The organism is Stenotrophomonas sp. AGC87, from assembly GCF_057333975.1.
Genome location: NZ_JBHFHW010000040.1, coordinates 47,262 through 95,231 on the forward strand (window position 1 = coordinate 47,262; position 47,970 = coordinate 95,231).

Annotated in this window: 34 protein-coding genes; 14 read left to right on the forward strand and 20 right to left on the reverse strand. The window is 67.8% G+C overall.

Annotation, left to right across the window (positions count from 1 at the left end; genetic code table 11):
• Nucleotides 1-60: 60 nt before the first annotated feature.
• From ACE026_RS16315 to hflK, 3 genes are all read right to left on the reverse strand, one after another.
• A complete protein-coding gene (locus ACE026_RS16315; RefSeq protein ID WP_121038863.1) occupies nucleotides 61-246 on the reverse strand; it encodes a DUF2065 domain-containing protein in 186 nt (61 codons plus the stop codon).
• Nucleotides 247-315: 69 nt separating this feature from the next.
• On the reverse strand, nucleotides 316-1,179 hold the full coding sequence (gene hflC, locus ACE026_RS16320; RefSeq protein ID WP_019186091.1) for a protease modulator HflC: 864 nt from the start codon (nucleotides 1,177-1,179) through the stop codon (nucleotides 316-318).
• Nucleotides 1,176-2,297, reverse strand: coding sequence for an FtsH protease activity modulator HflK (gene hflK / locus ACE026_RS16325; RefSeq protein ID WP_259259501.1), 1,122 nt, complete (start codon nucleotides 2,295-2,297; stop codon nucleotides 1,176-1,178). Before hflK ends, hflC begins: the two co-directional genes overlap by 4 nt.
• 183 nt (nucleotides 2,298-2,480) lie before the next feature.
• On the opposite strand from hflK, the gene ACE026_RS16330 reads away from it, so the two are divergent.
• Nucleotides 2,481-3,476: a YhdH/YhfP family quinone oxidoreductase gene (locus ACE026_RS16330; RefSeq protein ID WP_486039908.1), complete on the forward strand. Its 996-nt coding sequence runs from the start codon at nucleotides 2,481-2,483 to the stop codon at nucleotides 3,474-3,476.
• Nucleotides 3,477-3,565: 89 nt separating this feature from the next.
• Nucleotides 3,566-3,949: a twitching motility response regulator PilH gene (gene pilH, locus ACE026_RS16335; RefSeq protein ID WP_486039910.1), complete on the forward strand. Its 384-nt coding sequence runs from the start codon at nucleotides 3,566-3,568 to the stop codon at nucleotides 3,947-3,949.
• A 91-nt stretch (nucleotides 3,950-4,040) separates the two neighbouring features.
• Here pilH and ACE026_RS16340 read toward each other — a convergent pair whose 3' ends face one another.
• Nucleotides 4,041-4,940, reverse strand: a complete 900-nt coding sequence (locus ACE026_RS16340) for a DnaJ C-terminal domain-containing protein (protein ID WP_486039911.1) — start codon at nucleotides 4,938-4,940, stop codon at nucleotides 4,041-4,043.
• A 250-nt stretch (nucleotides 4,941-5,190) separates the two neighbouring features.
• Here ACE026_RS16340 and ACE026_RS16345 point away from each other — a divergent pair, with 250 nt between their 5' ends.
• Together ACE026_RS16345 and ACE026_RS16350 are read left to right on the forward strand one after the other, a co-directional pair.
• Complete coding sequence (locus ACE026_RS16345; protein WP_482999382.1) at nucleotides 5,191-5,673, forward strand: redoxin family protein; 483 nt, start codon at nucleotides 5,191-5,193, stop codon at nucleotides 5,671-5,673.
• 29 nt (nucleotides 5,674-5,702) lie between these two features.
• Nucleotides 5,703-6,287 carry a ferritin-like domain-containing protein gene (locus tag ACE026_RS16350; RefSeq protein ID WP_486039913.1) on the forward strand — a complete coding sequence of 195 codons (585 nt, stop codon included), beginning with the start codon at nucleotides 5,703-5,705 and terminating at the stop codon, nucleotides 6,285-6,287.
• A 114-nt stretch (nucleotides 6,288-6,401) separates the two neighbouring features.
• Here the strand turns inward: ACE026_RS16350 and pbpC are convergent, their stop codons facing one another.
• The 10 genes from pbpC to prpB form a co-directional block, all read right to left on the reverse strand.
• Nucleotides 6,402-8,777 (reverse strand): penicillin-binding protein 1C, encoded by a 2,376-nt coding sequence (pbpC, locus tag ACE026_RS16355; RefSeq protein ID WP_486039914.1) that lies wholly within the window; start codon nucleotides 8,775-8,777, stop codon nucleotides 6,402-6,404.
• Between the two features lie 53 nt (nucleotides 8,778-8,830).
• Nucleotides 8,831-13,750 carry an alpha-2-macroglobulin family protein gene (locus ACE026_RS16360; protein ID WP_486039915.1) on the reverse strand — a complete coding sequence of 1,640 codons (4,920 nt, stop codon included), beginning with the start codon at nucleotides 13,748-13,750 and terminating at the stop codon, nucleotides 8,831-8,833.
• 143 nt (nucleotides 13,751-13,893) lie between these two features.
• Complete coding sequence (locus ACE026_RS16365; RefSeq protein WP_486039916.1) at nucleotides 13,894-15,351, reverse strand: bifunctional 2-methylcitrate dehydratase/aconitate hydratase; 1,458 nt, start codon at nucleotides 15,349-15,351, stop codon at nucleotides 13,894-13,896.
• Nucleotides 15,352-15,371: 20 nt separating this feature from the next.
• Entirely contained in the window at nucleotides 15,372-16,556 is a 1,185-nt protein-coding gene (gene prpF / locus ACE026_RS16370; protein ID WP_486039917.1) for a 2-methylaconitate cis-trans isomerase PrpF, read from the reverse strand.
• An 80-nt stretch (nucleotides 16,557-16,636) separates the two neighbouring features.
• Complete coding sequence (locus tag ACE026_RS16375; RefSeq protein WP_486039918.1) at nucleotides 16,637-16,963, reverse strand: type II toxin-antitoxin system RelE/ParE family toxin; 327 nt, start codon at nucleotides 16,961-16,963, stop codon at nucleotides 16,637-16,639.
• Entirely contained in the window at nucleotides 16,950-17,207 is a 258-nt protein-coding gene (locus ACE026_RS16380; RefSeq protein ID WP_123730480.1) for a type II toxin-antitoxin system ParD family antitoxin, read from the reverse strand. Before ACE026_RS16380 ends, ACE026_RS16375 begins: the two co-directional genes overlap by 14 nt.
• Nucleotides 17,208-17,248: 41 nt before the next feature.
• The gene (locus ACE026_RS16385; RefSeq protein ID WP_486039920.1) at nucleotides 17,249-17,965 is read right to left on the reverse strand and encodes a hypothetical protein; all 717 of its coding nucleotides are present in this window, start codon (nucleotides 17,963-17,965) and stop codon (nucleotides 17,249-17,251) included.
• Between the two features lie 97 nt (nucleotides 17,966-18,062).
• Entirely contained in the window at nucleotides 18,063-20,678 is a 2,616-nt protein-coding gene (acnD, locus tag ACE026_RS16390; RefSeq protein ID WP_486039922.1) for a Fe/S-dependent 2-methylisocitrate dehydratase AcnD, read from the reverse strand.
• A gap of 139 nt (nucleotides 20,679-20,817) precedes the next feature.
• A complete protein-coding gene (gene prpC, locus ACE026_RS16395; protein WP_486039924.1) occupies nucleotides 20,818-21,975 on the reverse strand; it encodes a bifunctional 2-methylcitrate synthase/citrate synthase in 1,158 nt (385 codons plus the stop codon).
• Between the two features lie 27 nt (nucleotides 21,976-22,002).
• Nucleotides 22,003-22,893: a methylisocitrate lyase gene (prpB, locus tag ACE026_RS16400; protein ID WP_123730476.1), complete on the reverse strand. Its 891-nt coding sequence runs from the start codon at nucleotides 22,891-22,893 to the stop codon at nucleotides 22,003-22,005.
• 163 nt (nucleotides 22,894-23,056) lie between these two features.
• Between prpB and prpR the strand changes: the two genes are divergently transcribed.
• Nucleotides 23,057-24,673 carry a propionate catabolism operon regulatory protein PrpR gene (gene prpR / locus ACE026_RS16405; RefSeq protein ID WP_486040001.1) on the forward strand — a complete coding sequence of 539 codons (1,617 nt, stop codon included), beginning with the start codon at nucleotides 23,057-23,059 and terminating at the stop codon, nucleotides 24,671-24,673.
• Between the two features lies 1 nt (nucleotide 24,674).
• Here prpR and pdxH read toward each other — a convergent pair whose 3' ends face one another.
• Nucleotides 24,675-25,274: a pyridoxamine 5'-phosphate oxidase gene (pdxH, locus tag ACE026_RS16410; RefSeq protein ID WP_486039926.1), complete on the reverse strand. Its 600-nt coding sequence runs from the start codon at nucleotides 25,272-25,274 to the stop codon at nucleotides 24,675-24,677.
• Between the two features lie 41 nt (nucleotides 25,275-25,315).
• Here pdxH and ACE026_RS16415 point away from each other — a divergent pair, with 41 nt between their 5' ends.
• Complete coding sequence (locus ACE026_RS16415) at nucleotides 25,316-26,143, forward strand: kinase (protein WP_486039927.1); 828 nt, start codon at nucleotides 25,316-25,318, stop codon at nucleotides 26,141-26,143.
• A gap of 26 nt (nucleotides 26,144-26,169) precedes the next feature.
• Here the strand turns inward: ACE026_RS16415 and ACE026_RS16420 are convergent, their stop codons facing one another.
• Nucleotides 26,170-26,373, reverse strand: a complete 204-nt coding sequence (locus ACE026_RS16420; RefSeq protein WP_123730473.1) for a dodecin family protein — start codon at nucleotides 26,371-26,373, stop codon at nucleotides 26,170-26,172.
• Nucleotides 26,374-26,468: 95 nt separating this feature from the next.
• Between ACE026_RS16420 and ACE026_RS16425 the strand changes: the two genes are divergently transcribed.
• The 5 genes from ACE026_RS16425 to mdtD all read left to right on the forward strand — a co-directional run bounded on the left by ACE026_RS16425 (nucleotide 26,469) and on the right by mdtD (nucleotide 31,502).
• On the forward strand, nucleotides 26,469-27,011 hold the full coding sequence (locus ACE026_RS16425; protein ID WP_455947241.1) for a shikimate kinase: 543 nt from the start codon (nucleotides 26,469-26,471) through the stop codon (nucleotides 27,009-27,011).
• Nucleotides 27,008-28,117 (forward strand): 3-dehydroquinate synthase, encoded by a 1,110-nt coding sequence (gene aroB, locus ACE026_RS16430; RefSeq protein ID WP_486039929.1) that lies wholly within the window; start codon nucleotides 27,008-27,010, stop codon nucleotides 28,115-28,117. Before ACE026_RS16425 ends, aroB begins: the two co-directional genes overlap by 4 nt.
• A 70-nt stretch (nucleotides 28,118-28,187) precedes the next feature.
• Nucleotides 28,188-28,439: a WGR domain-containing protein gene (locus ACE026_RS16435; protein ID WP_486039930.1), complete on the forward strand. Its 252-nt coding sequence runs from the start codon at nucleotides 28,188-28,190 to the stop codon at nucleotides 28,437-28,439.
• Nucleotides 28,440-28,516: 77 nt separating this feature from the next.
• Nucleotides 28,517-29,590, forward strand: coding sequence for a uroporphyrinogen decarboxylase (gene hemE, locus ACE026_RS16440; RefSeq protein ID WP_486039931.1), 1,074 nt, complete (start codon nucleotides 28,517-28,519; stop codon nucleotides 29,588-29,590).
• Nucleotides 29,591-30,098: 508 nt separating this feature from the next.
• A complete protein-coding gene (gene mdtD, locus ACE026_RS16445; RefSeq protein WP_152151972.1) occupies nucleotides 30,099-31,502 on the forward strand; it encodes a multidrug transporter subunit MdtD in 1,404 nt (467 codons plus the stop codon).
• 38 nt (nucleotides 31,503-31,540) lie between these two features.
• Here mdtD and ACE026_RS16450 read toward each other — a convergent pair whose 3' ends face one another.
• The 4 genes from ACE026_RS16450 to ACE026_RS16465 form a co-directional block, all read right to left on the reverse strand.
• Nucleotides 31,541-35,071 (reverse strand): sensor histidine kinase, encoded by a 3,531-nt coding sequence (locus tag ACE026_RS16450; protein WP_486039932.1) that lies wholly within the window; start codon nucleotides 35,069-35,071, stop codon nucleotides 31,541-31,543.
• 32 nt (nucleotides 35,072-35,103) lie between these two features.
• On the reverse strand, nucleotides 35,104-38,586 hold the full coding sequence (locus ACE026_RS16455) for a response regulator (RefSeq protein WP_486039933.1): 3,483 nt from the start codon (nucleotides 38,584-38,586) through the stop codon (nucleotides 35,104-35,106).
• Between the two features lie 29 nt (nucleotides 38,587-38,615).
• Entirely contained in the window at nucleotides 38,616-42,104 is a 3,489-nt protein-coding gene (locus ACE026_RS16460) for a hybrid sensor histidine kinase/response regulator (protein ID WP_486039935.1), read from the reverse strand.
• Nucleotides 42,105-42,311: 207 nt separating this feature from the next.
• Nucleotides 42,312-45,860 (reverse strand): hybrid sensor histidine kinase/response regulator, encoded by a 3,549-nt coding sequence (locus ACE026_RS16465; RefSeq protein WP_486039937.1) that lies wholly within the window; start codon nucleotides 45,858-45,860, stop codon nucleotides 42,312-42,314.
• Between the two features lie 195 nt (nucleotides 45,861-46,055).
• Between ACE026_RS16465 and ACE026_RS16470 the strand changes: the two genes are divergently transcribed.
• The 3 genes from ACE026_RS16470 to ACE026_RS16480 are packed head-to-tail and all read left to right on the forward strand — an operon-like array spanning nucleotide 46,056 to nucleotide 47,907.
• Nucleotides 46,056-46,769 (forward strand): YceI family protein, encoded by a 714-nt coding sequence (locus ACE026_RS16470; RefSeq protein WP_486040002.1) that lies wholly within the window; start codon nucleotides 46,056-46,058, stop codon nucleotides 46,767-46,769.
• Nucleotides 46,766-47,338 (forward strand): cytochrome b, encoded by a 573-nt coding sequence (locus ACE026_RS16475; protein WP_346468312.1) that lies wholly within the window; start codon nucleotides 46,766-46,768, stop codon nucleotides 47,336-47,338. Before ACE026_RS16470 ends, ACE026_RS16475 begins: the two co-directional genes overlap by 4 nt.
• A 2-nt stretch (nucleotides 47,339-47,340) precedes the next feature.
• A complete protein-coding gene (locus tag ACE026_RS16480; RefSeq protein ID WP_121038945.1) occupies nucleotides 47,341-47,907 on the forward strand; it encodes a YceI family protein in 567 nt (188 codons plus the stop codon).
• Nucleotides 47,908-47,970: the final 63 nt, after the last annotated feature.

Consider the following 47,970-nt stretch of genomic DNA (forward strand, 5'->3'; position numbering starts at 1 on the left):
CCCCCCCCCCCCCCCCCCCCCCCCCCCGCCACTACCAACCAGCGCATGGCGGTAACCCGCTCAGTGCTTCAGCCACCACAGGGTGGTCAGGCCGGCCAGCAGGATCACCCCGCCCCAGGTCCGCAGGGCGCTGCTGCGCAGCATCAGCAGCTGCTCGGCCATCCGCTTCCAGGCCAACGGGGCGGCGAACAGGAACAGGCCTTCGAGCACGGCGACCAGGCACAGGGCCGAGAACAGATCTTTCATGACATCTCCACAAACAAAACGGGGACCCGGTCTGCACCGGGTCCCCGTGGATGACTACCGCCTGCGGCCTCAGCGATCGCTCTTGAGGTACTGCAGGAACGGGTCGTTCTTGTCGAGCACGATCACGCCGTTACCGTCGGTCATGGAGCCACGGTAGGCCTCCAGGCTGCGGTAGAAGGCGTAGAACGACGGGTCGGCCGAGCCGGCCTTGCCGTAGATGCGGGCGGCATCGGCATCGCCGGCACCGCGCAGCTGCTGGGCGTCGCGCTCGGCTTCGGCCACGATCACGGTGCTCTCGCGGTCGGCCTGGGCACGGATGGTCAGCGACTGCTCTTCACCCTCGGCGCGCAGCTTGGCCGCTTCCTGCTTACGCTGGGCACGCATGCGCTCGTACACATCGTTGATCACCTGGCTGTCGGTCGGCAGGTCGATCTGCTTGATGCGCAGGTCGATGATCTGCATGCCGAGCGCCTTGACCGACTCGTTGATGCCGGTCAGCTGGTTGGCGATCAGTTCGCTGCGATCTCCGGACACCAGCTGCTGCAACGAACGCGAGTTGATCTGGTTGCGCAGGGAGTCGGTGATGATCGGGGCCAGACGGGCATTGGCCACGCGGGCATCGCCGCCGGTCGCACGGAAGTACGCGCGCACGTCGGAGATGTAACCGATGGCGAAGAAGTCGACGCTGACGTCCTTCTGCTCGGCGGTGAAGTAACGCGCCGGGGCGGTATCGAGCACCTGGAAACGGCGATCGAACACGCGCACCGTTTCCACCAGCGGCACCTTGAAGTGCAGGCCCGGCTTGATGTCCGCACGGACCACCTTGCCCAGGTTCAGCACCATCGCGGTCTGGTCCTCACGGACCACGTAGACCGAACCCAGCAGGCCGAGCAGGACCGCTACTGCCAGACCAATCCACAGTGAACTTCTCATCGGCTGCCCTCCTCACGACCGGTCGGGCGCGTCGTCGGACGCTCCGCATTGCGAACGCCATCCACGGCCGTGCTGGCAGGCAGCGACGGCAGCATGACTTCCGGGGTCACCGCCGGAGCGGCATTGGTGCTGGTGCGGTTGTCGCCCGGCATCGGCACGTAGATCAGCTGGCGGCCATCGCCACCGATGATCTTGCGGTTCTCCGAGAGCACCTTCTGCACCGTTTCCAGCCACAGGCGCTTGCGCGTGACTTCCGGGGCGTCCTTGTACTGGACCTGCAGCAGGCTGAAGCGCTCGGCATCACCCTCGGCCTTGGCGACCACGGCCTGCTTGTAGCCTTCGGCGGTGGTACGGGCCCGTGAGGCCTGGCCGCGCGCTTCCGGGACCACCTTGGCGGCGTAAGCCTGGGCTTCGTTGATCAGACGCTCCTTGACCTGCTGGGCACCGTTGACCTCATCGAAGGCCGGCTTGACCTCCTCGGGCGGGCGGGCATCGGGCAGGGTCAGGCCGGTCACCGACAGACCCGTGCGGTAGCTGCCGAGCGAGGCCTGCAGGCGCTCTTCGGCGGCCACGGCCAGCGGGCCACGGTTGTTCAGCACGTTGTTGAGGTCGGCACGACCGACCTGCTCACGCACCGCGCTCTGCGCGGTCTGTTCCAGCACCTGGTCGGCATCGACCGAGCCGAACAGATACAGGCGCGGATCGTCGATGCGGTACTGGACGTTGAGCGAGACGTTGACGATGTTCTCGTCGCGGGTCAGGACCGGCACCTGGCTGCTGAACGTCTTGATCTCGGTGGCATTGACCTTGGTCACCGATTCCAGCGGCCAGGGCAGCTTGAAGTTCGGGCCAGGCTGCAGGATGCGATGGAATTGACCGAAGCGCAGCACGACGCCGCGTTGCTGTTCGCCGATCAGCTGGAAGCTGGAGAACAGCAGCAGCAACACCGCAGCCACTGCAACCCACCGCAGGATGCCGCCATCGAACAGGTCTTTCAGCGGACCGGGCAAACCGCCCCAACCGCCGCCATTGCCGCCACCGCGAGGACCGAACGGCCCACGTCGATTCTCGTCGGGGCCTTGTCCGCCCTTGTTGCCGCCGGGTGTATTCCAGGCCATGCACGCTCCATCAAGGTAAGGTTGCCTGCGGGCCACTCCCGCACCGTCAACCGTTAAAACGTTAAATCGCTGTCGATTCTACTAGATGGGGCAGATCGACAGGATTGGAAGGGGTCACGCATCTCGGGGAACGATTCATAACCGCAGCGGGTAAGGTGGTGTTTTCCCCCGTCAGGCATCTTCATGGCAATTCCCGACCGGTTCAACGCTTTCCGCATCCACCAGGACGATACCGGCTACCACGCCGGGCTGGAACCGATCGGCCTGGACCAGCTCAACCCGGGCGAGGTGGTGATCCGCGCGCACTGGTCCTCGGTCAACTATAAAGATGCGTTGGCCGGCACCGGCAAGGGCAAGATCCTGCGGCGCTTCCCGCTGGTCGGCGGTATCGACGTGGCTGGCACCGTGGTCGCCTCGACCGATCCGGCCTACCGCGAGGGCGATGCGGTGCTGGCCACCGGGTGCGGACTGAGCGAGACCCGCGATGGCGGCTACAGCCCCTATGTGCGCCTGGCCGCCAGCGCGGTGATCCCGCAGCCGACGGGACTGACCCCGCGTGAGGCGATGATCCTGGGCACGGCCGGCTTCACCGCTGCGCTGGCCCTGGTGCGGATGCTGGACAACCGGCAGACCCCCGCCCACGGGCCGCTGGCCGTGACCGGGGCCACCGGCGGGGTCGGCTCGCTGGCGGTGGATATCTTCACCCGGGCCGGTTTCGAGGTGCATGCGATCAGCGGCAAGGCCGACCAGGCTGGCTATCTGCACAGTCTTGGGGCCCGCGAGGTCCTGCCGCGCGAGGTGCTGGCAACCACACGGCCGATGGAATCGGCCCGCTTCGGCGGTGGCCTGGACAACGCCGGCGGCGCGATGCTGACCAGCCTGCTGGCGCAGACCGTGCCCTACGGTTCGGTGGTCAGTGCCGGTCTCGCCGCCAGCCCCACGCTGGAGATGACGGTGATGCCTTTCATCATCCGCGGGGTGTCGCTGCTGGGCGTTTCATCCTCCAGCGCACCGCGTGATCTGCGCGAAGCGGTCTGGGAAAAGCTGGGCGGCGCGTGGAAGCCGGCGCATCTGGAGACGATCTGCACCGGCGAGGTCGGGCTGGATGGCCTGCCCGCGGCGTTCGACACCCTGCTTGCCGGCGGCAACCACGGCCGCACGGTGGTACGAATCGACTGAGCGTGGCAGCCGGGCGACAGACGGCACGCCCGGCGCTTCACGACGGTGCGAGGCCCGCACTACACTGCGGGCATCACACGGGGAACACCATGGCACGCATTCTGATCGTCGACGATTCACCGTCGCAGCTGTTGGGGATACAGCGGATCGTCGAAAAACTCGGGCACGAGATCCTGACCGCCACCGATGGCGCCGCCGGGGTGGAAACGGCCAAGGCCGAGCTGCCCGATCTGGTGCTGATGGACGTGGTCATGCCCAACCTCAATGGCTTCCAGGCGACCCGCACGCTGGCACGCGACGCCTCGACCAAGCACATCCCGGTGATCCTGGTGACCACCAAGGACCAGGACACCGACCGCATGTGGGGCATGCGCCAGGGCGCCAAGGCCTACATCACCAAGCCGTTTTCAGAAGACGAACTGTCCGAAGTGCTGGAGCGCGTTTTCAGCCACCAGGAACCGCCGGTCGCGTAAGCCCACGGCCGGTTGAGCCCACCACCGGGCGGCTCCTGCCGCGACGGCTACCGGGTCGGTACGCCGCTGCATCGGCGCACCACCACCTGCATCACACCTTCTCGCCGAATGCCTTGGCCAGCGCCTTGTACGCTTTCTTCTGCGCCTCATCGGTGGGCGCCGGCGCAATGATCTCCAGCTCCACGATCTGATCGCCATCCGGGTTGCCCGGCAGCCCGCGGCCACGCAGGCGCAGCTTGCGGCCGGCATCGGACTCGGCCGGCACCTTCAGCTCCACCGCTCCGCCCAGGGTCGGCACGCTGATGCTGGTGCCCAGCGCGGCCTGCCACGGGGTCACCTGCAGGGTGTACAGAATGTTGCGGCCATCCACCTCGAACTGCGGGTGCTCGGCGTATTCCACTTCCAGCAGCAGGTTGCCGCCACCGGTGCCCTGCCCGGTCAGCCGGATCACCTGGCCCGGGCGGATGCCCTTGGGCACGCGCACATCCAGCTGCTTGCCGCCCACGTTGATGCGCAGGCTGTCGCCCTGATAGGCCGCTTCCAGCGGCACCGACAGCTTGGCGCGGGTGTCGCGGGTCGGCTGCGGGCCCTGGCTGGCGCCGCCGAAGCCACTGGCGCGGCCACCACCGCCACTACCGCGCTGGCGCGCGAACAGGCTCTCGAAGAAATCGCTGAAGCCGCCGCCACCGGCGCCGCCCCCGAACACCTCTTCGAAGTCATAGCCCTGGCCACCGCCGTAGTTCGGCGGGGTATGGAACTCCTCGCCGGGCCGGTAGCCCTGCGCCTTGAGCTGGTCATAGGCCGCGCGCTTCTGCGGATCGCGCAGCGCCTCGTAAGCCTCGTTGACCGCCTTGAATTTGTCCTCGGCCCCGGCTTCCTTGCTCACATCCGGGTGGTACTTGCGCGCCAGCCGGCGGTAAGCGGTCTTGATCTCAGCATCGCCCGCGGTGGGTTCCACCCCGAGCGTGGCGTAGTAATCCTTGAATTCCATCCAAACACCTCGACTAAGTTCGGCCGCCCGCGTGGGCGGGCGCCGTCCGCGCAATTCTAGCCGCTGCGGACCGGCCCACCGTGACGCCGGGCGCGAATGATCCTGCGCAATGCGGCGGACATCCCGAATGGCTACGCTGCCCCCGTGGCCCGCCTTTCCCGCTACAGATGGGTCTGCACGGCGGCTTTTCAATGTTTTCACATGGCCATCCCATGCCCCTCACTACCCTGCCTGTGTCCAAGGAGTCCGCATGACCATCCACGTTGGCGACCGCATTCCCGAAGTCACCCTCAAGCGCATCCGCGAGGGCATGGAGACCATCGATACCCATGCCCTGTTCGATTCGCGCAAAGCGGTGCTGTTCGGCGTGCCCGGCGCGTTCACCCCGACCTGCTCGGCCCGGCACCTGCCCGGCTTCATCGAGCACTTCCCCGAATTCCGCCACCGCGGGATCGAGGTGTTCTGCATGGCGGTCAACGATCCGTTCGTGATGAAGGCCTGGGGCGAAAGCCAGCAGGTGCCCGATGGCCTGCAGCTGCTGTCTGACGGCAATGGTGAGTTCACCCGTGCGCTGGGCCTGGAAATGGATGCCAGCAGCTCGGGCATGGGCATCCGCTCGCGCCGCTTCGCGCTGTACGTCGAAGACGGTGTCGTGCGCGAGACCTTCATCGAGGAACCCGGAAAATTCGACGTGTCTTCGGCGCAGTACGTGCTGGAGCATCTCCCCCGCTAGACCCACGCAACAGAGGAACCCGGCCAGCCATGTCAAAGCCAGCCAAGAACACCCAGAACGCCACCCCGGGCAACACCCGCCCGCCGGGCATCAGCGACACCGCCACCCTGCGTGCGAAGGCCCGCAAGGACATCGAAGATGGCGCGATCACCGACAGCTACAGCGCCGACCGCAAAGCGGTGATCAAACTGCTCAACGATGCGCTCGCCACCGAGTACGTCTGCGTGCTGCGCTACTACCGCCATTACTTCATGGCCAAGGGCATGCTCGCCGATTCGATCAAGGCCGAGTTCCTGGAACACGCACAGCAGGAACAGGCGCACGCCGGCAAGCTGGCCGAGCGCATCGTACAGCTGGGCGGGGAGCCGGACCTTAATCCGGACACGCTTAGCGCGCGCTCGCATGCCGAGTACAAGGAAGGCAGCGACCTGCGCGACATGGTCCGCGAGAACCTGATCGCCGAGCGCATCGCGATCGACAGCTACCGCGAGATGATCAATTTCGTGGGCGACAAGGACACCACGACCAAGCGCATCCTCGAAGAGATACTGGCGCAGGAAGAGGAACACGCCGACGAATTCGCCGACCTGCTGGACGGCTGGATCGGGGAGTAATGCCGGCCGCTGGCCGGCGCCAGGCGCCCAGGTAGTGCCAGCCGCTGGCCGGCGCGAGGCGCACAGGTAGTGCCGGCCGCTGGCCGGCACCATCGCACTCCGCGCAGCAAACTGTCAGCGCAGGATCCGGAACCGCACCTGCGTCCACGCACCATCGGCGGCCAGCGCGGTCAGCGTGTGCTCACCGACTTCATCAAAGTCGCGCTGGAACAGTCGCGCGCCTTCAGTGCGGGCAATCCAGCGGTCATCCAGCAGCCAATCCACTGTCGTTTCATTGCCCAGTGCACGCAGTTGCAGGCGAACGCCGCGCTTGGCATTCGGGGCGCGTGCGAGGGTGGCGCGGTCGTTGAGCCCTTCGATATGCAGGGTCCCGGCACTCTCGCGCCCATCGTCGCTGCAGTCCGGTGACAGCGCAGGCAACTGCGAGGCCTGGCGCTGGGCCTGTGGCAACCACGGCGACAACAGCGCCGGCCAGCGCGCGATCTCACGCGGCTCCGCCGCATGCGGTCGGCTGCAGTCCGGCGACAGCCGCAGCCCCGTACCTGCATCCACCTGGAACCGCTGCAGACCCGGCTGCCACAGCCGCGCCTCGCGTTCAGCGAAGGTCGGCGGCACGACCCCGTCCAGCACGAAGGCCGGCATCCGGCGTTGGCACAGGGGCCCTGCGGTCTGCTCAGCCAAGCCGCCGGTTGGCCAGCAGATATCGGCCTGCGCCACGCTTGCCGGCATCGGCGCTGCACTGGCATCGCCGGCTTGGCGCGGCAGGCTGTCGATCACTTCGAACATCAGCGGCAGGGCGGTCACCGCACCGTACTGCCCGGGCAGCGGCGTGCCATCCGGGCGCCCCACCCACACACCTACCGTGTAATGGCGCGTCGTGCCGATCGCCCAGGCATCGCGGTAGCCGTAGCTGGTGCCGGTCTTCCAGGCCACACGCGGGCGGCCGGTGACATCGAACGTGCCGGCGCCGTAGCCCGGGCGCGGATTGGATTCGAGCATCTCGCGTGTGATCCAGGCCGCGCCCGGTGACATCAGGCGCCGCTCGATCACCGCATCCTCGGCGGTGTAACGCACGCGCCCGGCGATGCCGTTGCGGTTGAACGCGGCGAAGGTACCGACCAGGTCCTCCAGCCGCGCGCCGGTGCCGCCAAGGATCAGCGAGAGATTGGGCGCACTGCCATGCGGAAAGCGCAGATTGATGCCCGCATGCGACAGGCGTGCGGCGAAACGCGCCGAACCAACCCGGTCCAGCAGGTCCACCGCCGGCACGTTGAGCGACAACCGCAGGGCCGTGGCGGCACTGACCGGCCCGTTGAAGGCCGCATCGAAATTGCCGGGCCGGTAACCACCGAAGCTCTGCGGCGCATCCACCATCAGGCTTTCCGAATGGATCAGGCCATCATCCAGCGCCATGCCGTACAGGAACGGCTTGAGCGTGGAGCCCGGTGAGCGCCAGGCCTGCACCATGTCCACATGGCCGAGCCGCTGCTTGTCGCCGAACGCCACCGAACCGACATAGGCACGTGCCTCCAGTGTTCGGTTGTCCACCACCAGCAACGCCGCCGAGGTGCGCTCGGGCAGCTGCGAAAAGTAGGACGACACACGCTCTTCCAGCGTGCGCTGCAGGCCGATATCCAGCGTGCTCTCGATCCGCGCCGCCCGCGGCTGTGCCGAGCGCAGCCGCTGGGCGAGCAGCGCCGCATGCAGCGGGGGCTGCAGCGCGCGCGTGACCACCGGCTCGATGCGCGCATCGTCGACCTCCTCGCGTGACCACACGCCGAGCGACACCATCCGCTCCAGCACCTTGTCGCGCGCACGCTGCGCCGCTTCCGGATGGCGGTCCGGACGCAACCGGCTGGGCGACTGTGGCAACACCGCCAGCAACGCGGCTTCCGCATGCGACAGCTGCGAGGCCGGCTTGCCCAAGTAGGCCCAGCTCGCCGCCTCCACGCCTTCGATGGTGCCACCGTAGGGCGCGCGCTCCAGGTACAGCGCAAGGATCTGCGCCTTGCTGAGATGCAGCTCCAGCTGCACCGCGCGCAGCAGCTGCTTGGCTTTGCCCCACGGCGTGCGCGTATGCGGATCGAGGATCCGCGCAACCTGCATGGTCAGCGTTGAACCACCGGAGACGATCCGCTGCTCGAACAGCCATTGCTTGCCGGCCCGCAACAGTCCCCACGGGTTGATGCCCGGATGCCGCCAGAACCAGCGGTCTTCGTAGTTCAGCAGTGCCTGCAGATACAGCGGCGACACGCTGTCGGCCGAGGCCGGATAGCGCCACACCCCGTCGGCATCGGCGAAGGCGCGCAGTGGCGTGCCATCGCGCGCGACCACCAGGGTGCTGGTGTCGCGCTGCCTGGGCAGCGGTGGCGGGAACGCGAGATCCAGCACCAGCAGCAGTGTGAGCAGCGCAGCCGTGCCCCATCGCAGATACGGCAGCACGCCGCGCAGCACCGACGCCCACCACCGCTTGGAGAAAAGAGACGTCATGTCGATTCAGCAGCGAGGCAGGCGGGCCGTCACCGGGACGGCCCGCCCTGCGATCAGGGCTGCACCACGGTCAGCGACGCCGGGAGGCTGCGCCCCACCCCGCGCAGGTCGGGACGGTACATGTCCTCCACCAGCGGCGGCGGCACGCGATACGTGCCCGGCGTGACCGCACGCACCAGATAGAACACCTTGGCAGTACTGCCACGCGAGAGTTTCAGCGCCGCTACGTAGCGGTCGTCGCGGAACTCCTCGTGCTTGATGTTGGCCGCATCGCCACGATCGTTGACGCTCAACCCGTCGACCACCACATCGGCCCACTGTTTGGCATCGCCGAGGTTGAAGTTCTCGATCTCCAGCCCGGCCGGCAGCAGATCGGTCAGCAGGGCGTCGGGCATGTCCACGTTCGGGGTGACGCTGACCCGCACGATCAGGGCTTCGCCTTCCTTCAGCGGACGCGGCGTCCACGGCTTGCCATCCGTGGTGTACCAGCTGCGCTCCACGCCGAGCGTGCGGCTGTCCGGTTCCGGCGGGTTGCGCGGAATGCCGGCCACTTCCAGGCTGGCGAACATCGGCGGCTCCCCTTGAGGGGTGAAGCGCACCCCCTTGGCCAGCGCGGCGTAGTCGAAGCTGCGGCCGAACATGCGGCGTGCCGAGATGCTCTCGCTTTCGCCCCCCACCACCAGCTCGCCGGAAACCAGCTTCGTCTGGTTGGCCGACAACGCCTTGCCCATGCGGGCCAGCGCCACCTGCTCCTGGGTGCTCAGCCACATCCAGCCACTGTTACGGCGGGCATCGAGCGCGCGACCGAGATCGACCGCACGTGCATCGTAGGCCGGCTTGGACAGCTTGCGCTCGTGCAGCAGCGCGATCATCAGCGCGTCATCGCGCACCGCACTGCCGTAATCGCCGAAGTACGCCGGACGGTCACTGCCTGTCTTGGCGAAGCCGGCGGCAATGGCCGCATCGCCGCGCTTGTGATCGCCCTGCAGGGACAGCGCGATGCCCAGGTGCACCAGCGACAGGCCGGTCAGCGACTTGCTGCGCTCGTTGTCGTACAGCGCACGCAGGGTACCCAGTGGCGCGCGGTTGACACGCGCCAGCACGTAGCCCGAATAGGCCTGGTTGGCGAATTTCAGGTTCTCGCGGCGGTCCTCGCCATAGAACTGGTTGCCGCCGGACAGCAGGTCTTCGCTCAGGCGGTTCAGCGCCTTCTGCAGCACGTTGTCCGGCACGGCGAAGCCGGCGTCCTTGGCGTCGAGCAGGAACTCGGCGATGTACGGCGTCAGCCACGGATTGATGTAGCCGTCGTCGCCCCACATGGAGAAGTTGCCGTTGGCCACCTGCATCGAGGCCAGGCGGCCGAAGGCACCTTCCATGCGCTCGCGGCGGGTCTTGGCATCCAGCCCGTCCGCGCCGAGCATGGCCGAGGTCGCCTCATCCAGCATCAGCGCGGCGTAGCCCTTGCTGGTGGTCTGCTCGGCGCAGCCATACGGATAGTTGAGCGCGCCGTTCAAGGCACTGGCGAACGGAATCGGCGGCAGCGCGCTGACCAGCATGCGTGCGGTCACCGAGTCGTTCATCAGGCCATCGGCCAGGCCGGCTTCCATCGTGACGGCCGCCAGCGGATCCAGCGTGCGGGTCTGTGCGCGCAGCACCTGCGGCCACGCCGCGCGCACCGGCAGGTCATAGCGGCGATCGACCTTGAAGCCGTTGCCATCCACGCGCACGCGCACCTTGGCCACGGTGTAGCCCTCGCGCGCGGTCAGCGGGAAGCTGAGCGTGCTCTTCGCATCGGCATTGAGCTTGAGCGTGCGGCTGGATTCGCCCAGGGTCAGCGGCCCGATGCCATCGACCTGCACCTTGAACTCGCCCGGCGTGCCGGTGAAGTTCTGCACGTCCAAGGTGACCGTGCTGGTATCCCCGGGCGCCATCACGCGCGGCATGCTGGCTTCGGCCAGGATCGGCGCGCGCACTACGGTTTCCACATCACGCTTGCCATACTGGTCATCGGCGTAGACCAGCGCCGATACGCGCAAGGTACCGTTGAAATCCGGCACCTTCAGCGCGATCCGCGCGATGCCCTTGGCATCGAGCTTCACCGGGCCGGAGAACAGGTCCACCGTCTGCACGCGCGCGGTCGGGCGCTTGGCCTGCGGCATCGCCGCCAGGGCCATGTCGCCACCGAACTTCAGCTTGCCGCTGCTGCCGTCGAAGCTCTCGATCACGCGGCTGTAGATGTCATACGCATCCACACCCAGGCGGCGCTGCGCGAAGAAGTGCGAGGCAGCATCGGGCACCGGGAAGCGGGTGATGTTGAGGATGCCCACATCCACGGCCGAGACGGTCACATGCGCGACCTTGCCGGCCAGCTGCGGGGCACTCACGGTGACCGGCAGCGTCTGCTCCGGGCGCATCTGCTTGGGGGCCACCAGGCCGACCGCGATCTGCCGCGCCTTGCGGTCCATCGGCACATGTACCACGCCGACCGCACGGGCCGGGGTGATCTTGCTCGGGGCACTGCCGCCACGGAACACCAGTGCCGTGATGTAGACGTCGTGACGTTCCCATTCGGCGGTGACCGGAATGTCGTAGGTGCTGCCCGGCTTGGCGTCGATATCCTGGACGTAGAGCATCTTGTCGCTCTCGACCATCAGCACGCCCTTGCCGGCATGCGGCGGGGTCACGGTGACGCGCACGGTATCGCCGGCCTTGTAGCCGGTCTTGTCCAGCGCCAGCTTGACCTTGTCCGGGCGTGCATCCAGGCCGCGGTTGTCGTCGTTCCAGCTCCAGCCGGCATTGAAGGGGTAGCGGCTGGTCAGCCCGGTGGCCGGGTCGAACACGTCCAACCGGTACTCGCCCCACTCCACCGGGAAATCAACGCCGACCGCCGCACTGCCGGCATCGACGGTGCGGGTGTCCTTGTTCTCGAAGCGGCGGGTGAAGTCGTAATCCCAGCGGTTGTCGTTGAAGGTCCAGTGGTAGTCGCGCAGCTCGCGCACCAGCGTGACCTTCAGGCCCTTGGCCGGCTGCGGCTTGCCCGCCGCATCCACGCGCATCAGTTCGAAACGCGCATTGCTGTTGGCATCGGCGCCGTCCTTGGGATCGAACAGCGGGCGTACACCCACCAACGCCGCGGCCGGCCACATCACCCGCTTCAGGGTGCGGGTCACGGTGCGGCCACCGGTTTCATACACACTGCCGGAGAGCACCACGGCGATCGGCGCGGTCGGCTTGACCTCGGCCGGCAGCTCCACGTCCTGGCGCAGCTTGCCGTCGGCCGGGAATTCGGTATCGATGACGTCGCGCGCCTCACGCGGCAGCGCGGTGGTCGGGTCGCCGAAGAAGTAGCCCGGCAGCGACTCGACCGGCGACTGCTCAGCCGCCACGGCCAACCGCGCGGTGAAGCGGTTGCCGTCGGCCGGCGCACCGTACAGATACGCCGCATCGGCCTGCAGCTTGAGCGGCTCGCCCGGCTTGAGCGTCTTCTGCGCGCTGTCCAGGTCCAGCTTCATGCGCTCGGGCAGGAACTCCTCGATGCGCAGGGTCATGCCCTGGATCGCTTCCTTGCTGGCCGGGTTGGTGCGGAACTCCACCTGCCAGCGCCCGGTCGGGGCCTCGGCCGGAATCAGCTGCTCGAAGCTGAAGTAGCCCTGCTCGCCCGGGGTCAGGCGGGTCTCGCGGAAGGTCTTGCCGTCGGGCTGCTTCAAGCGCAGGAAGACGGGCTGCGGCTTCACCGGCTTGCCATCGTTGTCGCGCAGCAGCGCGGAAATGCGCACGGTCTCGCCGGGGCGGTACAGATCGCGGCCCGACCAGGTGAACACGTCGAACCAGGCGTTATCGCGCCCGGCCACGGCGAACTCGCTCAGGTCCAGCGCGGGCTGGTTGAACGGCAGCATCGAGGTATCGCCGCTACTGCTGGCGATCAGCACATGGCTGGCATCGAGGGTGTAGTTGAGCAGCGCATTGCCATTGCCGTCGGTCGCGCCCTTGAGCACCACCTCACCCTTGCCATCGAGGATGCGCAGCTCGATCTTCTTCAGCGACGCCCCGCTCTGCAGCGAAGCGGTATGTACGAACAGCTTGTCCTTGTAGGCACGCGTGTGCAGGCCGATGTCGCTGACGGTGAAGAAGGCGGTGTCGTACTCGCCTTCAAACGAGCCGCTGCGCTTCATCACCGCGAAATACAGGCCGGGCTGCTGCAGCTCCTTGATGTCCTGCGTGGGCAGGTAGGTGAGCACGCGCTCGTTCTGCTTGCCGCCGATCACGAAGCGGTTGACGTACACCGGCTCGGCCAACTGCGACATCGGCGTCTTGTCGCCGTACTCGCTCTCCAGCTCCCAGCTGCCGCGGCGGCCGCCGCGCTGGTACTGGCTGAAGAAGTTCGGCAGTTCCTTCTCGCGCACGCGCAGGAACTCCACGTCCACTTCCGGCACGTTGACCGAGACCACCGGCAGGCCGCGGCTGTCCTTGGCCGGCAGCACGCTGCCCTGGGAGGCGAACCCGGCCACCGGCTTGAGCTCGCCGGTGAAGACCTTCTGGCGCAGCTCCTTGCCGATCCGGCTGCCATCGGCAGCGAGCAGGTCGGGCGAGACGATCAGGGAGTATTCCTTGGCCGCCTCCACGAACGGATAGCGCAGGGTCTTGCCGTCATCGGACAGCGACCAGCTGCTGTCCTCGGTGCCGACTTTCTCGGCAAAGCGGACCAGCGCGTCGAAATCCTGGGTGCCGACCAGCGGGCGCGAGAACTCCAGCGCCAGCGACAGGCCATCGCTCTTCTGATCCGGGTAGGCCCGGACCAGGGTGAACTCGGTGACCGCCTCGGCCTTGGCCGTGATCGGCGCGCCGGACGGTGCGGGCAGCTGGCCGCTGTCGTTGCGCTTGCAACCCCCGACGCCGATGGCCAGGCCGGCGACCAGCGCCAGGCCCGCGATTCCCTTCCAGCTCCACTGCCCGAACCGACTGCGGCTAGCCATGACGTCACTCCTTGAACAAGGCGGCCAGTATACGGGCCGTCCCGGCCCGTCCGGGGGCGGGGAGCCCTGGCAGTGCGAGCGTCATGGTAGGCGGGCAGGTGCGCCGCTGGCGGCGGCGGACGGTAGCCGATCAACGGTCGGCTCTACCCGGCGACGTAGAGGTCCACGTACTCGTGCACCGGCATCGCTTCCAGCGCGACCGGGTCCAGCGATGCCTCCAGGATCCGGCGCTGCTGCACGGTCGGGAACACCCCGGCCAGGTGACGGCGGAACTTGTCCTCCAGCAGCGGGATGCCCTCGGCCCGGCGCCGGGCGTGGCCCAGCGGGTACTCGACCACGGCCTCCATCGTGCTGCCATCGGCGAAGGTCACATGCAGCGCGTTGGCGATGCTGCGCTTGTCCGGGTCCAGGTAGTCGGCCGTGAACTGCGGCGCTTCCACGCAGGTGATCTTCGCCCGCAGCGGATCGATGCGCGGATCGGCCGCCACGTCATCCTCGTAGTCCTCGGCAACCAGCCGGCCGAAGATCAGGCCGATCGCCACCATGTACTGCACGCAGTGGTCACGGTCGGCCGGGTTATGCAGCGGACCGGGTTTGTCGATGATGCGCAGGCAGGCCTGCTGGGTGCGCAGGGTGATCTGCGCGATGTCTTCGCTGCGTTTGCCGCTGGCGCGCATCTGCGCATGCACCTGCATCGCCGCTTCGACCGCGGTCTGGCCATGGAACTCGGCCGGATAGCTGATCTTGAACAGCACGTTCTCCATCACGTAGCTGCCGTACGGCCGCTGGAAGCGGAACGGCTGCCCGCCGAAGGAGACATCGTAGAAGCCCCAGGTCGGCGCGGTCAGCGCGCTGGGATAGCCCATCTCCCCTGCCGCGGCCATCAGCGACAGGCGCACCGCACGGCTGGTGGCATCACCGGCCGCCCAGCTCTTGCGCGAGCCGGTATTGGGCGCGTGCCGGTAAGTACGCAGCGACTGGCCATCCACCCAGGCCAGCGAAAGCGCATTGAGCATGCGCCCGCGATCCAGGCCAAGCATGTGCGACACGACCGCGGTGGAGGCGACCTTGACCAGCACCACATGATCCAGCCCGACCCGGTTGAAGGCGTTCTCCAGCGCCAGGCAGCCCTGGATTTCATGCGCCTTGACCATCGCCTCCAGCACATCGCGCATGGTCAGCGGCGCCCGCCGCAGCGCCTCGGCATTGCGGCTGAGCCAATCGGCGGTGGCGAGGATGCCACCGAGGTTATCGGAAGGATGTCCCCACTCCGCCGCCAGCCAGGTGTCGTTGAAATCCAGCCAGCGGATCATCGCGCCGATGTTGAACGCGCCCTGCACCGGATCAAGCTCGAAGCGCGTCCCTGGCACCCGCGCGCCGTTGATCACCTGCATGCCGGGTACCAGCGGCCCGAGCAGCTTGCTGCAGGCCGGGAACGAAAGCGCCGCCAACCCGCAGCCCAGCGTATCGATCAAGCAGTGCCGCGCGGTGGTGTACGCCAGCGGCGAGCTGACCTGGTAATCGCGGACGTAATCGACGATGTCGGTCAGGACCGTGTCCCAGGCGGGGCGCTGGTTGCTGTGGCTGTCATGACCGGACATCGCGATTCTCCTGTTAGGCGTTACAACGTGGTGGCAGGCACCCGTACCGCACCGTCCATCAATACGCGGGCACTGCGGCTCATGATGGCCTTGGTGACCGTCCACTGACCGTCAACGCGTGCCGCCTGCGCGCCCACGCGCAGCGTGCCGGAGGGATGACCGAAGTTCACCGATTCACGCTCACCGCCACCGGCGGCCAGGTTCACCAGCGTGCCCGGGATGGCGGCGGCGGTGCCGATGGCGACCGCGGCGGTGCCCATCATCGCGTGGTGCAGCTTGCCCATGGACAGCGCGCGCGCGTGCAGATCGATATCCCCGGCGGCGATCTGCTTGCCGCTGGAGGACACGTAGTCCTGCGCGGGGGCGACGAAGGCGACCTTGGGCGTGTGCTGGCGGGTCGCGGCCTGTTCAATGGTCTCGATCAGCCCCATGCGCACCGCGCCGTGCGCGCGGATCGCTTCGAAACGCGCCAGGGCCACCTTGTCCTCGTTGATCGCCGGCTGCAGTTCGGTACCGGTGTAGCCCAGGTCAGCCGCGTTGAGGAAGATGGTCGGAATGCCGGCGGTGATCATCGTGACCTGGAAGCTGCCCACGCCAGGCACGTCGAGCGTGTCGACGAGGTTGCCGGTCGGGAACATCGCCCCACCCTCGCCATCATCGGAGGGATCCAGGAACTCCAGCTGGATCTCCGCGGCCGGGAAGGTCACGCCATCGAGGTCGAAATCGCCGTCCTCCTGCACCTGGCCCTCCACGATCGGCACGTGCGCCAGGATGGTCTTGCCGATGTTGGCCTGCCAGATGCGCACGGTGCACAGGCCGTTGTGCGGAATCCGCGCCGGATCAATCAATCCGTTGCTGATCGCGAACGGTCCCACCGCGGTACTGAGGTTGCCGCAGTTACCGCTCCAGTCCACGAAGGCGGTCTCGATCGCCACCTGGCCGTACAGATAATCCACGTCGTGGTCCGGTACCGACGGTGCGGAAATGATCACGCACTTGCTGGTGCTGGAGGTCGCGCCGCCCATGCCATCGGTGTGCTTGGCATACGGATCAGGCGAGCCGATCACGCGCATCAGCAACGCATCGCGCGCCGGGCCGGGCACCTGCGCGGCGGCGGGCAGGTCGGTCAGTTTGAAGAACACGCCCTTGCTGGTGCCACCGCGCAGGTAGGTGGCAGGAATGCGGAGCTGGGGAAGATGGGTCATGAAATCATGTCCGTGCAGGATGGATGGGGACGAGCGGATGCTTCATCCGTTTGAAGGGCGCTGCGTGCACTGGGGAACGGTCACGGCATCTGATCCATCAATGCATCCAAACCGCGCGAGGCATCCCAAACGCGAAGTATGTCAACGCGGTCCGGAAGGTCGAGGTAATAGATCAGATAGCGATCAAAGACGGGCAGCACCGTGAATCGCAGCGGGACCGGCAGTTCCTCGGTGACCCAGGCATGCCGAGCCGATCCTGCCTCAGGAAACGCTGCAATCCGCGCCAACGCGGCATCCACCGTTGCAATGAACCGTTCGCCCAGTGCCAGCCCGCCCTGACGCGCGAACCAGAGCGCAGCCTCGGCCACGTCCCGTTCCGCGCGTGGCCGCCACTCAATCGGCTTCACGGTCCAACCGCTCTGCCAGATCCTGGCGCATCCGTTCGAAGGTCGCCGGGGTGACCGGAACACTTGGGCCAGACGCCAGGCCCTCCGCAATCAACCGGCGCAGCAGCTCTTCGGCTTTTTGCCGCTGGCGCTGGCGGATCAGGTCGCGCACGTAATCGGACGTACTGGAGTACCCGCCCTGGGTGACTTCCTCATCGACAAACTGCTTGAGCGGATCGGTGAGCGAGATGTTCATCGTGGCCATGATCAGACCTCTTTGGCAATTTTTGCCATAAAAGTGTGCACCTACCTTTCATTGATCGCAACTCCGCCTCGTTCATCCCGCCGCTCCGCTATTTCGGCCACCGCGCTACGACGCTCCCAGCGGAACAGCCACAGGATGATCAGCTTGGTGCTTCCGCTGACCACGGCCAGCAGCAGCAACGGCCAGCCCAGACGCAGGCCCATGGCGAAGGCGAACACTATGGTGGAGATGTCCATCAGCAGGATCAGCTGGCTCATCTGCAGCGACACCGCGCCCGTGCGGCCGGAGCGCCAGATCAGCAGGATCTGGTGCGCATAGCCCTGGGCCAGCAGCGCGGTAACGGCCACGATCATCGCCGAGGCGAGCACGCGACCCTCATCCACGTGACGCTGCCCCCAGACCAGCCCAGCCAGCGCACATAGCAGCGCGAGGCAAGCCAGCGCCAGCCCGCTGATGGCCGCGCGGCTGCGCCGGTCCATCCAGATCTCGCGCAGGATCAGCAGCACAAGTATCGAGGCAAGCAGGCGCGGCCAGACAATGAAATGGTTGAACGGCTGGATGGAGTAGCCGTAGACGAAGAACGACAGGTACGCGAGGAAACTCACCGTGAACTGGTTGAGCGACAGGATGTCGGTGGCGATTGCGCCCGGCGTCCCGCTCGCGCGGCGCTGCCATACCTTGCGCAGCTGGGCCCACACACCCACAAGGCTCAGCAGGATGAAGGCGGTATTGATCGCGCCCGCCACCGTGTAAAACATGTCGCCGCCTGTCCTTGTTGTTGTGGAACCTACGCGCCGATGGCCCCATGCCAGCGACGCGCCAAGCCCGCACCTCGCGGGCGGGCCTGGCATACCGTCACATCGCCTGCGCCGATTCCAGGAAGTCCTGCGCGAACCGCTGCAGCACGCCACCGGCCTCGTAGATCGAGACCTCTTCGGCGGTATCCAGCCGGCAGGTGACCGGCACCCGCAGCTGTTCACCATTGCGGCGATGGATGACCAGGGTCAGCTCGGCACGCGGCACACGCTCGCCCAGCACGTCGAAGGTTTCGGTGCCGTCGATGCCCAGGGTCTTGCGGTTGACGCCTTCCTTGAATTCCAGCGGCAGCACGCCCATGCCGATCAGATTGGTGCGATGGATGCGCTCGAAGCCTTCGGCGGCGATGGCTTCCACGCCAGCCAGGCGCACGCCCTTGGCGGCCCAGTCACGCGAGCTGCCCTGGCCGTAGTCGGCACCGGCGATGATGATCAGCGGCTGCTTGCGGCCCATGTAGGTTTCAATCGCTTCCCACATGCGGGTGACCTCGCCTTCCGGCTCCACGCGCGCAAGCGAGCCCTGCGTGACCTGGCCATCGACCACGGCCATTTCATTGATCAGCTTCGGGTTGGCAAACGTCGCACGCTGCGCGGTGAGGTGATCGCCGCGGTGGGTCGCGTAGGAATTGAAGTCTTCCTCGGGCAGGCCCATCTTGGCCAAGTACTCGCCGGCCGCGCTGCTGGCCATGATCGCGTTGGACGGCGACAGGTGGTCGGTGGTGATGTTGTCGCCGAGCACCGCCAGCGGGCGCATGCCGGTCAGGCTGCGGGCACCGGCCAGCGCGCCTTCCCAGTACGGCGGGCGGCGGATGTAGGTGCTCTGCGGGCGCCAATCGTACAGCGGGCTGATCGGGGCGCCGTGCTCCACCTTGAAGGTGAACATCGGGTCGTAGACCTTGCGGAACTGTTCCGGCTTGACGCTGGCCTTGACCACCGCATCGATCTCGGCATCGCTCGGCCACAGATCCTTCAGCGTGATCGGGTTGCCGTCGGCATCATGGCCGAGCGCATCCTTTTCGATATCGAAGCGCACCGTACCGGCGATCGCATAGGCCACCACCAGCGGCGGCGAGGCCAGGAAGGCCTGCTTGGCGTAGGGGTGGATGCGGCCGTCGAAGTTGCGGTTGCCCGAGAGTACGGCGGTGGCATACAGATCGCGATCAATCACTTCCTGCTGGATCTTCGGGTCCAGCGCGCCGCTCATGCCGTTGCAGGTGGTGCAGGCGAAGGCGACGATGCCAAAGCCCATCTGCTCCAGTTCGGTCAGCAGGCCGGCTTCCTCCAGATACAACTGCACGGCCTTGGAACCGGGCGCCAGCGAGCTCTTCACCCACGGCTTGCGGGTCAGGCCGGCGCGGTTGGCGTTGCGCGCCAGCAATGCCGCGGAGATCACGTTGCGCGGGTTGCTGGTGTTGGTGCAGCTGGTGATCGCGGCGATGATCACCGCGCCATCGGGCATCAGGCCATCGGCCTGTTCCTGCTTGCCCGAGGCCAGCTTGCCTTCATCGGCGATGCCGCGCGCAGCCAGATCGGTCGTCGCCACGCGCTTGTGCGGGTTGGACGGGCCGGCCATGTTGCGCACCACGGTGGACAGGTCGAACTGCAGCACGCGCTCGTACTGCGCGGTGACCAGGTCGTCAGCCCACAGGCCGGTGGCCTTGGCGTAGGTTTCCACCAGCGCGACCTGCGCATCCTCGCGGCCGGTCAGGCGCAGGTAGTCCAGGGTCTGCTGGTCGATGTAGAACATCGCCGCGGTGGCGCCGAACTCCGGCGTCATGTTGGAAATGGTGGCGCGGTCACCGATGGTCAGCGCGTTGGCGCCTTCACCGTAGAACTCGATCCACGCACCGACCACACGCTCCTTGCGCAGGAACTCGGTCAGCGCCAGCACCACGTCCGTGCAGGTAATGCCCGGCTGCGGGCGGCCGGTCAGCTCCACGCCGATGATGTCGGGCAGGCGCATCCAGGAAGCACGACCGAGCATCACGCTCTCCGCTTCCAGGCCACCCACGCCGATCGCGATCACGCCCAGCGCGTCCACATGCGGGGTGTGGCTGTCGGTGCCCACGCAGGTATCCGGGAAGGCCACGCCATCGCGCACCTGCACGACCGGCGACATCTTCTCCAGATTGATCTGGTGCATGATCCCGTTGCCCGGCGGAATCACGTCGACGTTCTTGAACGCTTTCTTGGTCCAGTTGATGAAGTGGAACCGGTCTTCATTGCGGCGGTCCTCGACGGCGCGGTTCTTCTCGAACGCAGCCTTGTCGAAGCCGGGGAATTCCACTGCCAGCGAGTGATCCACGATCAGCTGGGTCGGCACCACCGGGTTGATCTGCGCCGGGTCACCGCCGGCATCGGCGATGGCATCGCGCAGGCCGGCCAGATCGACCAGGGCGGTCTGGCCGAGAATGTCATGGCACACCACGCGGGCCGGGAACCACGGGAAATCCAGGTCCTGGCGGCGCTCGATCAGCTGGCGCAGCGAGGCCTCCAGCGTGGCCGGATCGCAGCGGCGCACCAGGTTTTCGGCCAGCACGCGCGAGGTATACGGCAGCGTGGCATAGGCACCGGGCTGGAGCGCGTCGATCGCGGCACGGGTATCGAAATAGTCCAGCGCGGTGCCGGGAAGGTTCTTGCGGTACTGAGTATTCATGGCTGGCGATAGCTGCTTGTTGGCGGGCCGGGGCGTCGTGACACCGGCGAAGAAGGAGTAGCGACGCCGCAACGGAGCAGACCGGCATCGCGCCGGCCTGGTCCGCAATGCACCCGCGAACGGGTGCGGTACGTCTTTCTTACTTGCGCTGGTCGATCGGCACGAAGGCCTGGTCTTCAGGGCCGGTGTAGTTCGCACTCGGGCGGATGATCTTGCCGTCGATGCGCTGCTCGATGATGTGCGCGCTCCAGCCGGAGGTGCGTGCGATCACGAACAACGGAGTGAACATGGCCGTCGGCACGCCCATCATGTGGTAGCTGACCGCGCTGAACCAATCCAGGTTCGGGAACATCTTCTTGATGTCCCACATCACCGATTCCAGACGCTCGGCGATGTCGTACATCTTGACGTTCTGCTGCTCGGCGGACAGGTCGCGCGCGACCTCTTTGATGATGTTGTTGCGCGGATCGCTGACGGTGTAGACCGGGTGGCCGAAACCGATCACGACTTCCTTGCGCTCCACACGGGCCTTGATGTCGGCCTCGGCATCATCCGGATTGTCGTAGCGCTTCTGCACTTCAAAGGCCACTTCATTGGCGCCGCCGTGCTTGGGACCGCGCAGGGCACCGATGCCGCCGGTGATCGCGCTGTACATGTCACTGCCGGTGCCGGCGATGACGCGGCAGGCGAAGGTCGAGGCGTTGAACTCGTGCTCGGCATACAGGATCAGCGAGGTGTGCATCGCCTTGACCCACGAATCCTGCGGCTTCTCACCGTGCAGCAGGTGCAGGAAATGGCCACCGATGGAGTCGTCGTCGGTCTCCACGTCGATCGCGCGGCCGTTGTGGCTCCAGTGATACCAGTACAGCAGCATCGAGCCCAGGCAGGCCATCAGCTTGTCGGCGATGTCGCGCGCGCCCGGATGGTTGTGGGCGTCCTTCTCCGGCGACACACAGCCGAGCACGGACACGCCGGTGCGCATCACGTCCATCGGGTGCGCCGAGGGCGGCAGCTCTTCCAGCGCGGCCTTGACCGCGGCCGGGATGCCACGCAGCGACTTCAGCTTGGTCTTGTAGGCGACCAGCTCAGCGCGGGTCGGCAGCTTGCCGTGGACCAGCAGATGCGCGATTTCCTCGAACTCGCTGGTGTTGGCCAGATCGGCGATGTCATACCCGCGGTAGTGCAGGTCGTTGCCGCTGCGGCCGACAGTGCACAGCGCGGTGTTGCCGGCAGCGGTGCCCGACAGGGCGACGGATTTCTTCGGCTTGAAGCCGGGGGCGGTAGTGGTGTCGCTCATGATCCCTCCAGAAAACAGTGTGCGGTCTTACTTCTTGGCGGCGAACAACGCATCGAGCTGCTGCTCGAAGGCGTGGTAACCGATACGGTCGTAGAGTTCCTCGCGGGTCTGCATCGCCTCCACCACATTACGCTGGTGGCCCTCGCGGCGGATGGTCTCATACACGTTCTCTGCCGCCTTGTTGGCAGCGCGGAACGCGGACAGCGGGAACAGCTGGATGGCGACGCCGGCCGAGGCCAGCTCATCGCGGCTGAACAGCGGCGTGGCGCCGAACTCGGTGATGTTGGCCAGCACCGGCACCTTCACCGCATCGACAAAGCGGCGGTAGGTCTCCAGATCGTAGGCGGCCTCGGCAAAGATGCCGTCGGCACCGGCCTCGACGCAGGCGATGGCCCGTTCGATCGCCGCATCCACGCCATCGACCTGGATGGCATCGGTGCGCGCGATCAGGAAGAAGTCCGGATCGGTCTTGGCATCGGCGGCGGCCTTGACCCGGTCCACCATCTCGCCCTGCGACACGATCTCCTTGCCCGGACGATGACCGCAGCGCTTGGCGCCGACCTGGTCTTCGATGTGGCAGGCGGCCGCACCGGCCTTGATCAGCGACTTGACCGTACGCGCGATATTGAACGCGCTCGGGCCGAACCCGGTGTCGATATCCACCATCAGCGGCAGGTCGCACACATCGGTGATGCGGCGCACGTCGATCAGCACGTCTTCCAGGGTGTTGATGCCCAGGTCCGGCAGGCCCAGCGAGCCGGCCGCGACGCCGCCGCCGGAGAGGTAGATCGCCCGGTAGCCGGCGCGCTTGGCCAGCAGCGCGTGGTTGGCGTTGATCGCGCCGATCACCTGCAACGGCGATTCGGCGGCCAGTGCGGCGCGGAAACGGGCGCCAGCGGAGGAAACAGGGGTGCTCATGCGGCATTCCATCGTGATTGACCTGTCGATAAGCGCAAGGGCCGTGCCAGCTGGCAAGTATCTGATTTCATTGAGGCAGTGCGATGACCGAAGCGTTTCACCTTGAAACATTGAAACATCTGTAACATGGCTGGAACTGAAACATCGAAACATGCCCATGTCGATCAGCCTGCCCCGTCACCGTTCCCGCCTGTCCGATCCGGATGCCGGCCAATTGCCCGTGATCTGGACGGTCAGCGTGTCGCGCCTGACCGGCCTGCTCGGCGATGTGATTCCGGAGTTCGACCGCCGCGCCCGCATCGTGCCGATCAATCTCGGCTTCGAGGAGGCAGTGGATGTGATCGGCCAACGCCTGCGGCGCGAACACTGCGACGTGGTCATCGCCGGGGGCTCCAATGCGGCCTACCTGCGCAGCCGGCTGGAGGTACCGCTGGTGCCGATCCAGGCCAACGGCTTCGACCTGATGGAAGCGCTGGCGCGCGCACGCCGGATCGCCCCGCGGATCGGCCTGGTCACACATGCCACCGATGTGCCGACCTTCGGCAGCTTCCAGCACAGCTTCGGGCTGGACATCGAGCACCGCCGCTTCGTGACCCGTGAGGATGCGCGCGACTGCATCGCCGATCTGCGTGCCAACGGTATCGAGGTGATCGTCGGCACCGGCATGGCGATCGACCATGCCGAGCAGGTCGGCCTGCCCGGCGTGCTGCTCTACTCGGCCGATTCGGTGCGGCAGGCGTTCGAACATGCCTTGGAGCTGACCCAGACCCTGGCTCGTTCCGGGGCATCGTCACTGCGGCGGCGGGCACCGGCCAAGCGCCGGGATGCGGACCACGCCCTGCTCGGCGACAGCGCGCCGATGCAGCAGGTGCGCGAGAACATCGCGCTGTATGCCCCGTACGACAGCACCGTGCTGGTGACCGGCGCGACCGGCACCGGGAAGGAACTGGTGGCGCGGCAACTGCATACCGCCAGCGGCCGCCGGGGTCGTTTCGTCGCGCTGAACTGCGGGGCGATCAGCGAGTCACTGCTGGAAGCCGAGCTGTTCGGTTACAACGAAGGCGCGTTCACCGGCGCACGTCGTGGTGGCCGTGTCGGTCTGGTGGAAGCCGCCGAGGGCGGCACCTTGTTCCTCGATGAAATCGGCGAACTGCCGCTCCCGCTGCAGACCCGTCTGCTGCGGGTACTGGAAGAGCGCGAAGTGCTGCGCGTGGGCGCCACCGAGCCGACGCCGGTGGACGTGCGCGTGGTTGCGGCCACGCTGCAGACACTGGAATCGCTGGTGGACGCGCAGCGCTTCCGCCGCGATCTGTACTACCGCCTGGCCGCACTGCGCATCGCGCTGCCGACGCTGCACGACCGGCGCGAGGATGTCCCCTTGCTGGTGAACCACTTCTTCCGGCAGCTGGCAGGTACGGATTCGCCCCTCTCGCCCGAGGCGCTCGCACGGCTGCGCGACTACGCCTGGCCGGGCAATGTGCGCGAACTGCGCAACATGGTCGACCGCCTGCGCATCCACTGGCAGCAGCAGCCGGGTGCGCTGTCGCTGCCGCAGATGCTGCAGTGGTTGCCGGAGCTGCATGCGGTGCAGCGCCCACGGGTACTGCCAGGCGCCGGCGCCCCGACAGCGCTCAGCGCTGCCTCGCCGGCGCGACCGGATGCGGCCGCGCTGCAGCAGTTGCTGGCCGACTGCGGCGGCAACCGCGAGCAGGCCTGCGCACAGCTGGGGGTCTCACGAACGACGCTGTGGCGTTGGCTGCGCGAGGCAACACCTGCCTAGATCAGGGGAACAGCATCCGCTTGCTCCACTGCCCGTCCGCGCCGATCTCGTAGCACCAGCGCTCATGCAGGCGGAACTGCGCGCCGTACCAGAACTCGATCCGCTGCGGCACCACGCGCAGCCCGCTCCAACCTTCCGGGCGCGGCACATCGCGGCCCTCGAAGCTGGCCTCGGTGGTGGCCACGCGCGCGTCGAATTCCTCGCGCGAGCCCAGTGTCCTGGACTGCAGCGACGCCCACGCACCGATCTGGCTCATGCGCGGCCGCGAGGCGAAATACGCATCGGCCTCGGCATCGCTGACCTGCTCCACGCGGCCTTCGATACGCACCTGGATGCCGGCTTCGCGCAGACTGCGCCACAGGAACAGCAGCGCCGCCTGCGGATTGGCCTGCAGCTCACGGCCCTTGTGACTGTCCAGGTGGGTGTAGAACACGAAGCCGCGCTCGTCGAACGCCTTCAACAACACCGTCCGCGCGGAGGGCTGGCCGCTCTGGTCGGCCGTGGCGACGGTCATCGCATTCGGTTCGACCTCGCGGCTTCCCTTGGCTTCTTCGAACAGCCCGGTAAAGGTGGACAACGCTTCGGCATACAGATCGGTCATGGCGGTTTTCTTGTCACGCGGTTTGGGTTTATTGTCGCTGCATGTCTGCACCTGCGTACATGCCCCCGACGAAAGGTTTTCCGGATGCACTGGTCGCGCAGGCGCTGGACGACGCGCTGAGCTGCAGCGCGGCCGTTCCAGTATTGGCGATCAGCGGCCTGCAGGGGAGCGGCAAATCGACGCTGGCGGCCCAGGTGGTCGCATTGGCGGCATCGCGCGGCCTGCGTGCGGCCATGCTCTCCATCGACGATGTGTACCTCACCCGTGTCCAGCGCCAACGTCTGGCGCGGCAGGTGCACCCGCTGCTGCTGACCCGCGGCCCGCCGGGCACCCACGATCTGGCCTTGGCCCATGCCACGTTGGCCGCCGTTGCGGCCGGCGGCCCGGTCGCCCTGCCCCGCTTCGACAAACTCGCCGACGAGCGCCTGCCCGAAAAGGACTGGCCACTCATCGACGGCCCGCTCGACCTGCTGGTGTTCGAAGGGTGGTTCCTGGGGACACCGGCGCAGGCCGAGACCGATCTGGAGCCCCCCCTCAACGCGCTGGAACGCGAGGCCGATGCGGATGGCCGCTGGCGCCGCTGGTGCAATCACGCCCTCGCCACCGACTACCCCGCGCTGTGGCAGCGCTGCGACCGGCTGTGGTTCCTGCAACCGCCGGATTTCTCGGTGATCCCGCGCTGGCGCTGGCAGCAGGAGCAGAACCTGCAGGCGGCCCAGCCCGACCGCAGCAGCATGAGCCGCGCCCAGCTGGAGCGCTTCGTGCAGTACTACGAGCGGGTCAGCCGCCAGGCACTGCGCACCTTGCCCGCGTTGGCAGATACCGTCATTGCGCTGGACGAGCAGCGCCGGATCATCGCGACGCGCTGACCACGGTCACCACAGGGCGCGCGGGATCAACCGACCAGGAAGGTCACCCGCAGATTCACCCGCCATTCGGTGATATTGCCCTCGCCATCGGTCACCACCTTGGTTTCATTGATCCAGGCGCCCTGGATGCCTTTGACCGTCTCGGCCACCTTCTTCAGGCCACTGCGTACGGCGTCTTCCACGCTGGTCTTGGAGGACGCGTTGATCTCGATGATTTTGGCGACGGACATGGGGCGCTCCGGTGGCGCGCGGGACAGTCCGCGCCGGCCCACCATGGGGGCCGGCGCGTAAAGGCAATGGCACGGAGATGTTAGGATCGAGGGTAATGAATCCCGCGCCGAACCTCATCCTGATTGGCCCGATGGGCGCCGGCAAAACCTGTATCGGGCGCCGGCTGGCCGAGCGCTTCACGCTGGACTTCGTGGATGCCGACCAGGCCATCGTGGACAGCACCGGGGCCAGCATTCCGGCGATCTTCGAACACTCCGGGGAGGCCGGCTTCCGCCAGCACGAGCGCCAGGTCCTGCACGCCCTGCTGGACGGCCACGGTCAGCTGATTTCCACCGGCGGTGGCGCGGTGCTGGATCCGGACAACCGCGCGGCGATCGCCCGCCGGGGTTTCGTGGTCTACCTGCGGGTCAGCGTGCCGGCCCAGCTGGAGCGGCTGGCCCGTGACCGCGGCCGCCCGCTGCTGCAGCGGCCGGACCGCGAACAGGTCCTGCACGACATGGCCGCCGCCCGCGACCCGCTCTACCAGGGCCTGGCCGATCTCACCCTGGATACCGATCTCTACACGCCCGCCGAGGCCACCGCGCAGCTGGTGCTGCGCCTGGCCGCGCAGTGGCAGCGACAGGAAACACCTGAATGACCCCCTCCCCGCGCACCGTTGCCGTCAGCGGCGACACCCCCTACACCATCCACATCGGCCCGGGCCTGCTTGGCCAGGGCGAGCTGCTGGCCCGCCATGTGCGCGGCCGCCATGTGCTGCTGCTCAGCGATTCCTCGGTAGCGCCGCTGTATCTGGCCGGGGTGACATCGGCGCTGCGCGCCGCGCGCCCGGACCTGCTGATCGGTGAGCTGGTGCTGCCGGCCGGCGAAGCCTCCAAGACCTTGGCCCACTTCGGCGATGCGATCACCGCACTGGCCACCCTCGGCGCCACCCGCGATGCCTGCGTGATGGCGCTCGGTGGCGGCGTTGCCGGCGATCTGGCCGGCTTCGCAGCCGCCTGCTGGATGCGCGGCGTGGACTGCGTGCAGCTGCCTACCTCACTGCTGGCGATGGTCGACTCTTCAGTCGGCGGCAAAACCGCAGTGGACATTCCCGAAGGCAAGAACCTGGTCGGCGCCTTCCACCCGCCGCGCGCCGTCATCGCCGATACCGCCGCCCTGCGTACCCTGCCGCCGCGCGAGCTGCGGGCCGGCCTGGCCGAGGTGATCAAGTACGGCGCGATCCGCGATCCGCTGTTCTTCCAGTGGCTGCAGGCCGAACACGCCGCGCTGCTGGCCGGCGATGACACCGCGCTGGCCCAGGCCATCGCGCGCAGCTGCGAGCACAAGGCCGAGATCGTGGCGCGCGATCCGCTGGAAAAAGGCGAGCGCGCCCTGCTCAACCTCGGCCACACCTTTGGCCACGCGATCGAAACCGAACAGGGCTACGGCGCGCCGGGCAACGACAACCTCAACCATGGCGAAGCCGTCGCGGTCGGCATGGTCCTGGCCGCGCGCCTGTCGGCCCAGCTGGGCATGAGCGGGGACGCCGACACCGACCAGCTGCGCGAGCTGCTGCTGCGCTACGAACTGCCGGTCGCCATTCCGGCGGGCCTGCAGCCCGAAGCCCTGCTGGCCCGGATGCGGCTGGACAAGAAGAACGTTGCCGGCCGGCTGCGCCTGGTGCTGTGGCGCGGGATCGGCCGCGCCGAAGTGGTCGCCAACGTCGACGAGGCCGACGTGCTGCGCGTGCTTGCCGCCGGCTGAGCCTGCGACGTTCCGCCGCACCTGCCCGCCGCTGACGGCCGCCTGCGGCGTTCACGGCTACAATCGGGGCATGCGCGTCTTCCTGCACCAACACGCCCGCGGTGCCGATCAGGCCCGCTATCTCCAGCTCACCCTGCAACCGGACCTGTTCGGTGGCTGGGAGCTGCTGCTCGAGTCCGGCCCCATCGGCGGGCGCGGGCAACTGCGCCGCGAGCAGTACCTGCAGGAAGACCTGGCGCTGGCCGCGTTCGAGAAGGCGCGCGACGCGCACCTGCATCGCGGCTACGAAGTGACCTATACGAGCGGTGATCCGCCGCCCTGAGCGGCCATCGCACCGCCATCGTCCTACCGCCACAACCCCATTCGGCCCCGCGCCACCAGATCCCAAGGAAGCGTTCCGTGACCAGCCCCTCCCGCCATGATCGCCTGCTGCGCGCCCTGCGCCGCGAACCGGTGGACTGCACCCCCGTCTGGCTGATGCGCCAGGCCGGCCGCTACCTGCCCGAGTACCGCGCCACCCGCGCCAAGGCCGGCAGCTTCCTGGCGATGGCCAAGAACCCGGACATCGCCTGCGAAGTCACCCTGCAGCCGCTGCGCCGCTTCGACCTCGATGCCGCCATCCTGTTCTCGGACATCCTCACCATCCCCGACGCGATGGGCCTGGAGCTGTACTTCGTCGAAGGCGAAGGCCCGAAGTTCCGCCACCCGGTCCGCGACGCGGCCGCCATCGCCAAGCTGGCGGTGCCGGACATGGAAACCGACCTGCGCTACGTGATGGACGCCGTGCGCGTGATCCGCCGCGAACTCGATGGCAGCGTGCCCCTGATCGGCTTCTCCGGCAGCCCGTGGACGCTGGCCTGCTACATGGTGGAAGGCGGCGGCAGCAAGGACTTCGCCCGCATCAAGGCGATGGCCCTGAACGAACCGGCCGCCCTGCACCAGCTGCTCTCGGTCGTCACCGACGCGGTGATCGCCTACCTCGCCGCCCAGCGCGCGGCCGGCGCCCAGGTGCTGCAGGTCTTCGACACCTGGGGCGGCGTACTCAGCCCGACCATGTACCGCGAATTCTCCCTGCGCTACCTGACCCGCATCGCCCAGGAACTCGAACGCGGTGAAGGGGCCGAACGCACCCCGCTGATCCTGTTCGGCAAAGGCACCGGCCTGCACCTCGGCGCCCTCGCCGACACCGGCGCCGACGCCCTCGGCGTCGACTGGACCCTGGACCTCGCCGACGCCGTCGCCCGCACCGGCGGCCGCGTCGCCCTGCAGGGCAACCTCGACCCCACCACCCTGTACGGCAATCCCGCCGCCATCGAACGCGCCGCCGGGCTCGTTCTGGACAGCTACGCCCAAGGCAACGGAGGCTCCCGCGAAGGCCACGTCTTCAACCTCGGCCACGGCATGTCGCCCGACATGAACCCCGACCATGTCCAGGTCCTGGTGGAAGCTGTACACCGCTTGAGCCGACGCTGATCGCCGCTGGTGGATAGCCGGCCAGCGGCCGGCACTACCCCGGGCATGGCCGGCGAAGCACGCGTTCTGCATCCAGGACGCGTGCGCTCGTTTCCCCCCTCGAGACGACGGAAGCATCCCATCGAGTGCTTGATCGGCCCCGATCATTGCCGCGCTGCGCGCGGCCATCCACGCATGGCGTGGATTTACCCATGTCATTCCCGGCATCACGTCCATTCCCGGCAATCAAGACAAGCGTGTGATCGCCTGCATTTTCCGTGGCAGCCAACCAACTGTCATGGGTGTGGCACGGGTGGGTTGGCGGGACCATGAGCGCCATGGATGGCGCGACATGAGCCTCCATGGACGGATTTACGGCGTGTCCCGCCGACCCACCCGTGCCGCACCCTCTCCGGGACACCGACCGCACCAATGCTTCGGCTTCGGCTTCGGCTTCGGCGTCAGCTCTTGACCACACCCTGATCCCACATCGGCGATCATATCGCCCTCGTTGACGAAGGCCCGCACCATGACGACCAGCAGCTACGCCTCGATCCGGCCCCTGTTGTGGCTCGTATCGCTGGCCATCTTCATGCAGATGCTGGACTCCACCATCGTCAACACCGCCCTGCCTGCCATGGCCCGCAGCCTTGGCGAAAGCCCGCTGCAGATGCAGTCCGTCGTTTTCAGCTACGCCCTCGCCGTGGCCACGTTCATCCCGGCCTCCGGCTGGATCGCCGACCGCTTCGGTACACGGCGCACCTTCCTCGTCGCCATCATCCTGTTCACCCTGGGCTCGCTCGCCTGCGCCCTCGCCCAGACCCTGCACCAGCTCGTCGGTGCGCGCGTCCTGCAGGGCATCGGCGGCGCCATGCTGCTGCCGGTCGGCCGCCTGGCCGTCATGCGCTCGGTCTCGCGCGAAGAGTTCCTGCGCGCCATGAGCTTCATCGCCATTCCCGCCCTGATCGGCCCGCTGATCGGCCCCACCCTGGGCGGCTGGCTGGTAGAAGTCGCCTCGTGGCACTGGGTGTTCCTGATCAACCTCCCGATCGGCATCATCGGCTATGTCGCGGCCATGAAAATCATGCCTGACCACTACGCCGAGCACCGCACCCGCTTCGATATGGCCGGCTACCTCATGCTGGCCTTCGGCATGGTTGTTCTCTCTCTCGCGCTGGACGGCATCTCGGGCATGGCGACACCGCATGCGCTGGTCATGCTCATGACCGTCGCCGGCCTCGCCGCGCTCGTCGGCTACTGGCTGCATGCGGCCAACTCCACCGCGCCGCTGTTCTCGCTCGCGCTGTTCCATGTGCCGAGCTACCGCATCGGCATCCTCGGCAACCTGTTCTCGCGCATCGGCAGCAGTGCCATGCCGCTGCTGATCCCGTTGCTGCTGCAAGTCGGCATGGGGATGAGCCCGATGAACGCCGGCCTGTTGATGATCCCCGTCGCCGCCGCCGGCATGGTCTCCAAGCGCTACGCCGTCAAACTCGTCGAACGCTTCGGCTACCGCCGCGTGCTGATGGTCAACACCGTGCTGGTCGGCTTGGCGATGGCCAGCTTCATCTTCATGACCCCTGGCCAGCATCTGTGGATCCGCATCGTCCAGCTGGCACTGTTCGGCGCGGTCAACTCGCTGCAGTTCACCGTCATGAACACCGTCACCCTGCGCGATCTGGATCGCGACTTCGCCAGTGCCGGCAACAGCCTGCTCTCGATGGTGATGATGCTCGCCACCGGCTTCGGTGCCGCGGCAGCGGGCAGTCTGCTTGCGGCCTTCAACCACCTCGATGCCTCGCACGGCGCAACCGCCGCGCTGCACGCCACCTTCGTCTGCGTCGGCGCGATCACGCTGACTTCCACACTGATCTTCTGGCAGCTGCCTGACACCAGGCCGTCGCCGCGGGATGTCGAAGAGGTCGCCGAGTAACGGCAGGCACGCACCGTCAGCGGACCAACGGTCCGCTGCTAGCGGGCGGCGTGCAACACGCGCGCGATTGCCTCCACCAGCAGATCGCCGGTCACCGGCTTGCGCAGGAACGCATCGAAGCCGGCCTGGCGTGCCTGCTGCTCGATCGAGGGATCCGTTCGCGCCGTCACCGCGATCAACGGCATCTCGAATCCCTGGCTGCGCAGATGCTCGGCCAGCGCGATGCCGCCCAGCCCGGGCAGATCCAGATCCATCAGCACCACCTCGAACGGCGCCTCGCTGACCTCGCGCAACGCCGACAACGCGTGCTCGGCGTGTACCACCTCATGCCCGCGCGCCGACAACAACCCGCTGACTACCTCGGCCACCGTCAGATCGTCCTCCACCAGCAGGATCCGCAACGGTGGCAATACCCATTGCTCGCCTTCGTCCGCCCCACTCGCGTTGCTCGTCCCGGCCTCCAGCGGCAACGGCAGCGTCACCGTGAACCGCGTGCCCACGCCGAGCTGGCTCTGCACGCCGATCTGCCCCTGCATGGCCAGTGCCAGTTCGCGACAGATCGCCAGGCCCAGCCCGCTGCCGCCGTACTGAGCGGCAGTGCGCGCGCCATCGGCCTGCTCGAAGCGACGGAACAAGCGCTCCTGCTGATCGGCGCTGATGCCCGGCCCAGTATCGGAGACTTCGATGTGCAGCCCGCGGCCAGGCGTGATCGCCCGCAGCGTCAGGCGTACTTCGCCGTGGCTGGTGAATTTGACCGCGTTGCCCAGCAGATTGAGCAGGATCTGACGCACACGCAGTTCGTCGCCGATGGTGCGCGTGCCGGGCGATACCGTGTTGTCGACCACGAACCGCAGCCCCTTCTGTTCGGCCAGTGCCGCCATCAACGCACACACATCGCCGATCGGCCGCTGCAACGGGAAGGACTGCGCCTGCAGTTCCAGCCGCCCCGATTCGATCCGGGCCAGGTCGAGCGCATCATTGACCAGGTGCAGCAGATGCTCGCCGGCATGCCGGATCGACTCGGTGTAGCCGCGCTGCTGCGCGTTCAACGGCGAGGACAGCAAGAGCTCGCTCATGCCCAGCACCCCGGTCATCGGCGTGCGCACTTCATGCCCCAGATTGGCCAGAAAGCGCGTCTTGGCCATCGAGGCCTGTTCGGCGAGTTCCTGCTTCTGCAGCGCCAGCTGATAGGCATGCCGGCGCTGCAGCCGGCGCCGGTACAACCAGGCGAACAGGCTGAGCAGCAACAGCACCGCCGAGGTCAGCAGCAACAGCCCGGACAGGCTGCGCCACCACGGTGGCAGCACGCGGAACTCCAGTACCTGCACCCGCGACCAGATATGGTCGGCCGAGCGTGCCTGTACCTCCAACCGGTAACGGCCCGGTGGCAGACGCGAGAACAGGCGCTCACCGCCCGGCCCCACTTCAACCCAGTCCGGATCGTAGCCAGCCAGGCGGTAGCGATAGTTGTTGGAGGTGGAATCGGCGAAGGACAGCAGCCGCGCCACGATCCGCAGGTCGCGATCACCGTCGGCGATGTCCAGCGGCACCGCATGGGTCAGGTCCAGCACGCGCTCGCCGCGGCGCACCTCCACCCGCTCGATCACCAGCGGTGCACGGCGGGTCGCCGGCTTGACCAGCGCAGGATCGAACACCACCACGCCGGCTGGCGTGCCGCCGACGATGCGTCCGCTCGGCGTCAACGTCAGTGTGCGGCGGCGGAACTCCTGGCTGGGCAGGCCATCGTGCACGCCGTACTGGCGCACGCTGCCGGCCTCCGGATCGACCCGCACCAGCCCGCGCGCATTGGCTGCCCAGACCACACCCTGACGATCCACGACCAAGCCGGTCGCGTTGATCGCCGGGTAGCCCGCACTGCTGCCGATCACTTCCTGCAGGGTCAGCCGATCGCCCTGCCAGGCGTAATGCGAGAGCTTGCCTTCCTCGGACAGCCACACCGTGTCATCGCCGGCCAGCGCCATGGCATGGACACCCGCTGCGGGTCCCCCCGGCAAGGGCTCGAACCGCGAACGCGCCGCCACCCACTGCAGCAGGCCCTGGCCGGTGGCCACCCACAGCCGATCCTCCGGGCCACACCGGATATCCAACACGTTCTGCCCCGTGCTCAGCCCGGCATGGCCCAGTGCCACCCGGTGCAGCACGCGCCCCTCCAGATCGCGCTGCTGCAGGCCATTGGCCGATGCGGTCCACAAGCGCTGGCCGTCGCAGATCGCCAAGGATTCGATCGCGCCGTCCATCGCCGCATCGACCGCGGCATCGCGCCCCCAGCGCCGTATGCGCTTCTGCCTGGGGTCGTAGCGCAACAGCGCATCCCAGGAGCCGATCCAGACCTGACCGCGTGGATCTTCCAGCACCGACTGCAGCCACTGCGTGCCGTCCACCCAGGTCCGGTGCTGTTCGATCTTCCCGCTGACCGGATCGAACTTGTCCAGCGCGCCATGCGTGCCCACCGTCCACACGCCCCCGTCGGCGGCCGCGCCCATGCCCAGTACATACGCGTTGCGCAGCGATGCCGGGTCATCTTCCAACCGCGACAGCACCGAGAACTGCCACCAGCGCGGCAGCAGGTGCCACAGGCCGCCGTTGGTGCTGGCCAGCCAGATGCCGCCTTCGCGATCTTCGTAGGCACCGGTCCAGTTCGGCCGCACCTGCCCACGCGCGATCGCGCTGTACAGCGGCACCTGCTGGAACTGACCGTCCATGGCGCGGCCGAGGCCGGAGCGGGTGTCGAGCCAATACCCCCCCTGCTCGTCGCGCAGCATCATGCCCAGGATCTGATCGCCTTCGGCCACCGCCCAGGGCGCCGGCTCGAAGCGACCGTCCGGCCGGCGTACCGTCACCCCGGCATTGCTGTTGATCCACAGGCTGCCGTCCGCCTCGGCGGTGAGCCCGTTGATGACACGCGCCGGCAGCTGCTCGCTGGGCACGAGCTCGAAATCCTGGCCGGTCCAGCGGGCCAGCCCGGCCTGCGAGCCGATCCACAACGTCCCATCGAGCGTGGTGGTCAGTGAGCCGACCGATGCGGCCGGCAGACTGCGCGGATTGCCGGGCTCGGGCATGAAGCGGGTGAGCGTACCGTCGCGCTCCAGCCGATGCAGGCCCCCTTGATAGGTACCGAACCAGATCGCACCGTCCGGCGTGGACGCCACACTCCAGATCGTGTTGCTGCCGATCTCCGGATGGCTGTCGCGGTCGTAGAAGCGGATCTCGCGACGATCGGCCGACATCATCGCCAGGCCGGCGCTCTCGGTGCCGATCCACAACTGATTGCGTGCATCCACGTGCACGCTCCAGACATGGTTGTCGCGCAGGCCGTCCTCGGCGCGCCAGATGCGGTAATTGCGACCGTCGTAGCGGGCCAGGCCGTCGTTGGTGGCGATCCACAGATAGCCGTAACGATCCTCGGCCATGCGGTTGACTGTATTGGATGGCAGCCCGTCGAACACGGTGAGCTGCCGCGGCGTCGGCGGTACTGGCTGCGCCGACGCAAGCGACGGCCAAAGCACACACAGGCCGATCAGCAGCGGCCACAGCACACGCAACACCAATGGCTCTCCCGGGTCTGTCCGTGGATTCACTGCTAGCGCCCGGAACGGGCCTGTCGTCCCTGACCCCCCCGGTCGTCGGGCAACGCCCCGCATAGTAAACCGTTCCCCGCGCCGGCACGATCCACGCGCGGCGGCATGACCCGCTGCATGGCCGCATCGAGCGCCTCGCCCTGAAGCGGTTTGTGCACCAGGCCATCCCCTCCCGCGGCAGTCACCTGTGCCTCCAGGTCCGGATCCCGACGGGCCGTGAGCACCAGCACCGGCAGACGCTGGCCCTGCTGACGCAGCAGCCGCAGCAGGGACAATCCGTCCATGCCGGGCAGGTCCAGGTCCAACACCATCAACTGCGTGCCGGGGCGGGCCAGCGCGGTCAGTGCCGCCAGTGCGTGTTGCGCATGGGCTACGCGGTGGCCGCGCAGGCGCAGCAGCCCGGTCACGACCTCGGCGACCAGCGGATCGTCCTCGACCAGCAGCACCTGCAGGGCGTCATGATCAACCGTCGCTGCCGCATCCATGCCCGAGGGGGGCGCTGCGCAGTCGGCCAGCGGCACGCTCAGCACGGCCTGCCAACGATGATCAGGCAACTGCAGCACGTGCAGCCTTCCCTGCATGGCGCTGGCCAGCACCTCGACATCGGCCAGCACGTCACGCACCACGGCCAGCGCGGGTGAGGGACACGCACCCGGCGTTGCAATCACGTCCAGCAGCAGGCCCGAGCGGCCGGGCAGCCAGGCGACGCGCAAGCTCATCAGGGTGGCGCCGATCTGCATGGCAAGGCCCCGCGTCAGCAGGTCCATCGCCTCGCGCAACCGCTGCGGATCGCCCTCGGCACAGGCGCCGGGCGGCACCGGGGGGCCCAGCGACAACCGACACCCCTGCGCCGCCAGACGGGCGGCGAGTGTCGCCTCCAGTTCGACCAGCCACGGGCCGACGGCAAAACGGCGCTGCTCCAGCCGCACTTTCCCGGCCTGCAGCCTGGCGGTCTCCAGCGCCTCATCAACCACCTGCAGCAACGCACGCCCCCCCTGCTGGATGCGCATCACCTGTTCGTGCGCATCTGCGGGCAGCGGCACTGCCAACAGCAGCTCACTCATGCCGAGAACACCGGTCAGCGGCGTCCGTACTTCGTGGCCGAGCGTGGCGAGATACTGCGCCTTGGCCTGCGCGGCATGTTCGGCGCGCGCCTGCCGACGCGCCGCCGCGCGCCAGGCATTTGTCCGCCGCCGTCGGCGCCGGAGCCACCACACCAGCAGTGCTGCACTGCCGCCGGCGAGCAGCCAGAGCAACGCCCATGCGCCCGGGTGGGCCCAACCGCTGTAGGCCACCTGCAGGTGCATCTGCTGCAGCGGCGTCCACTGTCCATCCGCACCGCGCGCCTGGAACTCCAGCACATGCCCGCCGGCAGGCAGGCGTGGAAAGCCGCGCGTACCGCGCTGCCCGGCGCGGACCCACTCCGGGTCCTGCCCGCGCAGCCGGAACCGGTAGTCGGCCATCCCGTGCTGGCCACCGGAAAGCAGGCGCGCCGACAACTGGATATCGCGATCATCAGCATTGAGCCGCAGCGGATTGGCGGCGGGCAGTTCGATCCAGCGCCGCTGGCGACGCACCTGCACCCGGTCGATCACCAGCAACGAAGGCGCCGTCGCCGCCACCATGCCGACCGGATCCAGTGCGAGCACATCGCCGGCCAGATCCATCGCCAACAGATGGCCGCGTACCGCGAGCATGCCGGTAGCGAAGACCATCGCTGGCAGGCCATCGTCGGCTGTGTACAGCCGGGCACTGCGGCGGTCGGGCGCCAGCCGTACCACGCCACGCGCGGTAGTGGCCCACATCGCGCCATCATCGGCATCGGCCATGCCACGCGCCTGTGCCCTCGGCAGCCCCTGCGCCGCGTCGACCCGGTTGGACGGGTGCAGGCGGGCTGCGTCGGGGCGGTAGACGGACCACCCATCCGCATCCGCCGCCCAGAGCTCGCCGTCGGCCGCCAGATGCAGCGCTCCGATCGCGCGGCGGCGGCTGCCCGGGACAGACGCGAAGCGACGATACCCGGGGTGCCACTGTTTGAGCCCCTCGCGGTCACCGAGCCACGCCTGGCCGGCGGAGTCGCACTCCAGAACAAACGCAGTGGCTCCCGGGCGCAGGCCTGCCGCTTCGTACGTGGTGCTGTCCAGGAGGCGACCGTCGCCCGCGCGCTGCTCCAACCGCCCATTGCCCGCCAGCCACAGGCGGTCGCCACAGGCCAACAAGGCGCTCCCTGCCGGCGCTGCCGACCCGCCCCCCTCTGCGCCCACGCGCCACTGCTGCCGATTCCCCAGCGCCGGTTCGATACGGGTCAGCCAGGGTGCTGCGAACACCCAGACCACGCCCTGCGCATCCTCGACCACCTTGTGGTGATCAGCACGCGCTGGATCCTGCGCGTAGGACCACACGGCCTGCGAAAATCCGTGCACCGGCGAGAGCTTGCCCAGTCTCCCGCCGCGCACCCACCACGCCTGCCCATCTGCCGCGCGGGCCAGCCCGCCCGGTGCAGCGGCGGCCGGATCGCCCGGCGCCGTGAAGCGCTCCAGGTGCCGCCACTGCGCCCCCAGCCGCCACACGCCCTGATGTTGACCAAGCAACCACACCCGCCCCTGCCGATCTTCGATCGCGCGCATGATGCGCGGCAGGCTGCGCCCGTGGAGGTGGGGCAGCTTGATTGCGTGCCGGTCATGTCCGTCCTGATCCTGCCACCACAACTGCCCGTCTTCGGCGAACCAGTCTCCACCGGCCCGGCTGGAGCCGAGCCAACGGGCCCGTTCGCGCAGTGATGATTGCGGCTGCAAAGACGGCAACTGCCGCACCTCCGTGCCATCGGCGGTGCTCGAGCGCAGCCGGCCCTGCGCATCCAGCCCCAGCGCAGTGACGGCCAGGACGGACGCCCCCAGCATTGCCGGCGTCTGGACGCGATCGCCGTGCCACCGCGCCAGACCGGCGGCACTGCCGATCCATACCCCCCCCTGCGGATCGGCTGCGAGGTGGTCCACGCGTACCGACGGCAGGCCTCCGGCACTGGGCAGGTACTGGCGCAGCCGCTGATCGAGGCCGAGCCGGAACAGCCCGGCGTCGCGGGTGCCAAACCAGACGCTGCCGTCGCCCATGGGCTGGATCGCCAGTACCGGGCTGGACGCCGTAGCCGGTGTGGCCGCCCCGGCCCACCTGGCGAGCTGCTGGCGATCCGCCGACAGACGCTGCAACGTGCCGTTCGCAGTGCCAAGCCACAGCTGGTCACTGGCATCCAGCGCCATGCTGCGCACGTCATTGTCGGCAAGCCCGTGTTCCATCCGCCACACGCGGAAGCCACTGCCGTCATAGCGGGCCAGCCCATCACCGGTCGCGAACCAGAGATAGCCCTGGCGGTCCTCCACGATCTGATGGACCACATTGGAGGGCAGTCCATCCACGGTTGTCATTCGTGCGCCGTGGCTCGACAACGCCAGCGCCGGCAGCACCGGCAGCAGCCAGCACAGCAGCACGCACAGGCACCTGTCCCGCAGCCTGTGCCTCATGCGATGCGCCGGCATCGGGCCAGGCCATCGGCCAGCGCCCTCCGGCTGACCGGCAGGCGCAGGAACACATCGAAGCCGGCCGCGATGGACTCGCGCTGGGCACCCGTATCCGCGCGCGGGGTCAGTGCGATCCGAGGCACACCCGGCCAGCGCCGCGACAACCGCGTGCCCGCCCGCTCACCGTCCACCCAAAGCGCTGGATCAACCACGATCACATCCCAGCATGCGGCATCGCCCGGGGTGAGCGGCATCTCATCGAGGCCACGTACATGCAGCGCGGAATGGCCAAGCGATGCCAGCAATGCCGGCAACACATCGGCGACGACCGGCAACGGATGAACCACCAGCACGCACAGCGGCCCGGCACCGTCGGTTTCAGCGCGCGCGGACACCAGGACGCTTCCAGGCGTGGCATCACTGCGCGGCAGCGGCAGGCAAACCTGGAAGCAGGCGCCCTCACCAGGAGCGCTGGTCACCGTGATGTCGCCGCCCATCGCCACCGCCAGATCGCGGGAGATGGACAGGCCCAGACCACTGCCGCCATAGCGAGCGGCCGTCTGTGCACCGTCGGCCTGTTCGAAGCGTTGGAACAGGCGTCGGCATTGCCCAAGGGTCATGCCAGGGCCGGTATCGACCACCCGCAGCACCACGCCCTCGCCCTCTTCTCCCCACTGCGCCTCGAGCCGGACGGTGCCCTGCGCGGTGAACTTCAACGCGTTGCTCAACAGATTGAGCAGGATCTGGCGCAGGCGGCGTGCGTCGCCGATGAACCAGGCCGACGCCGGCACGGTGCTGCACCACTCCAGCACCAGCGCCTTCCCCTGCGCGAGCGGCAACAACAGCGCATGAAGTTCTTCGATCAACGGCTGCAGCGCGAAGGGGGCCGGCTGCAACTGCAACTGCCCCGCTTCGATGCTGGCCATGTCCAGCGCATCATCCATCAGCCGCAGCAGGTGTTCGCCTGCGTAGTGCAGGCTGGTGATGCGGTTGCGCTCCTGGGCAGCGAGCGGGGCGTGCAGCAGCAGCTCGCTCCAGCCCAGGACCGCAGTCATCGGCACGCGGATACGTGCGCCCAGCGCCGTCAGAAAGCGGGTGCGCTGCACGGATGCGCGCTCGGCATGCTGCTGCCGGGCGCGCAGCCAACGCCAACGCCGCTGCCGCCGGCGCCGCGCTTGATAGCCCCATCCCCCCAGCCACAGCACGCCGATCGCCGAGGCAGCAGCAGTCCACCTCGCCGGCGGCGTCTGCCACCACGCCGGCGCGACCTGCAACGCCACGCGGCGAGTCGGCGACCATCCTCCATCGCCTTGACGGGCCTGTACCTCCAGCGTCTGCAGACCGACCGGAAGCCGTTCGAACACGCGCAGCCCCGCAGTGCCGCCTTCCTGCCAATCCGCATCGTGCCCCTTCAACCGGAACCGGTAGCGCACATGCGATGGCTCACCGCCAGTGAGCAGGCGCGCGGCCACACGGACATGCCGATCCGCACCGGAAAGCGGCACCGGCCCGGCACCCACCGGCAGCGTGACCTGTACCTTGCCGCGCCGCGCGGTAATCGCATGGACCACCAACCCCGGTGGCCGCGCCGGACGCAGCACGGCCACCGGATCGAACAGCAGCAGGCCACCCTCGTGCGCTGCAGCGACCATCCGATCCCCGGCAGTGCGCACCAGAAGGCGTGGCAGCACGTCATGCACCGGCAGGCCATCGTCGCTCCCGAAGCGGCGTACGCCCCCTTCATGCGGATCAACCCGGATCAGGCCACGCGCATCGCCTGCCCATGCGATGCCGCGCGCATCCACCACCAGGGCGCGTGCAAGCAGTTGCGGGTACCCATGCACGGGGCCAAAACTGTGCGTCTTGCGCAGCTGCTGTCCATCCCACCGATAGCGGCGCAGCACCCCCGGGCCGCTGATCCAATAGTGACCATCATCGCCGCGTGCGATCGCGCCCACCTCGTCTCGGGGCGCACCATCGACGGAAGCGAAGCGTTCCTGTGCCGGCAACCAGCGTTTCACGCCACTGCGATCGGATGCCCACAACACACCGTCCCCGGCACACAGCAGTCGCGGGCCATGCATCGTGGGCGCCAGACCGAGTGTCTGGGGCACGGCGGAGAACTGCAGCGCGCCATCGGCATCGCGTCGCTGGATCCGATCAGCACGGGCCAGCCAAAGCGAGCCATCGGGGCAGGCCTGCAGATCCACCGCACCCGCGCCGCCCTCCCACCCCAGCAGCCAGTGTCGTAACTGGCCCGTATCAGGCACATAGCGGGACAACGTGTTGCCGCTGGTGACCCATACGTTGCCACGGTGATCTTCGGTGATGCCCACGGCACCGGTGCGCAGACGTACCGGGCGGTAGTCGAAACGGCTGTCACTGTGCCCGGTGCGCACGTCCACGCGCTGCACGCGCCCGCTGTCGCCAGCTACCCATACCCGCTCGCCATGGGCGGGCGCCAGCGCCAGTACGTGGTCGCCATCCAGCCCCGGCCAACCGTCACGGGCGGCAGGCAGCAGGGTGAACTGCCGCCAGCGCGCGGACAGGTGCCACAGCCCCTGATCGCGGCCGAGCCACCACAACCCACCGACTCTATCTTCCAGTGCTTGACCGATGTCGGCGGCCTGGAGCGTGCCGCCATCAGAACCGCGCAACCGCACCGGCTGTGGCGCCTGCCCGCGCACATGACGCCGCAAGCCCGCCGGCCCGCCCGTCCACAGCTCTCCCTCCGTGCTGCGCAGCAGCGGCATCGCCTGGCGTGCCGGCAACGGCAGCAACGTGCCCATGCCATTCCAGCGATGCACGCCCTGTGATGTACGTGCCCATACGCCACCATCGGGGTCGGGCCAGAGTGATTGAACGTCGCCAAGGTCGCCGCTTGGAAGCGGCAGGACGAGAAAACGGTCGCCATCCTGGCGCAGGGCGCCGTGCGGCGTACCGACCCAGATAGCGCCGTCGCGATCGTTGATCACGCCATTGACCTGGCGCACGGCAATGCCGTTCGCCTGAAGCGGTATGACCTGCCAACGACCCTCCGGTTGCCGTGCGAACAGCCCATCGGCGCGCGTGCCGACCCACAGCACGCCATCGGGGGTGCTGGTGATGTGCCGGATCCCGGTACGCGGCAGCACCACCGCCCCGTCACCGGTCACACTCTGGATCACGCGGCGGTCAGCGGAGACCTTGACCAGTCCCTGCGAGGCGGTCGCCAACCAGAGCCGATCCCGTGCATCGACGTGCAGCGCGCGCACGTCCACATCCGGCAGCCCCTGCTCGCGGCGCCACGCACGGAAGCGATGGCCGTCGAAGCGCAGCAGGCCATCATCGCTGGCGAACCACAGGTAACCATCGCGGTCTTCGCCGACGGCACGGATGGCCGAGGTCGGCAGTGCGTCCGCGGCGCCCAGCAGCCGCGGCCATGGCAAGGTGACCAGGGTGCCCGCGACGGCAAGCATCGGCAGCCACAGCACGACTCCCAGTATCACTGCTGCCCAGCGCCTGCCCCATGGTGCAGATCGGCCTCCTGCCACACGTACCCCGACCGTTCTCCGCTGCTTGAACAGCACCGTATGTCGACACCGTGCGAAAAGGGCCGATCAGGCCGGGACTGCGTCACACCTTGATCAATGAATTTTCTGATCAAAAACGAATCTTCAAAGCACGCCGACAATCGCTGCCACGCGTGTGGGCGATCAGTACCGGGATGACTTGCCCGCACGCGCCTGCGCGATGGCGTCGACCAGCATGTCACCGGTCACCGGCTTGCGCAGGAACCCATTGAACCCGGCGGCCAGCACCTGCTGCTCGGCATAGGCATCCGAGCGTGCGGTTACCGCGATCAACGGCAGCTCATAGCCCATTGCGCGCAGCTGTCCGGCAATGGCAATACCATCCAGCGCCGGCAGGTCCAGATCGAGCAACCCGACATCGAAGCTCCCCGCAGCGACTTCGGACAATGCCGCCAATCCGTGCAGCACATGCACCACGTCATGCCCACGGGTGCGCAGCAGCCCGGCGATCACATCGGCCACGGTGGCATCGTCCTCCACCAGCAGGATGCGCAGGGGCGGCAGCTGCGTGCGCGTCTCCAGGCCGGTTTCACCCGACGCCGCAACCGGCTGCACGGTCCACGGCAGCGGCAGTTCGACGGAGAAGCGGGCGCCATCGCCCAGCCGGCTGTCGATCCGGATGTGGCCGCCCATCGCCACCGCCAGTTCCTGGCAGATCGCCAGGCCCAGGCCGCTGCCGCCATAACGCGATGCAGTGCGGGGGCCATCGGCCTGTTCGAAGCGGTGGAACAACCGCTCCTGCTGGTCCTGGTTGATGCCTGGCCCCGTATCGGAGACCTCGAAGATGATCGCGCGACCGCCGTCGAGCAGCTCGACACCGAGCCCGACGTGGCCGTGATCAGTGAACTTGATCGCGTTGCCGAGCAGGTTCATCAGGATCTGGCGCACGCGCATCTCGTCGCCACTGACCTGCACCGGACCGGGCAGGTTGAAGCTGCGCTCGAAGGCCAGGCCACGGTGATGGGCCATGGGTTCCATCAGAGCCTCGACCTGGTCCAGCAACGACATCAGATCGAACGGCCGCAGATCCAGTTCCAGTCGCCCAGCCTCGATGCGGGCAAGATCCAGCGCATCGTTGACCAGCCGCAGCAGATGTTTGCCGGCATGCTGGATCGAGCCGGCGTAGCCGCGCTGCACATCATCCAGCGAGGTGGAGAGCAGCAGTTCGCTCATGCCCAGCACACCGGTCATCGGCGTGCGCACTTCATGCCCCAGCGTGGCCAGGAACCGGCTCTTGGCCTGGGAGGCCTGCTCGGCCAACTGCTGCTTGTGCACCGTCAACTGCCACTGCTGGCGGCGGCGCAGCCGCGCGCGCGCGACATACGCCAGCGCGGCGACCCCGATCAGACCGAGCAGCACGTAGCCCACGATCGCCCAGCCACTGCGCCACCACGGCGGGCGCACCTCCAGCTCCAGGGTACGGGGCGGCGTCCAAGCGCCCTGCGGGGTCGCCGCCTGCACCTCGATACGGTAATTTCCGGACGGCAGGCGCGACAGCAGGCGCTCGCCGTCGGCCGCCTGCATCACCCAGTTCTGGTCATAGCCGGAGACCCGGTAGCGGTAGCGGTTGCCGTGCGGGTTGGCGAATGAAAGCAGACGCGCGGACACGATCAGATCGCGGTCCTGCGGCCCCAGCACGATCGGTGCCTGCGTCGGCAGCATCTGCTGCCCTTCGGCATCGTCGCGGCGGACCTGCACGCTGTCGATCACCAGCTGCGATGGCGGCAACAGCATGTCCGCCGCATCCGGATCGAAGCCGACCAACCCGGGCGCGGTCACTGCCAGGACGCGACCGTCGCGCGCCTGCACCGGCGGGCGGTTGCTGAACTCCACATCCGGCAGCCCGTCGCGTTCGCCATACAAGCGCAGCCGACGCTCGGCGCCCTGCCAGCAGATCAACCCACGCGGTGTGGTTGCCCAGACCTGCCCGTGACTGCCCAGCGCGAGCCCGCCCATCGATACAGCGGGCATGCCCTGGGCAGCGCCGACACGTTCGCGCAGGCTCATGCTCAGCCCATCCCAGCGGTAGCGCTCCAGCGCGCCCTGACGTGCCAGCCACAGTTCATCCGGGCCGGTCCAGGCCGCATCGTAGATGCTGCCGCGGGAAATGCCCGGCACCTGCTCGAAGCGACCATTGCGCCACCGCATCAGGCCCATGCTGTCGCCCATCACCCAGAGCTGCCCACGCGGATCGAACACCATCTGTTCGACCGGGTTCTCGGTCAGCCCGCGGTGCTGGTCATTGCGGATGGTATCGAGCACGTTGCCCCGGGCATCCCGACGCTGGATACCGAAGTTCATGATCGACAGCCACAGGTCGCCATTGGGCGCCTGGCGGATCAGATCGATGCGTTGGCGCACATCCGCGCCACCACCGATCTTCCACTCGCGCAGCGAGCGCGTGGCGGGCTGGTAGAGGCTCAATCGACCGGCGCGCCCGATCCACACCGCACCATCTTCGCGCGGCAGCAGCGACCACGCCGCGCCCACTCCGATCTGTTTGTCGTCGGCGATCTGGCGCAGCTGGCCCTGCGCATCCAGCGTATAGAGGCCGTGCGCACCGGAGATGTAATACGTATCGCCCAGCGCTGCCGCGCCGAGCAGATAGACGCTGTCCAATGGCTTGCCGTCGAGCTGGTACCAGCTGGAGAAGCGCTTCCAGTCTGGCGGCAGATACGCCAGACCCTGGGTCAGCATCGCTACCCACAGCCCGCCTTCGTGGTCCTGCAGCATGTCCAGCACGCCGCTGCGCGCGGTCAGGAAGCCACTGCCGGCGTCGCCGGCGAGCAGCCGCACCGCGCGCGCATCGCCGCGGTACAGGCCATCAGCCGTGCCCAGCCAATAGCCGCCATTGCGGTCATGGATGACCGTGGCCGCACGCACATCGGCACTGAGCGTCCAGGGTGCGGGCCGGACCTGATCATCGGCACCGATCTGGAACAGCCCACCTTCGGTGCCCGCCCAGACCGTGCCATCAGGCTCACGGGTGAGGCGGAACACGCTTTTCCCACCGAGCAGGGCCGGCGCGATACGGGTAAAGCGATCACCATCCCAACGGGCAACGCCATTGGAGGTGCCTACCCATACACGCCCTTGCGGATCGGCCAACAGACTGTAGATGGTGTTGTCGGGCAGGCTGCGCGGATCGTCCGGCTCGGCCTGGTACCTGACCAGCGTCCCGTCCTCGCTGCGGCGGCAGATGCCGTGCTGATTGGTGCCGATCCACAGCGATTGCGCGGCATAGGCCAGCGACCAGAACTGGCCCTCGCACGCGGCATTGAGCTCGGGGAACCGCGCGAACGCGCTGCGGTCGGGGCCGAGCATGCTCAGGCCAACCCCATTGCTGCCCACCCAGACCCGGTCCTGTGGATCGACGAGCAGGGTTTCCACTTCGTTGCCGGGCAGCGAGCCGGGCACGTCTGGATCATGCCGCCACACCCGCAGGCCGACGCCGTCCACGCGAGCCAGGCCATCATCGGTACCGGCCCAGATATAGCCCTGGCGATCCTGGGCCAGCGCCAGCACCATGCGCGACGGCATGCCCTCGGCCGCGCCCAGACGGCGCAAGCGTGGCGTTTCTGCCGATGTCCCTGCGGCTTCCAACACTGGCGGCACTGCACACAACCACAGCCCCAACAGCACGATGCCTGCACCCCAGCGGCGCGTGCTCATCGATCCGGTCTCCCTGTTGGTGCGGATTGTCACACAGCGATCAGGACGGTGTCCGCATTCTGAGCCGGCTGTCGTGGATGGAACGGGCTGTTTCCGCCCTGGGCGGGCGAGGCAGCACAGGCGGGCGGCGCTGTTGTCGGCCGCACCACGATCTGTTGCAGCCATGACGCTGCATCCGATGACATGGCTGTGCGTATGATCGCCCCAGACCCTGATGGAGGCTGCGCCGTGCTCAAGCGCCTGACACTTTCCCTGCTGCTGGCCGCCACCCCGCTGCTCGCCACTGCCGCGCCCGACCGCTATCGGCTGGATCCGGTGCACACACGCGTGTTGTTTGCGGTGGAGCATGCCGGCTTCTCGCAGGCGTTGGGTACGGTGTCGGGCAGCGAAGGCGTGCTGGTGTTCGATCCGGAGGACTGGCCAAGCGCGCGGCTGGAGGTCAGCGTGCCGATCCAGCGGCTGGACCTGGGCGATGCCAAATGGAATACCGCCACGCTGGCGCGCAACCTGCTGGATGGCGAGCGCTTCCCCGAGGCGCGGTTCGTCTCCACGCATGTCGAGCCCATTGATCCGACCCACGCCAACGTTACCGGCCAGCTCACCGTACGGGGGGTGACCCGCGAGGTCACTCTGGCCGTCACCCTCAATGCGCTCAAGCGCCATCCACTGCCGCCGTTCCGCCGTACCGCCGGCTTCTCGGCCACCGCCACACTCAGCCGCAGCGCCTTCGGTGTGGATGGCTGGGCCTCGATGATCGGCGATGAGGTGCAGCTGCGGATCGAGGCCGAAGCCGTGCGTGATCGCAACGCCGACGATCCTGCCGATACCGCCCCCGCCGATGCGCCGGGAACTCCCGCCGCTCCGGCCGACTCAGATACCCCACAGCCGGTCCAGGAGACCACGCCATGACCGCCAAGAACACCCCGACCCGATGGGGCGGCGTCAGCCAGACCCTGCACTGGCTGATCGCCGTACTGATCCTCGCCCTGGGCATCGTCGGGCTGACCATGGGCGAACTGCCCAGGACCCCGAAGTACTTCTGGGTCTACACCATGCACAAATCCATCGGCATCACCGTACTGGCCCTGGTGGTGACCCGGCTGCTGTGGCGCCTGTATGCCGGCGCACCACACCCGGTGCCGGGCACGCCGACGTGGCAGGAGCGCATCGCCTCGGCAACCCATTGGCTGCTGTACGTGCTGATGTTCGCCATTCCGCTGTCGGGCTGGCTGTACGACTCGGCCAGCGGCCTGCGCCCGTTCCGCTGGTTCGGCCTGGTCGATGTGCCCAAGCTGAGCCCGCCGGACGAACGCGTCACCCAGATCTCGCACGCCATCCATGAGTGGGGCTTCTGGCTGCTGATCGCCGTGGTCGTGGCCCATGCCGGCGCCGCGCTTTACCACCATTTTTACCAACGCGATGCCACGCTTGCGCGCATGCTTCCGCAGCGCTGGCTTGCCTCCCCCCAGAAGGATTGACCATGAACATCAAGCTCACCTCCCCCGCCGCGGTCGCCGCCGCCCTGGCCGGCCTGCTGGCCACCGCCCCGGTGCTGGCCGCCGACTACGTGCAGGCACCCGGTTCGGTGCTGGCCTTTGCCACCAAGTACGACGGTGAAGTGTTCACCGGCACCTTCCCGGGCTTCGATACCAAGCTCAGCTTCGATCCGGCCAAGCTGGACGATGCCAAGCTGGAAGTGACCATTCCGCTGGCCGGTGCGAAGAGTGGCAACAGCGACCGCGATTCGACCCTGCAGGGCGCGGACTTCTTCAACGTGGGCAAGTTCGCCCAGGCCAAGTACAGCGCCACCAAGTTCCGCTCGCTGGGCAACAACCAGTACGCGGCCGACGGCACGCTGGAGCTGCGTGGTGTGAGCAAGCCGGTCACCCTGACCTTCACCTGGACCCCGGGGGCGCAGCCGGTGCTGGCCGGCAAGGCGACGGTCAAACGCCTGGACTTCGGCGTGGGCGGGGGTGATTGGGCCGATACCAAGACCATCCCGAACGAGACCGCGATCAGCACGAAGGTGGTCCTGAAGGCGAAGTAACGTCAGATGGCGGTAGGGCCCGGGGGGGGGGGGGGGGGGGGGGGGGGGGGGGGGGGGGGGGGG

What these genes read in the sequence shown, in the direction of transcription:
- ACE026_RS16345 (WP_482999382.1), top strand. Translation starts at nt 5,191, where the DNA reads ATGACCATCCACGTTGGCGACCGCATTCCCGAAGTCACCCTCAAGCGC.
- prpC (WP_486039924.1), bottom strand. Translation starts at nt 21,975, where the DNA reads ATGAGCGACACCACTACCGCCCCCGGCTTCAAGCCGAAGAAATCCGTC.
- hflC (WP_019186091.1), bottom strand. Translation starts at nt 1,179, where the DNA reads ATGAGAAGTTCACTGTGGATTGGTCTGGCAGTAGCGGTCCTGCTCGGC.
- ACE026_RS16365 (WP_486039916.1), bottom strand. Translation starts at nt 15,351, where the DNA reads ATGTCCGGTCATGACAGCCACAGCAACCAGCGCCCCGCCTGGGACACG.
- ACE026_RS16435 (WP_486039930.1), top strand. Translation starts at nt 28,188, where the DNA reads ATGCGCGTCTTCCTGCACCAACACGCCCGCGGTGCCGATCAGGCCCGC.
- ACE026_RS16350 (WP_486039913.1), top strand. Translation starts at nt 5,703, where the DNA reads ATGTCAAAGCCAGCCAAGAACACCCAGAACGCCACCCCGGGCAACACC.
- ACE026_RS16470 (WP_486040002.1), top strand. Translation starts at nt 46,056, where the DNA reads ATGATCGCCCCAGACCCTGATGGAGGCTGCGCCGTGCTCAAGCGCCTG.
- ACE026_RS16415 (WP_486039927.1), top strand. Translation starts at nt 25,316, where the DNA reads ATGTCTGCACCTGCGTACATGCCCCCGACGAAAGGTTTTCCGGATGCA.
- ACE026_RS16475 (WP_346468312.1), top strand. Translation starts at nt 46,766, where the DNA reads ATGACCGCCAAGAACACCCCGACCCGATGGGGCGGCGTCAGCCAGACC.
- ACE026_RS16385 (WP_486039920.1), bottom strand. Translation starts at nt 17,965, where the DNA reads ATGTTTTACACGGTGGCGGGCGCGATCAATACCGCCTTCATCCTGCTG.
- mdtD (WP_152151972.1), top strand. Translation starts at nt 30,099, where the DNA reads ATGACGACCAGCAGCTACGCCTCGATCCGGCCCCTGTTGTGGCTCGTA.
- ACE026_RS16360 (WP_486039915.1), bottom strand. Translation starts at nt 13,750, where the DNA reads ATGGCTAGCCGCAGTCGGTTCGGGCAGTGGAGCTGGAAGGGAATCGCG.
- acnD (WP_486039922.1), bottom strand. Translation starts at nt 20,678, where the DNA reads ATGAATACTCAGTACCGCAAGAACCTTCCCGGCACCGCGCTGGACTAT.
- ACE026_RS16330 (WP_486039908.1), top strand. Translation starts at nt 2,481, where the DNA reads ATGGCAATTCCCGACCGGTTCAACGCTTTCCGCATCCACCAGGACGAT.
- pilH (WP_486039910.1), top strand. Translation starts at nt 3,566, where the DNA reads ATGGCACGCATTCTGATCGTCGACGATTCACCGTCGCAGCTGTTGGGG.
- ACE026_RS16425 (WP_455947241.1), top strand. Translation starts at nt 26,469, where the DNA reads ATGAATCCCGCGCCGAACCTCATCCTGATTGGCCCGATGGGCGCCGGC.
- ACE026_RS16340 (WP_486039911.1), bottom strand. Translation starts at nt 4,940, where the DNA reads ATGGAATTCAAGGATTACTACGCCACGCTCGGGGTGGAACCCACCGCG.
- aroB (WP_486039929.1), top strand. Translation starts at nt 27,008, where the DNA reads ATGACCCCCTCCCCGCGCACCGTTGCCGTCAGCGGCGACACCCCCTAC.
- prpB (WP_123730476.1), bottom strand. Translation starts at nt 22,893, where the DNA reads ATGAGCACCCCTGTTTCCTCCGCTGGCGCCCGTTTCCGCGCCGCACTG.
- ACE026_RS16480 (WP_121038945.1), top strand. Translation starts at nt 47,341, where the DNA reads ATGAACATCAAGCTCACCTCCCCCGCCGCGGTCGCCGCCGCCCTGGCC.
- pdxH (WP_486039926.1), bottom strand. Translation starts at nt 25,274, where the DNA reads ATGACCGATCTGTATGCCGAAGCGTTGTCCACCTTTACCGGGCTGTTC.
- pbpC (WP_486039914.1), bottom strand. Translation starts at nt 8,777, where the DNA reads ATGACGTCTCTTTTCTCCAAGCGGTGGTGGGCGTCGGTGCTGCGCGGC.
- ACE026_RS16465 (WP_486039937.1), bottom strand. Translation starts at nt 45,860, where the DNA reads ATGAGCACGCGCCGCTGGGGTGCAGGCATCGTGCTGTTGGGGCTGTGG.
- prpF (WP_486039917.1), bottom strand. Translation starts at nt 16,556, where the DNA reads ATGACCCATCTTCCCCAGCTCCGCATTCCTGCCACCTACCTGCGCGGT.
- ACE026_RS16420 (WP_123730473.1), bottom strand. Translation starts at nt 26,373, where the DNA reads ATGTCCGTCGCCAAAATCATCGAGATCAACGCGTCCTCCAAGACCAGC.
- ACE026_RS16315 (WP_121038863.1), bottom strand. Translation starts at nt 246, where the DNA reads ATGAAAGATCTGTTCTCGGCCCTGTGCCTGGTCGCCGTGCTCGAAGGC.
- ACE026_RS16380 (WP_123730480.1), bottom strand. Translation starts at nt 17,207, where the DNA reads ATGGCCACGATGAACATCTCGCTCACCGATCCGCTCAAGCAGTTTGTC.
- hflK (WP_259259501.1), bottom strand. Translation starts at nt 2,297, where the DNA reads ATGGCCTGGAATACACCCGGCGGCAACAAGGGCGGACAAGGCCCCGAC.